Annotated in this window: 56 protein-coding genes (2 of these 56 cut by a window edge); 9 read left to right on the top strand and 47 right to left on the bottom strand. The window is 29.6% G+C overall.

Annotated features, from left to right (window positions below):
• The 6 genes from atpA to B3086_RS13640 form a co-directional block, all read right to left on the bottom strand.
• A protein-coding gene (gene atpA / locus B3086_RS13665) for a F0F1 ATP synthase subunit alpha (protein WP_346846999.1) crosses the window boundary here: on the bottom strand, positions 1–491 show its 5' end (the start). Its footprint begins 1,024 nt before the window's first position; the window shows 491 of its 1,515 coding nt (coding positions 1–491); its start codon is at positions 489–491; its stop codon lies beyond the left edge, outside the window.
• A gap of 38 nt (positions 492–529) precedes the next feature.
• Positions 530–1,573: a F0F1 ATP synthase subunit delta gene (locus B3086_RS13660; protein WP_346846998.1), complete on the bottom strand. Its 1,044-nt coding sequence runs from the start codon at positions 1,571–1,573 to the stop codon at positions 530–532.
• Between the two features lie 2 nt (positions 1,574–1,575).
• A complete protein-coding gene (locus B3086_RS13655) occupies positions 1,576–2,055 on the bottom strand; it encodes a F0F1 ATP synthase subunit B (protein ID WP_035135392.1) in 480 nt (159 codons plus the stop codon).
• A gap of 130 nt (positions 2,056–2,185) precedes the next feature.
• Positions 2,186–2,434, bottom strand: a complete 249-nt coding sequence (atpE, locus tag B3086_RS13650) for an ATP synthase F0 subunit C (protein ID WP_035135390.1) — start codon at positions 2,432–2,434, stop codon at positions 2,186–2,188.
• Between the two features lie 83 nt (positions 2,435–2,517).
• Complete coding sequence (locus B3086_RS13645) at positions 2,518–3,198, bottom strand: F0F1 ATP synthase subunit A (protein ID WP_035135388.1); 681 nt, start codon at positions 3,196–3,198, stop codon at positions 2,518–2,520.
• A 4-nt stretch (positions 3,199–3,202) separates the two neighbouring features.
• A complete protein-coding gene (locus B3086_RS13640) occupies positions 3,203–3,577 on the bottom strand; it encodes an ATP synthase subunit I (RefSeq protein ID WP_035135386.1) in 375 nt (124 codons plus the stop codon).
• Positions 3,578–4,388: 811 nt separating this feature from the next.
• Between B3086_RS13640 and B3086_RS13635 the strand changes: the two genes are divergently transcribed.
• Positions 4,389–4,937, top strand: a complete 549-nt coding sequence (locus B3086_RS13635) for an NADH peroxidase (protein ID WP_035135384.1) — start codon at positions 4,389–4,391, stop codon at positions 4,935–4,937.
• Positions 4,938–5,108: 171 nt separating this feature from the next.
• Here B3086_RS13635 and upp read toward each other — a convergent pair whose 3' ends face one another.
• The 9 genes from upp to B3086_RS13590 all read right to left on the bottom strand — a co-directional run bounded on the left by upp (position 5,109) and on the right by B3086_RS13590 (position 12,329).
• Positions 5,109–5,738 (bottom strand): uracil phosphoribosyltransferase, encoded by a 630-nt coding sequence (gene upp / locus B3086_RS13630; protein WP_035135383.1) that lies wholly within the window; start codon positions 5,736–5,738, stop codon positions 5,109–5,111.
• Between the two features lie 20 nt (positions 5,739–5,758).
• Entirely contained in the window at positions 5,759–6,208 is a 450-nt protein-coding gene (rpiB, locus tag B3086_RS13625) for a ribose 5-phosphate isomerase B (protein WP_346877569.1), read from the bottom strand.
• Between the two features lie 14 nt (positions 6,209–6,222).
• Entirely contained in the window at positions 6,223–7,272 is a 1,050-nt protein-coding gene (locus B3086_RS13620) for an L-threonylcarbamoyladenylate synthase (RefSeq protein ID WP_346846997.1), read from the bottom strand.
• A gap of 28 nt (positions 7,273–7,300) precedes the next feature.
• Positions 7,301–8,047, bottom strand: a complete 747-nt coding sequence (locus B3086_RS13615; RefSeq protein ID WP_346846996.1) for a ZIP family metal transporter — start codon at positions 8,045–8,047, stop codon at positions 7,301–7,303.
• Positions 8,048–8,092: 45 nt separating this feature from the next.
• Positions 8,093–8,677 (bottom strand): hypothetical protein, encoded by a 585-nt coding sequence (locus tag B3086_RS13610; protein WP_150846296.1) that lies wholly within the window; start codon positions 8,675–8,677, stop codon positions 8,093–8,095.
• Between the two features lie 32 nt (positions 8,678–8,709).
• Positions 8,710–9,786: a peptide chain release factor 1 gene (prfA, locus tag B3086_RS13605; protein ID WP_346893637.1), complete on the bottom strand. Its 1,077-nt coding sequence runs from the start codon at positions 9,784–9,786 to the stop codon at positions 8,710–8,712.
• A 74-nt stretch (positions 9,787–9,860) separates the two neighbouring features.
• Positions 9,861–10,712 carry a peptide chain release factor N(5)-glutamine methyltransferase gene (gene prmC, locus B3086_RS13600; RefSeq protein ID WP_346877568.1) on the bottom strand — a complete coding sequence of 284 codons (852 nt, stop codon included), beginning with the start codon at positions 10,710–10,712 and terminating at the stop codon, positions 9,861–9,863.
• Between the two features lie 22 nt (positions 10,713–10,734).
• The gene (locus B3086_RS13595) at positions 10,735–11,646 is read right to left on the bottom strand and encodes a DUF1385 domain-containing protein (protein WP_346877567.1); all 912 of its coding nucleotides are present in this window, start codon (positions 11,644–11,646) and stop codon (positions 10,735–10,737) included.
• Positions 11,647–11,729: 83 nt separating this feature from the next.
• Entirely contained in the window at positions 11,730–12,329 is a 600-nt protein-coding gene (locus B3086_RS13590; RefSeq protein ID WP_035135373.1) for a thymidine kinase, read from the bottom strand.
• A 229-nt stretch (positions 12,330–12,558) separates the two neighbouring features.
• Between B3086_RS13590 and rpmE the strand changes: the two genes are divergently transcribed.
• Complete coding sequence (gene rpmE / locus B3086_RS13585) at positions 12,559–12,768, top strand: 50S ribosomal protein L31 (RefSeq protein WP_035135372.1); 210 nt, start codon at positions 12,559–12,561, stop codon at positions 12,766–12,768.
• A 95-nt stretch (positions 12,769–12,863) separates the two neighbouring features.
• On the opposite strand, the gene rho is transcribed toward rpmE, so the two are convergent.
• The 14 genes from rho to yabG all read right to left on the bottom strand — a co-directional run bounded on the left by rho (position 12,864) and on the right by yabG (position 28,369).
• Positions 12,864–14,369: a transcription termination factor Rho gene (gene rho, locus B3086_RS13580; protein ID WP_346846993.1), complete on the bottom strand. Its 1,506-nt coding sequence runs from the start codon at positions 14,367–14,369 to the stop codon at positions 12,864–12,866.
• A 383-nt stretch (positions 14,370–14,752) separates the two neighbouring features.
• Complete coding sequence (locus tag B3086_RS13575; protein WP_346846992.1) at positions 14,753–15,691, bottom strand: sigma-54 interaction domain-containing protein; 939 nt, start codon at positions 15,689–15,691, stop codon at positions 14,753–14,755.
• Between the two features lie 75 nt (positions 15,692–15,766).
• Positions 15,767–16,183 carry a DUF1934 domain-containing protein gene (locus tag B3086_RS13570; RefSeq protein WP_346846991.1) on the bottom strand — a complete coding sequence of 139 codons (417 nt, stop codon included), beginning with the start codon at positions 16,181–16,183 and terminating at the stop codon, positions 15,767–15,769.
• An 86-nt stretch (positions 16,184–16,269) separates the two neighbouring features.
• Positions 16,270–17,250, bottom strand: coding sequence for a tRNA 4-thiouridine(8) synthase ThiI (locus B3086_RS13565; protein ID WP_346846990.1), 981 nt, complete (start codon positions 17,248–17,250; stop codon positions 16,270–16,272).
• Between the two features lie 180 nt (positions 17,251–17,430).
• On the bottom strand, positions 17,431–18,453 hold the full coding sequence (locus B3086_RS13560; RefSeq protein ID WP_346846989.1) for a D-alanine--D-alanine ligase family protein: 1,023 nt from the start codon (positions 18,451–18,453) through the stop codon (positions 17,431–17,433).
• A 120-nt stretch (positions 18,454–18,573) separates the two neighbouring features.
• A complete protein-coding gene (gene spoIIR / locus B3086_RS13555; RefSeq protein WP_346846988.1) occupies positions 18,574–19,305 on the bottom strand; it encodes a stage II sporulation protein R in 732 nt (243 codons plus the stop codon).
• Between the two features lie 113 nt (positions 19,306–19,418).
• Complete coding sequence (locus B3086_RS13550) at positions 19,419–20,597, bottom strand: Ger(x)C family spore germination protein (RefSeq protein WP_346846987.1); 1,179 nt, start codon at positions 20,595–20,597, stop codon at positions 19,419–19,421.
• Complete coding sequence (locus B3086_RS13545) at positions 20,587–21,687, bottom strand: GerAB/ArcD/ProY family transporter (protein WP_346877566.1); 1,101 nt, start codon at positions 21,685–21,687, stop codon at positions 20,587–20,589. The genes B3086_RS13550 and B3086_RS13545 overlap by 11 nt, the downstream gene beginning before the upstream one ends.
• A gap of 28 nt (positions 21,688–21,715) precedes the next feature.
• Positions 21,716–23,200, bottom strand: a complete 1,485-nt coding sequence (locus B3086_RS13540) for a spore germination protein (protein ID WP_346893635.1) — start codon at positions 23,198–23,200, stop codon at positions 21,716–21,718.
• Between the two features lie 64 nt (positions 23,201–23,264).
• Positions 23,265–23,465 (bottom strand): CLC_0170 family protein, encoded by a 201-nt coding sequence (locus B3086_RS13535; protein ID WP_346846984.1) that lies wholly within the window; start codon positions 23,463–23,465, stop codon positions 23,265–23,267.
• Between the two features lie 232 nt (positions 23,466–23,697).
• A complete protein-coding gene (gene ispE / locus B3086_RS13530; protein WP_346846983.1) occupies positions 23,698–24,540 on the bottom strand; it encodes a 4-(cytidine 5'-diphospho)-2-C-methyl-D-erythritol kinase in 843 nt (280 codons plus the stop codon).
• Positions 24,541–24,716: 176 nt separating this feature from the next.
• Complete coding sequence (locus tag B3086_RS13525) at positions 24,717–26,279, bottom strand: DUF3794 and LysM peptidoglycan-binding domain-containing protein (RefSeq protein WP_346879772.1); 1,563 nt, start codon at positions 26,277–26,279, stop codon at positions 24,717–24,719.
• A gap of 310 nt (positions 26,280–26,589) precedes the next feature.
• A complete protein-coding gene (locus B3086_RS13520; protein ID WP_035134339.1) occupies positions 26,590–26,826 on the bottom strand; it encodes a Veg family protein in 237 nt (78 codons plus the stop codon).
• Positions 26,827–27,460: 634 nt separating this feature from the next.
• Entirely contained in the window at positions 27,461–28,369 is a 909-nt protein-coding gene (gene yabG / locus B3086_RS13515; RefSeq protein ID WP_346846979.1) for a sporulation peptidase YabG, read from the bottom strand.
• Between the two features lie 206 nt (positions 28,370–28,575).
• On the opposite strand from yabG, the gene adhE reads away from it, so the two are divergent.
• A complete protein-coding gene (adhE, locus tag B3086_RS13510; RefSeq protein WP_346879773.1) occupies positions 28,576–31,212 on the top strand; it encodes a bifunctional acetaldehyde-CoA/alcohol dehydrogenase in 2,637 nt (878 codons plus the stop codon).
• A gap of 79 nt (positions 31,213–31,291) precedes the next feature.
• Here the strand turns inward: adhE and B3086_RS13505 are convergent, their stop codons facing one another.
• Positions 31,292–32,293 carry a CotS family spore coat protein gene (locus tag B3086_RS13505; protein ID WP_346846977.1) on the bottom strand — a complete coding sequence of 334 codons (1,002 nt, stop codon included), beginning with the start codon at positions 32,291–32,293 and terminating at the stop codon, positions 31,292–31,294.
• 118 nt (positions 32,294–32,411) lie between these two features.
• Here B3086_RS13505 and B3086_RS13500 point away from each other — a divergent pair, with 118 nt between their 5' ends.
• Positions 32,412–33,551, top strand: coding sequence for a glycosyltransferase family 1 protein (locus tag B3086_RS13500; protein ID WP_346879774.1), 1,140 nt, complete (start codon positions 32,412–32,414; stop codon positions 33,549–33,551).
• 34 nt (positions 33,552–33,585) lie between these two features.
• Here the strand turns inward: B3086_RS13500 and B3086_RS13495 are convergent, their stop codons facing one another.
• Genes B3086_RS13495 through B3086_RS13480 form a run of 4 tightly spaced genes read right to left on the bottom strand, consistent with a single transcriptional unit; the run spans position 33,586 to position 36,661 of the window.
• A complete protein-coding gene (locus B3086_RS13495) occupies positions 33,586–34,623 on the bottom strand; it encodes a CotS family spore coat protein (RefSeq protein WP_346879775.1) in 1,038 nt (345 codons plus the stop codon).
• Positions 34,624–34,641: 18 nt separating this feature from the next.
• Positions 34,642–35,406, bottom strand: a complete 765-nt coding sequence (locus tag B3086_RS13490; RefSeq protein ID WP_346846974.1) for a hypothetical protein — start codon at positions 35,404–35,406, stop codon at positions 34,642–34,644.
• Positions 35,407–35,416: 10 nt separating this feature from the next.
• On the bottom strand, positions 35,417–35,635 hold the full coding sequence (locus B3086_RS13485; RefSeq protein ID WP_346846973.1) for a hypothetical protein: 219 nt from the start codon (positions 35,633–35,635) through the stop codon (positions 35,417–35,419).
• Positions 35,636–35,647: 12 nt separating this feature from the next.
• Complete coding sequence (locus B3086_RS13480) at positions 35,648–36,661, bottom strand: CotS family spore coat protein (protein ID WP_346879776.1); 1,014 nt, start codon at positions 36,659–36,661, stop codon at positions 35,648–35,650.
• Between the two features lie 136 nt (positions 36,662–36,797).
• Here B3086_RS13480 and B3086_RS13475 point away from each other — a divergent pair, with 136 nt between their 5' ends.
• Entirely contained in the window at positions 36,798–37,931 is a 1,134-nt protein-coding gene (locus B3086_RS13475) for a glycosyltransferase family 4 protein (RefSeq protein ID WP_346877511.1), read from the top strand.
• Positions 37,932–38,101: 170 nt separating this feature from the next.
• Here the strand turns inward: B3086_RS13475 and B3086_RS13470 are convergent, their stop codons facing one another.
• Complete coding sequence (locus B3086_RS13470) at positions 38,102–39,169, bottom strand: mannose-1-phosphate guanylyltransferase (RefSeq protein WP_346846970.1); 1,068 nt, start codon at positions 39,167–39,169, stop codon at positions 38,102–38,104.
• 231 nt (positions 39,170–39,400) lie between these two features.
• On the opposite strand from B3086_RS13470, the gene B3086_RS13465 reads away from it, so the two are divergent.
• The 3 genes from B3086_RS13465 (at position 39,401) to B3086_RS13455 (ending at position 43,002) form a co-directional block, all read left to right on the top strand.
• Complete coding sequence (locus B3086_RS13465; RefSeq protein ID WP_346846969.1) at positions 39,401–40,513, top strand: LCP family protein; 1,113 nt, start codon at positions 39,401–39,403, stop codon at positions 40,511–40,513.
• A gap of 198 nt (positions 40,514–40,711) precedes the next feature.
• On the top strand, positions 40,712–42,025 hold the full coding sequence (locus tag B3086_RS13460) for an LCP family protein (RefSeq protein ID WP_346877510.1): 1,314 nt from the start codon (positions 40,712–40,714) through the stop codon (positions 42,023–42,025).
• A gap of 14 nt (positions 42,026–42,039) precedes the next feature.
• Positions 42,040–43,002 carry an LCP family protein gene (locus B3086_RS13455; RefSeq protein ID WP_346879777.1) on the top strand — a complete coding sequence of 321 codons (963 nt, stop codon included), beginning with the start codon at positions 42,040–42,042 and terminating at the stop codon, positions 43,000–43,002.
• 39 nt (positions 43,003–43,041) lie between these two features.
• Here B3086_RS13455 and B3086_RS13450 read toward each other — a convergent pair whose 3' ends face one another.
• The 10 genes from B3086_RS13450 to B3086_RS13405 form a co-directional block, all read right to left on the bottom strand.
• A complete protein-coding gene (locus B3086_RS13450; RefSeq protein WP_346877508.1) occupies positions 43,042–44,775 on the bottom strand; it encodes a phospho-sugar mutase in 1,734 nt (577 codons plus the stop codon).
• Positions 44,776–44,807: 32 nt separating this feature from the next.
• A complete protein-coding gene (locus tag B3086_RS13445) occupies positions 44,808–46,274 on the bottom strand; it encodes a lipopolysaccharide biosynthesis protein (RefSeq protein ID WP_346877507.1) in 1,467 nt (488 codons plus the stop codon).
• 11 nt (positions 46,275–46,285) lie between these two features.
• The gene (locus B3086_RS13440; RefSeq protein ID WP_346846964.1) at positions 46,286–47,026 is read right to left on the bottom strand and encodes an N-acetyltransferase; all 741 of its coding nucleotides are present in this window, start codon (positions 47,024–47,026) and stop codon (positions 46,286–46,288) included.
• Between the two features lie 258 nt (positions 47,027–47,284).
• Complete coding sequence (gene dltC / locus B3086_RS13435; RefSeq protein WP_346846963.1) at positions 47,285–47,515, bottom strand: D-alanine--poly(phosphoribitol) ligase subunit DltC; 231 nt, start codon at positions 47,513–47,515, stop codon at positions 47,285–47,287.
• 87 nt (positions 47,516–47,602) lie between these two features.
• Positions 47,603–48,763, bottom strand: a complete 1,161-nt coding sequence (dltB, locus tag B3086_RS13430) for a D-alanyl-lipoteichoic acid biosynthesis protein DltB (RefSeq protein WP_346878117.1) — start codon at positions 48,761–48,763, stop codon at positions 47,603–47,605.
• The gene (dltA, locus tag B3086_RS13425; RefSeq protein WP_346893633.1) at positions 48,763–50,277 is read right to left on the bottom strand and encodes a D-alanine--poly(phosphoribitol) ligase subunit DltA; all 1,515 of its coding nucleotides are present in this window, start codon (positions 50,275–50,277) and stop codon (positions 48,763–48,765) included. Before dltA ends, dltB begins: the two co-directional genes overlap by 1 nt.
• A 19-nt stretch (positions 50,278–50,296) precedes the next feature.
• Entirely contained in the window at positions 50,297–51,481 is a 1,185-nt protein-coding gene (gene dltD / locus B3086_RS13420) for a D-alanyl-lipoteichoic acid biosynthesis protein DltD (protein ID WP_346846961.1), read from the bottom strand.
• Positions 51,482–51,493: 12 nt separating this feature from the next.
• Positions 51,494–51,637, bottom strand: coding sequence for a hypothetical protein (locus tag B3086_RS13415; protein ID WP_346846960.1), 144 nt, complete (start codon positions 51,635–51,637; stop codon positions 51,494–51,496).
• A 242-nt stretch (positions 51,638–51,879) separates the two neighbouring features.
• Positions 51,880–53,433 (bottom strand): cell wall-binding repeat-containing protein, encoded by a 1,554-nt coding sequence (locus tag B3086_RS13410; protein WP_346846959.1) that lies wholly within the window; start codon positions 53,431–53,433, stop codon positions 51,880–51,882.
• Between the two features lie 145 nt (positions 53,434–53,578).
• Positions 53,579–53,905 (bottom strand): hypothetical protein, encoded by a 327-nt coding sequence (locus tag B3086_RS13405; protein ID WP_346878028.1) that lies wholly within the window; start codon positions 53,903–53,905, stop codon positions 53,579–53,581.
• Between the two features lie 367 nt (positions 53,906–54,272).
• Between B3086_RS13405 and B3086_RS13400 the strand changes: the two genes are divergently transcribed.
• Positions 54,273–55,763 (top strand): 4Fe-4S dicluster domain-containing protein, encoded by a 1,491-nt coding sequence (locus B3086_RS13400; RefSeq protein ID WP_346878027.1) that lies wholly within the window; start codon positions 54,273–54,275, stop codon positions 55,761–55,763.
• A gap of 66 nt (positions 55,764–55,829) precedes the next feature.
• Here the strand turns inward: B3086_RS13400 and B3086_RS13395 are convergent, their stop codons facing one another.
• Together B3086_RS13395 and ileS are read right to left on the bottom strand one after the other, a co-directional pair.
• Positions 55,830–56,825, bottom strand: a complete 996-nt coding sequence (locus tag B3086_RS13395; protein WP_035130868.1) for a LacI family DNA-binding transcriptional regulator — start codon at positions 56,823–56,825, stop codon at positions 55,830–55,832.
• Between the two features lie 157 nt (positions 56,826–56,982).
• On the bottom strand, positions 56,983–57,671 hold the 3' end of the coding sequence (gene ileS / locus B3086_RS13390; protein WP_346879780.1) for an isoleucine--tRNA ligase. Its footprint extends 2,413 nt past the window's final position; 689 of the gene's 3,102 nt are visible here — the last part of the coding sequence; its start codon lies beyond the right edge, outside the window — the gene reads right to left on this strand; its stop codon occupies positions 56,983–56,985.

Below are 57,671 nucleotides of genomic sequence, written 5' to 3'. Positions count from 1 at the left end.
CTTTGACCTTTTCCAATTGGAATCATAGAGTCTATAGCCTTTATACCTGTTTGCATAGGACTTTTTACTGATTGTCTCTCTATAACTCCCGGAGCTTCTACTTCTACAGCTCTATATTCTGAAGTTACTATCATTCCGTTACCATCGATAGGATTTCCTAGAGAATCTACAACTCTTCCTACAAGAGCTTCACCAACAGGTACTTCTACTACTCTACCCGTTCTTTTTACTATATCGCCTTCTCTGATACCTTCTTCAGAACCTAATAATACGCATCCAACATTGTCTTGCTCTAAGTTAAGGGCAATTCCGTATACGTTATTAGGAAATTCTAATAGCTCTCCTTCTAAACAATTATCTAATCCATATATTCTAGCTATACCATCTCCAATTTGGATTATGGTTCCAGAATCTATAGTGTTAATGTGACTTTCATATCTATCTAATTCTCTTTTTATAATAGATGTTATCTCACCTGGTTTAATATGCATGATTCCACCTCTATTCTCACCACGATTTAAAGCCTGTATTACATGTCATCTCTAACATATCTAAGCTTACTTTTTACTGTTCCATCAGTAATATCATTTCCTATTTTAACTAATACTCCACCAACTATACTCTCATCTATTTCTTCATGGATTACTATTTTTCTACTATAGAACTTCTCAAGTCCTTTAGTTAACTTAATTCTCTCTTCATCAGTTAGTGGAATTACAGTCCTAACTGTGGCATTAAGAATTTTACCTTTTTCATCTAAATCTATAATACACTCTTGAGATTTAGCCTTACCAATCTTACATTTTTCACTATTAACTATCTCATCAATTGTAGCTTTAGTAGTTATATCTTCACCTATAATAACTTTGATATCATCTTTGTAAGACTCATCTACTATATTATTTATGACAATTTCTCTACTATAGAAATCCATTAACCAACCTCTTAATTTTTTTGTTTCTTCTTCATTTAGAGGTTTATTTGTTATAATATCTGCTAATAATTCTTTATTAAGCTCACTAAAGTTATATCTACCTACGTTACCTTCTGATATATTCTTAAGATCCATAAGTTTAGTCTTAATAGTTCCATCTATGGTTTCATCTCCTACAGAGATTAACATTCCACCTAATAGAGATTTATCTATTTCTTCCTCTATTATTACTGTCTTTTCATAACGTTTTTCTAACTTACTTTTAATAGTTTCTCGTTCATTATGATTTAATGGAATTACAGACTTAATTTTAGCTACAACGGTATTATTATTTTTAAGGTATACTAATCTAAACTGATTATACTTTTCCCTCAGATAAAGTATCCTTCCTTTGTCAATAAGTAATAGTAAAAAACTTAAAAGTTCATCCTCTATCTTACCCTTAAATAATTCCTCAAATATTCTCTTTTTATTGTGCTTATTAATTTGAGGATTTCTGATAATCTTTATAAGTCCTTCATTATTATCCATTTCCTCAACTACTTCACCTAGTTCTTCCAAAACAGTTTCTATATTACCTGCTTCTTTACACATTTCATAAAGAGCTAGAGCATACCGCCTATCTAAAAATTCATACATTTTTAAATACCTACCTTAGCTATAAATTTATCAATTAACTCTCTGTGACTTTCTTCATTGATTTCTTTCTCTAAAGTTTTCTCAGCAAGTTTCATGGATAAATCAATAATTTCTTGCTTAATTTCTTTACTAGCTTTTTCTCTTTCTCTTTTTATTTCTTTAGTAGCTCGTTCTTTTATGTTAGCTACTTCTCTTTGTGAGTCTTCAACTATCTCAGCATATACTTTATCAGCTTTTTGCTTATAACTCTCTACTAATTTCAAGCCATCATTTCTATATCTTTTAACATCTTCATCATACTTTTGTTTTAATAACTTCGCTCTTTCTTCTTCATCCCTAGCCTTTTTGAAAGCACTTTCCACTTCTTCTTTTCTAGTATTGATAACTGCTAAAGTCTTATTAAACACAAATTTTCTTAGTATTAAATAAAATATAAAGAAATTGATGGTTGATGGTACTATAATACTCCAATCAATATTCATAAGCTACGTTCCACATCATCCTCTTAATTTAATCACAAATATATACTACACTACCTACTATATCTTCTTCAAAATGTAACTAATTAAGATATGGAACTACACCCTCCTTCTCAATATTTTTACTAAGATATTAACCTTTTACTCCGAATAATATTAATAATAATCCAAGTAAAAATCCATATATAGCTGTTGCCTCTGATAAAGCTCCCCCTACTATTAAAGCACTCATAATTTTACTACTAGCCTCTGGTTGTTTTGCTATACTCTCTACTGCTTTACCAGTAGCATTTCCTGTTCCTAATCCTCCACCAATAACTGCAAGTGCTGCTATACCTGCTCCTAATGCTGACATTCCTGCTATAAAAGCTGCTGAATCCATTTATAATTCCTCCTCAAAAATAAATATTTTTTATATTTATAGTAATTTACTATTAATAATTTTTATTTAGTTAAATTTAGTTTTTAATGTTCTGCTGTAATCTTAATATTAATCATTGTTAACATTACAAAAATAATCATTTGTATGGTTCCATCAAATATATCAAAATAGAAATGGAACGGTATAGGTAATCCTATTGCTGCAATAAAATTTAATCCTGTAAGAGCTCCGTATAGAAGTTCCATAATCATTGTTGCTGCAAAGATATTTCCAAAAAGTCTTAGACTTAATGATATTGGAAGCATAATCCTCTCCATTATATTTATTGGTAACAATAATGGAACAGGAGATGCATATCCTTTAAAGTAACCCCAAAGACCTAACTTTTTAATAGTATGCCCTTGAATTACAAAAAAAGTAGTAAGTGCAATTCCTAAGCTTACACTAAAATCTGATGTAGGAGGCTTTATTCCAAATAACCCTACCATATTTAATAAAAATAAATAAATTCCTAAGGATCCTATGTAAGGAATAAAAGGACTTGAACCTGGTCCCATGTTATCTTTAACTACATTAGATAAAAATTCTATTCCAACTTCTACAATACTTTGTACCTTACCTGGAACTTTTTTAACCTTTCTACTATATAGAATGGATAAAACCAATGCTAATGCAATAAATACCCATTGTATAAAAACACTTGACATAACTTCATATTTATATCCAAAGATATTAATTGCAAACAAAGGTGCCATTTCTTCCATAACATCATACTCCTTTCTGGCTCTTCAAGCTAAAACCATAACATAATATAGCTAATAGCTGAGCCGTATATCCTGCAATAAAAATAAAAAAGCTCACCTCACTTTTCTTAATTATAGCGAGAGATATTCCACAAACAAGCCCTATTCTAACTATATAGGATAAAAGTATTAATAAACCTTTAAATCTCTTATCCTTCATAATAATCATTTCAGTTGTCAGTGAGTTAATAATAAAATTCACAAAACTACAAATTATCCCCAATAAAAAAAACCAGGATATCCAGTTAAAGAATAACATTAAAATTAATGAAACTATAATTCCTATAATAGAATCAAATAAGCCAACAAGCTTAATAACCTCTGAGCACTCTTTATTCATTGGATTGGACCACCTCGCTTTTGCATATATGATATTATACATCTAGGTTCAAATCTTCTAAAACCTAAATTTTCACCAAATTAGGTCAAATTAGTTCTAAAGAAGTAAATAATCAATAATAGTACAAGTTCTCTCTGCTTTGCTACATTTTTTGAGGTTTTACAATAAAAGGATTATTCCAAAAAACTTTTATTCATTTGTCTGTTAAAACTGAAAATTTACAATAAGTAGTCAAAAGAATTTAAAATATCAATTATTTTCTGAATTAAAAGATTTCTTACCAAAATGTTCCCTAATAAACTCTAATAAATCAATTTAAACCTCTACATTACACTTTATATATAAAAAAGTATATAATTGTATGCAATTTTTTATGCATTGCATTTATTAGAAAAACGGATGCTCCGTTTAATTTTACTTAATATTGATTAAATATTTACTAACTTATTCAAAATTCTAACTAATGAGGGCTACTCTCCTCTATAGAAACATTGTTTTTTGGCTTATTGCTTTATTTTTATCCCTTTAAGGTTATTTTTATTGTATCATATCGGTGCTATTTCTATACTAAACTAAATTATAAATATTTGAACTTTATATTAAAATACAGAATATTATATAATCTTAACCTTATTAAGTAATATAATAAAGTTATATTATTTTTTTATTACCTAAAAAAAATAATAAAAAATAATAATTTTCTCTTGATAATTATTATTTAATAGTATATAATAAGTTCATAAGATAAATACATCGAGAAAATCTAAAAACAAAAATTATTATAATATGAAGATTTAAGGAGGAAATATTTATGAAAAAATTTGTATGTACAGTATGTGGTTATATTCACGAGGGAGATTCAGCTCCAGAGTTTTGTCCAGTATGTAAGGCAGGTGCTGATAAATTTGTAGAAAAATCAGAAGGCAACCTAGCTTGGGCTGATGAGCACAGAATAGGAATTGCAGCAGAAGTTGATCAAGAAGTAATCGAAGGATTAAGAGCTAACTTTACTGGAGAATGTACAGAAGTTGGAATGTACTTAGCAATGAGTCGTCAAGCAGATAGAGAAGGATATCCTGAAGTAGCTGAAGCTTATAAGAGAATAGCATTTGAAGAAGCTGAACACGCAGCTAAATTTGCTGAATTATTAGGAGAAGTAGTTGTAGCAGATACAAAAACTAATTTACAAATGAGAGTTGATGCTGAGCATGGTGCTTGCCAAGGTAAAAAAGACCTTGCTACATTAGCTAAAAAATTAAACCTAGATGCAATTCACGATACAGTTCATGAAATGTGCAAAGATGAAGCTAGACACGGTGCTGCTTTCAACGGTTTATTACAAAGATATTTTGGTAAATAACTCCCATTCCCCCAATTTGATAAAATTTACCTAAATAATATATGGAGCTCTAGTATTAACTAGGGCTCCTTTTTGTATGCAATCTAATATGTTAATATTATTTTTATTAGAAAAATACCCTGATTAGAAATCTAAATCTAATCAGGGCAATATTACAATTGTAATAATATACTACTTAGTTCCGAATAAACGATCTCCAGCATCACCTAATCCTGGAACAATATATCCATGTTCATTTAATTTCTCATCTATTGAAGCTAAATATATATCTACATCTGGATGTGCTTCCATAACAGCTTTTATTCCTTCAGGAGCTCCAACAAGACACATAAGTCTTATATTTTTAGCCCCTCTTTTCTTAAGAGCATTTATTGCATCTATAGCTGAACCTCCAGTTGCAAGCATTGGGTCAGTTACTATAATATCTCTATCTTCTATATCTTGAGGTAACTTACAGAAGTATTCTACTGGCATTAAAGTTTCTTCATCTCTATACATACCTATATGTCCAACTTTAGCTGCAGGTATAAGCTTAAGCATTCCATCAACCATTCCAAGTCCAGCTCTTAATATAGGTACTATTGCCATTTTCTTTCCTGCAAGAACTTTACACTTTGTAATTCCTATAGGAGTTTCAATTTCTACTTCTTCTAGTTGCATATCTCTAGTAACCTCATAAGCCATAAGCATAGCAACCTCTTCTACTAATTCTCTAAAGTCCTTAGACCCCGTATTTATATCTCTCATGAATGCTAATTTATGTAGTATTAATGGATGGTCTATTTGTGTAACTTTACTCATATGTTCTTATCCTCCTAAAATTATTTATTATATTTTTTTTCTATCTCCATTATCTTGTTAACCCTATTCTCGTGTCTTCCACCTTCAAAGGTTGATCCAAGAAATGCATCAACTATATCTAAAGCAAGTCCGGTTCCTACAACTCTTTCTCCCATTGCTAATATATTGGCATTATTATGTTCTCTAGTAGCATGTGCACTAAAAGTATCACTGCATAGCGCCGCTCTTATTCCTGGTATTTTATTAGCTGATATACTTATTCCAATTCCTGTACCGCATATTAAAATTCCATAATCATATTCTTTAGCAACTACTGCTTCAGACACTTTTTCAGCAAAATCTGGATAGTCACAAGAATCTTCTGTATATGTACCATAATCCCTAACTTCTATATTCTTTTTTTCTAAATGTTTAATTACTTCTTTTTTTAATCTTAAACCACCATGATCACTACCTATTGCTATTTTCATATTTATCCCTCCAATTATACTTTTAATATGTTAAAGCCAGCACTTTTTTTTAGTCTATTCATTACTGCAGTACCTACTCCACTCTCTTCAAATGCTTCACAAAGAATTATATCAATGTCTATACTATCAAAACTTCTTAAAACTCTAAATAAATTTTTACCTATATCTTCTATATCACATCTTGCTCCAATAGAAATAACAGTTCCTTTATTATATAAAGATTTTGTTTCATCAGTTGCAATAATTCCAACTTTTTTACCTTGTTTAATATAATTTAATACTATTTCATTAATTTTTGCAACAACTTTATCTATATCACCGTCTACTATCTTCACAGGAGCCTTCGGTGCATAATGTCTATATTTCATTCCTGGTGCCTTAGGCTTAAAATCTTCTGTAGGCTTTGATAATACAGATGGATCTATATAAACCTTATTATCTATTTCCCTTAACATCTCTAAGGTTATAGCGCCTGGTCTTAAAATACATATAGGTGAAACTGTACAATCTACTATAGTTGATTCTACACCTACAATACTATTTTCTCCTCCTAATATATAGTCTACCTTTCCCTCTAAATCTTCAACACAACTTTCCATGTCTGTAGGACTAGGTCTACCGGATATATTAGCTGAAGGTGCTGCTATAGGTACTCCAGCGGCTTTTATTAAACCTATAGCGATATTATTTTGTGGCATTCTAATTCCCACAGTAGGCAACTTTGCACTAGTAACCTGTGGAACTAGTTCAGTCTTCTCAAGTATTATGGTTATTGGTCCTGGCCAAAACTTTTTTATTATTTCTCTTGCTACAATTGGTACATTTTTAACATAGGGCTCTATATTATAATCCCCTACATGAATAATCAGAGGATTATCTTGTGGCCTACCCTTTGCCATAAAAATTTTAGCTACTGCTTCACTATCTAACGCATTAGCACCTAATCCATATACGGTTTCCGTAGGGAAGGCTACAAGGCCACCATCTTTTATAACTTTTCCTGCTTCTTTTATCACACTTTCATCTGGAGTCTTCTCACTTAACATCACAACTTTTGTTTTCATACCTATTAACACCCACTTCAATAATCCATTAAAATAAATTTATCATTACAAACCCAAATATAATTCCAAATATAATCCACATTGCATTTGTATAACTACTATGCAATTCATTGCTTTCCGGAAGCATTTGCCCAAAAGCTACATAAAGCATAATTCCACTGGCAAAGGCAATACTATAGCCTAAAAATGCAGATGATATAGAATTAATTAACATACCTATCCAGGCTCCTATAACAGTTGGAAATGCTACTAAAAAACTATACCATAAAATTTTAAATGGTTTCTTTCCAGCAGCTATTAACGGTGTTGCCATGGCAATTCCTTCTGGGATATCATGAATTGATATTAATATACTCATCTTTATACCTAATCCCGAACCCTTAACAAATCCAAAACCCATTATAATGCCTTCTGGAAAGTTGTGCATCATTAACCCTAAAGCCATTAATATTGCAACTTTTGTATGATTTATCATATTTGGATTTCTATCATTACTGTGGCTACTTACTTTAATTAAACAATCTATAAAATATATAACTATTACTCCAATAATTATAACTATGAGAGTTCTAATAAAGCCAATCTTATCAATTGATTCTGGTATAAGTTCTAAGAAAATTATTGATATAATTATTCCTGTAGCAACTGCCAATAAAACTCCTAATAACTTGTCAGTAGGATTTTTTAAGGATACTCCAATTAATGCACCAACCATAGTTCCTATTAGAGATACTATAGCAGAAAAAACTCCTATTATAAATATAGTACTATTCATAATTTCTCCTTGAAAATTATTATTAGTAAAATATATTTATAAACTCTATATTTTATTCTGTTTTCTATATTCTTTTATATTAGCTATAGCATCCTCAGTAAATACAGCAGTTACACAATACTTAAAAAGTAAATCTAATAGCATATATTTCTTTACTCCACCTCGTTTTACTACAAAGTAATAATAGTCATCATCCTTAGGCATCTTTACTTTAACATAATATTTCCCTATACCACTGAATCTCTCTAGCACTTTATTCGTAACCAATCTCAATCTTTTATTTCTAAACTTAGACTTTGTTATTATCAATATATCAAAGTACTTTTCTTGAGGTATTGTATGAATAATTGCTACTTTACTATAGTGAATTTTATATTTTATTCTACCACCTAAAATAGATATCAGTATTTTATCTTCATATAATTGAAACTTTAAATATTCTTCATTGTATCTCATTAGTACAGAAAATAATATTAAACTTTCAATAACACAAAGATATATAATAAAAAATATATTTATTTGTTTAGCTATAAGCAACACTATAGGCAATATTATAAAAATAAAGCCCATAGATAGCATAAACCTTTTGTAAGATTTTCTTTGCTTCTTTAGGACTTTATCTATATCCATTAAGTAATCCTCCACCTTACAAACTTTAATACCTAAATACCATTTCCCATTGCCTTCATTTTTTCGGCTTGGTCAGCAGTTATTAACCCATCTAACATCTCATCTATATCTCCATCTAGGAAAGCTTCAAGTTTATAAAGAGTTAATCCTATTCTGTGATCTGAAACCCTTCCTTGAGGATAGTTATAGGTTCTAATTCTTTCACTTCTATCTCCAGTTCCAACTTGACTCTTTCTATCATCTGCAATTCCTTTAGCTCTTTCTGCTTCTGCTGCTTCATATAGTCTAGCTCTTAATATTTTCATAGCCTTTTCCTTGTTTTTAAGCTGGGATTTTTCATCTTGGCATGAAACTACAAGTCCTGTTGGTAAATGAGTCATTCTTACTGCTGAATCTGTTGTATTAACGCACTGTCCACCATTTCCTGAAGCTCTAAATACGTCTATTTTTATATCATTCATATTTATGTCGATATCTACGTCTTCAACTTCTGGAAGTACTGCAACAGTGGCTGTAGATGTATGGATTCTACCACTTGATTCCGTGTCAGGTACCCTTTGAACTCTATGCACTCCACTTTCATATTTCAGTTTACTATAAGCCTTATCACCTTTAACCATGAATACTACTTCTTTAAATCCACCGATATCAGTTTCATTAGCACTCATTATTTCTACTTTCCATCTGTTACGCTCTGCATATCTTGTATACATTCTAAATAAATTGGCTGCAAATAAAGCTGCTTCATCTCCGCCAGCTCCACCTCTAATTTCTATAAATACGTTTTTATCATCATTAGGGTCTTTAGGTAATAATAATATTCTTATTTCTTCCTTAGACTTCTCGCATTGTTCCGTTAATGCCTTTATATCTTCTTGAATCATCTCTCTCATTTCTCTATCTGATTCTTCATTTAGCATTTCTTTATTTTCAGCTAATGCATTTTCAGCATCTCTGTATTCTCTATACCTTCCTACTATTACCTCTAATTCTGCATGCTCTTTACAAAGTTTTTGCCACTCCTTTTGATTAGCCATAATACTAGGATCACTAATCATATTTGATAATTCATCATATTTGTTTTCTAAAAAACCTAATCTCTCTAACATATATTAACACTCTCCGTAATTTAATCATAAATCTTAATTTTTTACATCATTACATTATATCATAAAAATATTATTTATGGTAACTTTCCTATGACAACTCGATGATTTCCACCCAAATCCCTTAAACTATATATATCACTAAATCCTTCAGTTTTCATGATAGATTTTACTTCCATTTCCTGATCATGTCCTATTTCAAAACATAAATATCCATCAGAGGAAAGTACCTCTTTTCCTTCTTTGCATATCCTTCTATAGAAATCAAGTCCATCTTGTCCTCCCGAAAGAGCTAGGTGAGGTTCAAAGTCTTTAACATCTTCCATAAGGGTAGGAATTACTTTCTCCTTAATATATGGTGGATTTGACACTATCATATTAAATTTCAAACCTTCTTTTATAGGTAATTGAAATAAATCACTTTTATTTACATTGGTCTTTTCTCCTAAATATAAATTTGAAATATTTTTTTTAGTTACATTTAATGCTATATCACTTACGTCATATAACCATACTTTGCTATTTTTTACATAATGGCCTATGGAAATTCCAATAGCTCCACTTCCACAGCACATATCACATATTAAACTTATATTATTTTTCTTTATTATAGAAATACACTCTTCTACTAAAATCTCTGTATCTGGTCTTGGTATCAACACTCCCTCTTCTACGAAAAAGTTAATACCCATAAACTCAACTTGCCCTAGAATATATGCCATAGGCTTTTTGCAACTTCTTAAATTTATAAGTTTAAAAAACTCTTGCTCTTTATCTAAAGTTAATACTTCTGACCTGTTCATAATTATATACAACTTTTCTACATTTAAAACCCTACATAATAGAAGCTGTGCATCTATTATGTATGATTCAATATCACTACTCTTTAATATATCATATGCCTTTATTAACGCTTCATTTATATTCATATTGTTCCTCATTCACTATAATTCATTCTAACCCCTCTGCAGCTTTTAATGAAGTTATTGCAACTTCAAGCATAGATTCATCAGGTTCTTGTGTTGTTATCTTTTGCAAAAGTAACCCTGGCCATGCAATAATTTTTGATATTTTACTATCACTCTTTCCTAGCCATTTTATAACCTCATAAGTTACTCCAGATACCACTGGTAGTAATAATACTCTAGAAATCACTCTCTGACCTATAGATTGCCATCCCGTGAAGGAAAATATAATTATACTAATAACCATAACTAAGAATAAAAAATTAGTTCCACACCTTGGATGGAGTCTTCCAAACTTCTTAGCATTTTCTGGTGTTAAATTTATACCACTTTCATAGCAAAATATAGTTTTATGCTCAGCTCCATGATATTGATATACTCTTTTTATGTCTTCTAGTTTTCCAACAATAAATATATAGCTTATAAATATTATAACTCTTATTATTCCTTCTATAATATTTAAAACTACCACATTAGATGTTATTGTTTTTTTTACCAAACTAGTTAATGCCGTTGGTAAAATAAAAAAGAGTAGTATAGAAAAAGCTAGGGAAAGAACTAATGATATACCCATTAGTACACTATTTCCTTTCTCCTTAAAAACTTTATCAAACCATTTATCAAATTTGGATTCTGACTCTTCCTCATCATCCTCAAAGAAGGAAGCTGAATACTCTAAGCTTTTTATACCTATAATTAATGATTCTATAAGAGATATAAATCCTCTAATTATAGGAAATCCAAAAAATTTATTTTTCTTAGTCAAGCTTTCACTTGATTCTTTTTTAACTTCAATACTACCATTAGGAAGCCTTACAGCAGTTGCAAGCCCCTTAGATCCCCTCATCATTACACCCTCTATAACTGCCTGTCCCCCGACCGTTGTCTTCTTTTCCATTTTAACACCTGCCTTCTATTTCTTATTTCTTATTTCTAACTTCATAATATTATCTTAATATAAGCATCCTATTATTTTAGTTGTTATCTGCTATTTGCTGCTTCCTCTTCATACTTAATATAACATTCTGCACAAAGAGACTCGTACTCTACATTATCTTCATTATCAATGGCAACTTGATTACCTTCAAAAACAAATTTACCATTAATCTTTCTTCCATTTAATATAGCTTTCTTACCACATTTACAAATTGTTTTTAGCTCCTCTAAACTATGAGCTACTAGTAAAAGTCTTTCACTACCTTCAAAGCCCTCCATCTGAAAATCTGTTCTTAAACCATAGCATATTACTGGAATATTTAATTTAACAGCTATCATAAACATTTCATCAACTTGAGCTTTTGTAAAAAACTGAACTTCATCTGCTAGTATGCAGTGAATTTGTCCATTTTTCTTTATATAATCTTCTACAGTAGTAAAAATATTCTCTCCTTTAGAAAAACTTAAATCTACTTCTTTTGTAACTCCAAGCCTAGATACAATTTTATTTCCTCCCTTTGTATCAGTCTTGGGTTTAATTATTATTACTTTCATTCCTCTTTCTTCATAATTATAAGCTACTTGAAGAAGATTTGTAGACTTTCCACAATTCATTGCTCCATATCTAAAATATAGTTTACTCATAGTAATATTCCTCCAAAGTCCATCAATTAATCACATAATATTATTTTAGTAGAAAAAACTCCATTAATCAAATTAATATTATAAGTACATTTTCAAAAATAAATATTTTTATATACACTAATACTATATAATACAATTAATAATCATATTGACCTTATTTTATCTCTATGTTATAATCTAATAGTTGATAATACGGGTATGTATGTTATATCGAAAGAGGTGAAATGAAATGCAAGAAGGAATACATCCAAACTATAACGACGAAGCTGTTGTTAAGTGTGCTTGTGGTAATACTTTTGTAACAGGTTCTGTTAAATCAGAATTAAAAGTTGATATTTGTTCAAAATGTCATCCATTCTTTACTGGTAAGCAAAAGAATGTAGACGTTGGTGGAAGAGTTGACAAGTTTATGAAAAAATTCAACCTTAAAAGCGAATAATCATATATATTTTTATGTAGGAGAAGAATACTTCTCCTATTTTTTTATGTCCAAAAGCCATAGGTATAAACTCTACCTATGGCTTTTCATATAATCTATTTTAATATGTCTTGGTTTTTAGATACAATTTCAAAAAATTCTTCATTATTGTTAGTTTTTGATAAAATTCCTATAAGTTTTTCAGTAACAGCTTGAGGGTTCCCTGTCTTATACATAATCTTTCTTATGTTATAACTAACTTCAAGCTGTGATTTTGTAAGAAGCAAATCCTCTCTACGAGTTCCTGACTTATAAATATCTATAGCTGGGAAGATTCTACGTTCTTGTAGCTGTCTATCAAGGTGTACTTCCATGTTACCAGTACCCTTAAACTCTTCAAAAATCATATCATCCATCCTACTTCCAGTCTCAACCAAAGCTGTAGCAAGAATAGTTAAACTTCCGCCTTCCTCAACATTTCTAGCTGCACCAAAAAACTTTTTAGGCATAAGTAAAGCTCCTGTATCTAATCCACCTGATAGAGTTCTACCCGTTCTAGTTATTGTTAAGTTGTAAGCTCTAGCTAATCTTGTTAAACTATCTAAAAGAATTATTACATCTTGTCCTTGTTCTACCATCCTTTTTGCTCTTTCAAGTACCATATAAGCTACCTTCGCATGATGTTCTGGCTCTTCATCAAAGGTTGAGTAAATTACATCTCCCTTAATAGATCTTTGCATGTCTGTAACCTCTTCTGGTCTTTCGTCGATAAGAAGTACTATAACTTTAACTTCTGGATGATTAACTGCTATACTATGAGCAATTTTCTTTAAGATAGAAGTCTTTCCCGCTTTAGGTGGAGCAACTATTACACCTCTTTGACCTTTCCCTATAGGTGATAATATGTCCATTAATCTAGTTGATAAATCTTTAGAATCTTCAGTTTCTAATTTCAATCTCTCTGTAGGATATATAGGAGTTAGTCTCTCAAAAGATGTTCTCCCAACAGCTCTCTCTGGATTTTCACCATTTATTTTTGTTACTTGTAGAAGAGCTTGATACTTTTCTCCTTCTTTAGAGCTTCTTACTTTACCTTCTACTTCATCACCATTCTTAAGATTAAATCTTCTAACTTGGGATATTGAAACATATATATCGTTATTTCCACTTAAATAGTTATTCATTCTAAGTAATCCAAAATTAGCATTGTCACTTAATTCGAATATTCCTTTTGATGTTTCTGATTCACTTATTAAACTCTTTAATCTTTCACGCTTTTCTTCTATACTATCAACCTTTTCTTCCACTACAGTTTCCTTTGATTCTTCAATGTCCAAACCTTTACTAATAACTTCATCTTTACTATTATCTTCTTCTACATCTTTCTTAGTAAGTTTCTCCTTAAGAATTATACCTTCTTTTTTTATTTGAGCAGGTTGTATTTTTTCATCATCCTTATGGGAATCTTCTTCATTTTTAATCTCAACAGATTTTAAAGATACTCTTTCAATTTCTTCAATTAATTCATTCTTTTTAAACTTAGTAATATTTTTTATTCCTAATTCCTTTGCAATACTCTTTAATTCTATAACACTCATGCTATGTAAATTTTCACTATTCAAAGGATCACCTCCTAATTGTATATTTCATTTAAATGTAACTTTGGAAAATAATATTTATATGATTAATATAATTCGATATTATTTATAAATGATAGAAGTTTGAAGCTTTCTTTTAAAATGTATTAAAATTTTGTATTGTTTATTTTATTTGTTTAATCTATTCATATAATTATATATAACTAAACTTGCTGTAGTATAGATTTTACTATATAAGTATACACTATATTTTCAAAAAATCTATTACCAACTAAAATATTTATTGTTATATCAATAAATATTTTACTTTAAATTGAAAAATCTAAGAACTCTGTTTATTATTTTAACCAAATATTTCTATACATATACAGAACTAAGCTATTTAAATAATCTATAATAATTTAAAACTACTTATCCTTATCTATCAAATCCATTATATTATACTTAGTTATTTTATATTGAAGTGTTTGCCTTGGTATATTAAGAAATTTACTTGCTTTACTTACATTATTACTATGAATAATTAAAGCTTCCTTTATATATTTAATTTCCATATTCACAAGTTTATCTTTAAGGGACAAACTTTCAATAATATTTCCTAATTGCAAATCAGATATTTCAATAATTCCATGCCTTTTATAATTTAAAGCACCTTCGATTATATGTTCTAATTCTCTCACATTTCCATCATAGTCTTTTTTCATTAAAATTTCTAATGCATAACTATCTATTCCATTAACATTAGTACCTAATCTTTTATTATGCTTTTCTATAAACATTGATACAAGTATAGGTATGTCTTCTTTTCTAGAATTTAATTCAGGCATATTAATTCTTATAACATTAAGTCTATAGTATAAATCTTTTCTTAATTTATTGCTCTTAACTAAAAAATCAGGATTCTCATTTACTGATGCTATTATTCTTATATCTGTTTTTCTAGTGTTAGTCTCACCGATTCTTCTAAATTCTCCTTCTTGAAGAACCCTTAAGAACTTTCCTTGAAACATTATATCCATAGAATTTAACTCATCTAAATACAAAGTACCACCATTGGCTATATCAAATAACCCTTCTGACTCTATAGCTCCAGTAAAACCACCTTTTCCTACTCCAAAAAAAATACTCTCTAATAAATTGTCTGGAATTGCAGCACAGTTCTGTGCTATAAAGGGCTTTTTTCTTCTTATTGAACTATTATGTATAGCTTGTACTATCAATTCTTTGCCTGTGCCAGTATCACCATAAACGAAAATTGGAGATTTTGAATTACATACCTTCATAGCTAATTCTTTAACATTTCTTATTTCTTTACTATTCCCAATTATATCTTCAAAGCTATACAAAATTCACAACTCCTTTAATAATAGAAGCTATGCATTATATAATTATGCATAGCTTCTAAGTAAAACATTTTTGTACTATTTAACATTTATGGTAGCTACAAGCTTAGTATTAATAATTTGGTCTTTGGCTATTATTACATCATAGTCAACTTTTACTTTTCCACCAGCTTCATTAATATCTATGTTTACATCATTAGTTTTAATTTTAATAGATAATCCACCATGAGGAGTATTATAAAGAATAGACGAACTACTCCCATTTTTAAACTCCATATTAGTATTTACATCCCCTTCTCTTATAAGATTAAAATAATTTTCACCTATTCTAAAAGTAGTTAACGTATCCCCTAACCCCGAAAGTTCTGTTTCTTCATACGTAGCAACATACTCATCATCTTCTTTGAAAAATGATCCTGGACTAACAATTTCAATGCATTCATCCTCATCATTATTCTGTATACTACTTACTCTAATTATAGCATCCTTATCCATAATATTTACCTCTATTCTTCCTAAGAATCTTATTTAAAATATATTTAAACTCTAAGGCTATTTTATTTACTCTTCTAAAAACTTTTCTATATAAGATAAGAATTTATTTCCTCATCAGTTGCACAAGTCTCTTCTACAATCCTGTGATCCTTACTTCCAAACTCTGAATATCTAACAGTGACCTTTGGTTCATCTTTACCTTTACTATATCTTATAGCAATCTTAGCTGCAATAGATATTACTTCTTCTGTAGCTTCACCTATAATTACTATCATAGAACCATTAAAGTCCTGAACTAATAGTATTGTATCACCTTCCTTAAGAAGACTTTTTATCATTTCTCCTTCTTCTTGAGTTCTTGTAGATATAACCTTAGCCTTAGGTGTAACTCTAAAATGACGACCTATTCTAAGTAATTCAAGCTCTCTTTCCTCTGGATTTTGGTTATGAGATAAAAGTTCTTTTAACCTAACAGAATAATTTGGCTCTGTTAATTTGCATCCTCCTGCTGGTGATGGATATTCCTTTATACCCCACTTATCAGCAAGCTCCATTTGAATCTTTCTTCCTCTACCTTGAATATTTAAAAGTCTTTCCCTATCTACAAGGCCATTCTCTTCCATCTCTGTAGGTTTAAGATTTTTAGCACAAAGAGGACGAAGAATTTTGCTTCCTATTCCACTTTCATTCTTAACTTTATCTAATGCACTTCTATTTTGAGACATAGGTCTTTGATTTAAAACCTCTCCAGTTATAATAAAATCTGCATCTAATTTTTCTAAGAGTTGTCCACAGTACTTCATCATCATAGCATGACAATCAATACAAGGATTCATATTTTTCCCATATCCGTTTTTAGGATTTTTAACCATCTTAAAATGTTCTTCCTTAAAATCTACTACTTCTAAAGGAATATCTATCTGTTTTACCATTCTTCTTGCATTTTCTTCGTTAAAAAAATAAGATTTAAAGCATATTCCAATAACCTCAATTCCTTGATCTTTAATTAACTTTGCTGCAAGAATACTATCTAAACCGCCTGAAACCATAGCTAATGCTCTTGTCATTTTTTTCTTCACCTAACTCTCTTAGTTTCTTTATCTTGTATCTTTTACTCTAATCTATAGTATATTAATCTCTTTATATCACATTAACTTATAGAAATATTAAAAATAACACATATAATAATATTACTATTTTCTTTTATTACTAGCAACTTGAAAGTAATGGTTAGTAAATTTTACTTACTAACCTCTTTCAACTGCCAATTCAATTAATCTATCTATAAGATTACTATAGGATAACCCTGTAGCTTCCCACATTTTAGGGTACATGCTTATACTTGTGAAGCCTGGTATAGTGTTTACTTCATTTAAATATATTTCTCCACTTTCCTTATCTACTAAAAAGTCCACTCTAGCCATGCCTGCACAATCTAATTTCTTATAAATTTTAAGGGATAAACTTCTTATAGTAGCCATCTCTTCATCATTTAAATTAGCTGGAATTAAAAGTTTAGATTCTGCATTAGAATACTTAGCTTCATAATCATAAAATTCCTTAGCTGGAATTATCTCTCCTGGAACTGAAGCTTTAGGGTCATCATTTCCAAGTACAGAAACTTCTATTTCCCTAGCATTTAATCCTTCCTCCACAAGAATCTTTCTATCATGTTTTAAAGCTTCTATTAATCCATTTTCAAGACTTTCTCTATCATGAGCTTTGGTTATTCCTACCGAAGAACCACTGTTAGCTGGTTTTACAAAACAAGGATATCCTAGCTTATGTTCAATTTTATTTATAAATTTCTCACTATCATTTCCATAATCAAAGGCATTTACCACTACATAGTCTGCTTGTTTTATACCTTCATGTTCTAAAAGATATTTCGTATAAACCTTATCCATACATACAGCTGAACTCATAACTGAAGGACCTACACATGGTAATTTCATAAGTTTACATAGCCCTTGAATAGTACCATCCTCACCATACATACCATGAAGTACAGGAAAAACTACGTCTACCTCTTTATTTAGTAATAATTTAATTCCATCTTCAACTTGATTTTTATAGTCTTCTTCCCATTTTCCATTTCCTATATTCTCTATATCACCTTTATAAAGAAACCATTTTCCCTCTTTGGTTATACCTACTGGAAATATACTATATTTTTCTTTATCTATATGATTTAGAACAGATGTTGCCGATACCCTAGACACCTCATGTTCTGTTGATTGTCCTCCAAATAGTATCGCTACCTTCTTCATATTTATCACTCCTAACAATAATTTTATCCTTGGTACAATCTATTCACTGTAAAATTAAATAGTGAACATAAATAAATTATACTCCTTATATTTTATATATGTTCACTACCATATTCAATATTATTTAAACAGATTTTTCAATATATCTTCTATTTTAAATTTTATTACTATATTATCATCTTCCGTATTATCCGCTAAAGCATCACTTACTTCTTTAATCTCTTCTATTTTTTCACTACTAACATTTTCTGAATTAGTGTTATCCACCATATTGAATTCTTCATCATCTAAAACTTTTTTCATTTCCTCTTCAGTCTCTTCATAGGCAACTTCACCTTTTGTTATATCTACAAAACATATAGGAGGAAACATAACACACCACCAATTTTGGCCTTCACCAGTTCCAATTATTATTCTATATGCTTCATATTCTCCTTGAGGCAAAGTAATATTACCATAGGTTTTAACAGGAAAGTTCTCTTTATCTAGGGTAGATTCTACAGAATAGTCATAACCATTTTCTTTTATAACTTCTCTAGCTATCTCAAGAACTTTTTCGTTTTCCCTATTTAAAATCTCTCTTGATTCTTCTATATTCTTACTGTCTTTTAAAAGTGGTTGTACATATTCTAAAACTTTATCTCTAACTTTAAGCTTTAAATTTTGATCTTTCTCACTATCACTATTAGCAATAACGTGAAACCTAATTAACTTTCCTGATATATCATCTATTGAAACATTATTAGACATCTTATTTTCAGAAATAAAATTAGCTGCTTCAACTCCCTGTACCTTAACTAAAAGTATAACTATAAAAAATATGGTAACAACTATAGATATAATTTTTTTCATTGTTTCTTCCTCCTAAAACTTAAAATCATATCTTAATTGTTACCACATGGACAAGTTATATTCACTTTTAATAATATTTTTATTAATATTTTAGAACATCATACTTTTAATATTTAATTTGATAACCCTATATTTCTTATATCATTGTTTACTTCAATAGATATTTCTGCATTTTCAAGAGCCTGTGGCCAGTTATCTTTTACTTCATTCCAAATTCCTTTATGAAACCTTCTTATATCACTTCCAATATCTAATACATCTACCTTTAAATTATTTCTAGTAAAATCTATAAGCTCTTGGAAATCCTTTTTCATAGACTCATTAAATTGTTGTTCAATCTCCTTTATAACCTCACTATCTAAAGATTCAGCTTTAGAATAATACCCCTTTAAAGTACCTTCTGTATCAATGGTGTACTTAAGCTTTAATTTATTATCTTTATAATCTATATGTAAATCTCTATCTACATTTTTTATATAGTAGTCTATATTATGCCCTTCTTTATTTATAGCCTTTCTACAAGAACCAATATCTCCTCTAAGTATTTGAATATCTGTCATCTGATTATTATCTAAATAATCCTTTATGGTAAAATCTTTTATAACAGCCATACCTGTAAGCTGTATATCTTTTTCATTTTCAAGGGAAAAGACTGGTAACGCACTGGAATTGTAAGATTTAACCATGTCTATATATTTTGTTAAATTTACAGGTGCTACTGTCCCATTTTTACTACTGTTACCCATAAGACTAGTAATATAATTATCAATATTTTCTTCAGTTACAGGCTTAACTTCTACATAATCCTTGGCCTTTCCTTTAACTATAGTCATCATAATTGTTCTATTTAAACTTGGTTCTCTTTCAATATAATCCATTACTTCTTGTAAAACTTCAGGATACTTAAATAAGTCTTCACTTAAAAGTAATAGTTTACTATGTCCAAAGTGAAGAGTTCTACTACTCTTTGCAAGAGCTTTAAAGTATGTATCCGTCATTGAATACCCTTCTACCGTTATAGAAAGTTCTGAAGCAGTACCCTTTTTAGAATCCATATTTCTAATGTCTGGAAATCCATAAGTAACTCTTAATGTATTATTTTTTTCAATACTCTCTTCTGATGTATTCTCCTTAGAATTTATTATTTCACTCCTAGCTTTAATATCTTCACCTACATCTATTGCTATGGTAGATACAAAGGCTTTTCTATCAATCTCTACACTATCCCAACATCCAGTAAGAAGTAAAGATATCATCATTATAGGAATAAGTTTTATTATCTTATTCTTCACTTTGCATCCTCCTTTTCTTTATATAGCTTAATAATAGAGTTATTCCTATCACAACTATAATTGTTGTAATAAAACCAATTCTTAAATAGCCAAACTTAAAATTTCTTACTTCTATAATACTTTTAGGTATCATAGCTGCTAAATATACTATAGGAACATATATCATAGATGACGTTCTAATATCATCTAAATTAAGACTCTCTTTTAATATGGAAGAAGCAAAGTAATATATATTAGCAAAGGATGTAAAATAGAATATTACCCACAAGGACATAACTAAACCATCCCATTTTTCCAAAAATCCACTTCTTGAACTTATAGATTGTAGCATTGTTATGGTTGGGAATATACTTTCAGCAGTTTGTACTGATGATAAAGTAGCAGACACTAAGATAAATATTATCACATAGAACAGACCTACAAAAAGACTACTTCTTCTCAAAATAGGACCAATCTTTCCTTTTTCTCTTACATAGGGTATCAAAATAAAAGCAATAGAAAAGCCATTAAATAGAAATAGCATTTCAAAACTAGATATAAAGTAGTTTTGAATAGGCGAAGCACCTATTGGTAAAAGATTTTTAAAATTTGCTTCAGGTAAAGTTAACAATAAAATTATTGCTAAAGGTAAAAACATAACCCAGAAGGCTATTTCATTAAAATGTACCACATTAACAAGGCCTCCACGACTTAAATACATTCCTATAAATATAAATGTTATTATTATTACTTCAGTAGGTGTGTTAACTAAAAGATACATGGTTATAACCTCAGAAAATACCCTAAGAGAAAATGCTAAAACAATTATTATCACCAATGAATATATTAAAGATATTATTGTTCCTAAAACCCCTCCATAGGTATCTTTTAATATAGGTGTAATATCCTTATATTTATTTATTTTAACTATTTCATATATACAAAAAAGAATTAAACAAATTGCAATTCCTGCTATTATTGCAGATATCCAACTATCCGCTCCTACATATTTAGCTACAATAGCGGGAGCATAAAAAACACCTACCCCTATCATGGATACTGATAGGCTAGCAAAGAGTGCAAATTCTTCAATAAATCCTTTATTTTTCATATTTCAACCTCCCAGCTATGGTAACACCTTATTTAGTACCACCTTGTCTTTTAGTTTTCTGTCTCACTTCATCTCGTGGCTTTAAGAAATGTGGCCTATCCTTAAAGACTTTAAGCGGCATTCTTACATATAGATCCTTTAAATCACTCCAAATTAAATCTACTGCTGGAGCAAGGTAAGGTATTCCAAAACTTTTTATTCTCGTTAAATGAATTATTAAGAATATAATACCTAGCATTATTCCATACAAACCAAAAACTGCTGCTAGAATAATAATCATTATTCTAAAATAAGTAAAGGCCGAAGTTACTGTATAGTTAGGTATTAAAAATGTTGTTATTGCTGTAAGTCCTAAAACTATAACCATTATAGGACTAACGAGTCCTGCCTCTACAGCTGATTGACCTATTATAAGTCCTCCAACTATACCAATAGTAGAACCAACTGGTTTCGGTAATTTTATAATAGCTTCAACTAAAAAGGCTAAACTAGCTTCCATGAGTAATACCTCTACATAGGCAGCAAAGGGTACTCCCTCTCTAGATGAAGCTATAGTATATGCTAGTTTTGTAGGAATTAAGTCTGTGTGAAATGTGGTTACAGCTACATACAAAGCGGGTAAAACTAAAGATACCAGTATTCCTACAATTCTGATGAACCTTACCATACTTCCACTTATCCAACTTGTATAGTAATCATCTGGTGATTGAAAGAAATCCACTAACACCGCTGGAACAATTAATGCAAAAGGTGAGCCATCTACAATTATTCCTATTCTTCCTTCATATAAAGCAGCAGCTACCACATCTGGTCTTTCAGTACTTTGCACTTGAGGAAATGGAGTTCTATCATTATCTTCAATAAATTGCTCAACATAACCACTATCTAAAATTGCATCAATATCAATTCTATCTAATCTTCTCTTCAATTCTTCTAATACATCAGTATTTACTATGTCATCTATGTATACTATAACCATATCGGTTTTAGATCTAACACCACATTGTCTTCCCTCAATTTTAAGGCCTACATCCCTAATTCTTCTTCTAAGAAGTGCTGTATTAAACCTAATAGTTTCTGTAAAACCTTCTCTAGATCCACGTATTACAGTTTCTCCTGAGGGTTCACCAACTCCACGATTAGGCCAAGCTCTATTAGCTACCACTAATGCTCCTTGTAGGTTATCTATTAAAACTAAACTTTCACCTGATAATATTGCAGTAATTCCATCACTTAACTTATTAACTTCTCTCATATCAGATATAGCTATAATTCGATCTTTTATCTCCTTAGAATCAGTTACATTTCCACTCATCTTCATCATAGGTTCAAGTAAAAAATCATTTAATAATTCCTTATCTGCCATACCATCTATATATATGACTCCACAAAGAATGTCTCCAAACTTAAATTCCCTAAATACCATGTCGGATGTATCTTTAAATAATTTCTTAAGATAATCCATATTCTCTCTTGTGCTATTAGAAATATGTTCACGAATTTGATCCTTCATATAGATATCTCCTTCCCTTCAGTGCCACAAAATTAAAAATCTAATTTCTTCTGTATCTATTATTTTAGATAACGATTCCTCTCAGAATAAACATTCCAACCACAACTAACATCATAGCTATCCCAATTACTAAACTTTGTTTTTTAGCTTTTTGCTTATCCTCTCTTGAAAAATACCTTACATCGCTACCTACCATCATATACCCAGATACTAATATTAGTATTACTAGGTATATATCAAATCTTTCAATTAAAAGTCTCATCATAAATTATCATCCTTCAAATTTATATTTTAATTTATCAGCTATCTGGAACCTTAACAATTTCCTGCAAACCTAGTTTTACCTTAATATAAAGTTTATATTCATAAACAGAATTCTTTGCATAAACCTTTAACCTTCTTAAAATCTAATTTAACGAAAAAAATAAGAGTGCAATTCTCCTTGAATCACGCTCTTATCTCTAATTATATTATGGCTATTATTTTCTAAAGAAATTCTAGATGGTTCTTGTAACAAAAACCTCTTTATACTGTTCCAGTAACCTATCCGCACACTGATTTGCTTTATTAATGTCATTAAAAAAGCCGAAAACAGTAGGTCCACTTCCACTCATCATTGCTCCTAGTGCGCCTTCTTTGCACATAAAGTCCTTTATATCCTCAATTTCCTTATGATCCTTTATTGTTACAAGCTCTAGTAAATTCATCATATTATCAGCTACATATTTAACATCATCCCTAGCCATAGCTTTTATAACACCTTCCACATTAGGATGAACCTTTACCTCATTAAGCTTAAAACCCTTATAAGTATCCACTGTAGATACCCCAAAGTTGGGCTTAACAACTACCATTAGTTTATCTTTAAAATCCTTAAGGGGAGTTATAACTTCTCCAATCCCTTCACAAAGAGCCGTTCCCCCTTCTATACAATATGGTACATCTGCTCCTAGTTTAACTCCAAGTAATCTAAGCTCTTCATTACTAACATTAGGTTTATATATATCCCTCATAGCTCTTAAAGCTGCTGCTGCATCAGTACTTCCTCCTGCCATGCCAGCTTCTACAGGAATATTCTTTTCAATATGAACTTCCATCTCTCTTTTTATGCCATAGGTATCACAAAATAACTCTATTGCTTTATACACAAGGTTTTTATTATCTGTAGGGACAAACTCCTTATTACTTGTAATATGTATTCCTTCTGCTCCTTTATTAAAAGTTAATTCATCATATATATTAACAGTTTGCATAATCATCCTTAAAAGATGATATCCATCTTCTCTTTTCCCAATAATATCAAGGACTATATTTACTTTACCATAAGCTTTTACCTTCATCTATTCATACACCTCACTACAAATGAGAATAATCCTTTTTACTCTTTACGTCAAGAACTCTGTTTATAAGTGTGATACTCAGCTTATCAAAATAAAATGCCATGAAGTATAGAGCTAATACTACCCTTCATGGCATTTCTACTTAATAAATATTAAATATATCTAATTTAAAATCTTTAAACTGTAGCTCTTCCTGGTATAATTAATTTCTGAGATGGCTTAACTTCTTCCCCCTCAGCTAATTCATTAATATTCATAATTTCATCAACTGTAGTCAAGTATTTCTTAGCTATGCTCCAAAGCGTATCCTCTGGCTGAACTACATATATTATTATACTTGCTTTTTTCTCTGGAACTTCACCATCATTAATTGCCATGTTAACAACAAATTTATTTTTAATATTGTAATATGCCTTACAATGAACTTTAACAATGGCTCTAATAGATACATTTCCAGCTTCTAAACTTCCCTCTATCATCTCTAGAGATATATTAGCATTTGCTTGCATATTTGGATTTGTTCCAGCTATATCAACCTTGCAACTAAAAGGAATCTCATCCTCTACAGTAACTAAATACTGCTCTTCATCCTCAGTTGAATATAAAACATCAACCTTTAATAATCCTTCAATTTCTATCTTATCATTTTTAATATTTTTGTCAGTAATAGATACATTTCCTGTAGTCATTATAACTTTAATTGGTTTTAAATCATCATTCTTTACGTCAATATCTCCTTTAACCAAACTTTCAGTATATCCATGACCTTGTATCACATTAATATTATTTTCTTTAATATCCATGTTTAATAGTTTTGTAGGGCAATATACATCTTGTATAACTTCTACTTCTTCTTTATACATTACATGAGTAATAGCTTTAACTACAAATTCTACATCAATTACTCTGTTTTCACCCATATCATCTTGTATAACATCATATTCAAAGGATTGAACTTCAAATTCAGTGAAGTATTCCATATTTGGTTTTAACTCATCAACGGTAACTTCTTTATATAAAGGTACACTTTCTGAAACACAGAACAAATCTCTTCCATTCTTGCCTTTATATAATATAGCTACATTAGCCATAGCCTCTATCTTGAGTCCACCATCATATATTCTTACATCCTTCTTACCAATAGTAACGTCATATTTTATAACCTTTAGACACTCATTTTTATCCATGTCGATTTTAACTTCTGCTTTTCCAACTAATTCAGTTTCTATAGGTTCCATAACCTTATCTACAGTCATAGGATTCTTTAAAAACTGAATATCCTTTCCTTCATGTACATCTTTAACTATCTCAAAGGAATTTATATTATATCCATTGCACTTGCATATAATAAATCCTTGAATAGCTATCTTTCTTTCATTAATAATAACACAATCCATATGTTCAATGTTTAGCTCTATATCGCAATACATATTTGATTGGGCACCAATCATGTCAATAGACTCAAAAATGTTACCATTATATACTACTGAATGAGCTTCAGTAGCTCCTCCATCTTTAGCCATATAAAGGATAGTATACTGAAGTTGCCCCTCTAAATTTACCTTATCAGTTCCAACCTCTTTATTTGTTATCATAGGCTTTACATCTAACATTAGTATATTATCCACATCTGGTAGCGTATCAGGTATAACATATTCTTCCTTTATGAACATCTTTGTGTCATTTTCAGCTATTGATTGCTCATATTCTATATAGTCTTTTATCAAATCCAAATCCATAACTTTCCCTCCTAAAATACCTACTAATAATGTATATATGAGAATGTTATGAAATATAACTACTTATATTAAATTTTCTTAAAAGAATAATTATTTATCCGATGACTACCAGCTCTAATACTCCCATCTTTTTCAAAGCTGGAGTAAAGAGCTGCTATGTCCCTGGATAACGATTTCCCCTAAAGGACAACGAATTCTAAGTATCAAAAATACTGATACTAAGAATTCTGTTAGTAAAGCTTCGAAGAAGCTAAGAACTCTGTTTATACGCAAAATAAAAGAGGCATTCTTAAAAGAACACCTCTTCATTTTACCCTGCAAACACTAGCTGAACAGTTTTTGTTAGTACATCACTATAGCTATAACTAACAGTACGTTGCACATTATTATCAAGTCTAATTGTAAATATACTGTCATATGTTTTTTCCAAAACACCATCATTTACTACTACTTTACGTCTTCCTCCATTTGCCTTCAATGTCACTTTTTCGCCAACATGACTTTCGATATCTTTTTTTATCGTAGTCAATACATTTCCCATCTTCACAGTAGACACCCTCTTTCTAATATTTCCATAAAGGCTTCCAACTTTATTATAGCAGTTACCTCTCCTTATGTCAAGCAAACTAAATATTTTACAACATTTTAATAATACTTGTCAATGTTAAATATTCGTTAAATTTTTATGTATTATTTTGTTTTTTTAATCCTATGTCATTTATTTAGCTATAATGGCCAGAAACCAACTTGACATTATTATGTGTAGAATTTTTTAGAATATTCACATATAACTATATAAATCTATATTTTTAGATAAAAATGTATGGGAGTTTTAAAAAAATCTGTGGTATAAATTAAAACTATGCACTTTGCACTATTAAACCATACTGGATGTACCACAAAGAGCACCTAGAAACTTGATGTGACCCTTATAATTAAGTGTTTTATATTTTATAAATTTCTCCTGTTTTTATCAGCATTTTCTTAAATGTATCTTCATATATAAATATTTATATATGAAAATAGGTATATATAAACCTATATACCTATTTAACTTCATAACTATTTGCATATATAACTATATAACTAGTTAACTATTTGTTCTGTTCATGCGGGTTTCAGAGTTTTCACCCTATAAACATTATAGTTAAAATTATATAAATGACAACTAATTTTCTCATTTACTTTACATACTGAGATTTAGGATATCCTTCTCTGTATTTACCTCTAGTCTGTAATCCTCCTACCCCTTTAATACCTGTAATTGTATTTTTAATTACATCTTCAATATTTACTATATCTTCGATATTTGTGTAAGCTACCTTCTCACAAATTAATACTGGATCTAAACAATGGATGAGGACCCTACTGGGGGAAGATGCAAAGTTAGCGCCTGCATCAAGCAATGCTTCGTAGTTTGATTGACAGGCACCTGCAAAAATAACCAAATCATCATAATTTGAATTATAGCTTCTTAATAAAGAAACACATTCTACAAAGTATTTTGAGTTTCTATAGTTTCCAAGATCCATATAATCTGATATATTCTTACTCATTCCATCATGACCCGTAATTACAACTATATCTGGGTTTATTTCCTTTACTAAATCTAGTATCTGGGAGGGCTGATCCTTTTCTGCTATGACTTTACCTACAGCCTCAATGGATAATTGCTTATATGTTTTTAAACAAATATCTAGGTATTGAGGATCACCATCAATATGAAGAATTTTACCTGGTCTTCCAAAGAATAATTCACTATTTTTAAAAGATGTACCTTTCTTTTCTTTTCTGTTTATCTCAGTGTCTATAACTCTTAATGCAGCGGAACTCCCTCTTGTATATGACCTTGATAGTAAAACTTTCTTTAGAGCAGTATTTACTTTTTTATTAAATACTTTATCCTTCTCCCCAACTCCCTCACTGTCAATAACCTCTAAATCATCTTCTATGCTATCTGCCTCAATTCTTATATTTAACCCCTTTAATAAATATTTTTTAACACCCTCATCATCAATTTCTATATCTATTATTTTAAATACTATATCTTTATTATAAGATTTTCTTACTACTCTATCACCTATATTCACCTATATCTCTCCTCATGATTTCCTCTTTATATCATATGAACTTTACTTAATAATTGTGAGATATTAAACCTATGGAACTCGGTAAACAAATATAAAAATATAGTAAAAGATTGATAAAAATTTAACTAAATATGTTGAAATATTATTTTCATGGGTTATAATATAATTAGTTAAATAAATAACAAAGTTTAGGGGGTATATACTAAATGTCTACTGAAAAAATTGATACAAAATCTGTTAAGGAGTCTAAGAATGATTTCATTTCAAACTCTAGCAATTCAGCTGATAAAGCTATATCATCTGTGGATTCTGAAATTAATAACCTTGTTAAAAATGCTCGTGATGCCTACGAGGAATTTTTAACCTTTGATCAAAATTCCATAGATAATATAGTTAAAAAAATGACAATCTCTGCCCTAAGTAAACACCGTGAACTAGCTAAAATGGCTATAGATGAGACAGAAATGGGTGTATATGAAGATAAAATAACTAAAAATATATTTGCCTCTGAGTATGTATACAACAGTATAAAAGATTTAAAAACTGTGGGTATTGTGAATGAAGAAGAAGATTATATGGAAGTTGCAGAACCTATAGGCGTAGTAGCAGGAGTTACTCCAACTACTAATCCTACTTCCACTACAATCTTTAAATCCTTAATAGCTATAAAAACTAAAAATCCTATAATATTTAGCTTTCATCCTAGGGCTCAAAAATGCAGTATAGCTACTGCTAAGTTGCTTTTGGATGCAGCTATTAAAGCAGGTGCTCCTAAGAATTGTATTCAATGGATTAGTAGTCCTTCCATTGAAGGTTCACAAAAACTTATGCTTCATCCTGGAGTAGATATTATTCTTGCAACCGGTGGTCCTGGTATGGTTAAATCAGCTTACTCTACTGGAAAGCCAGCTCTTGGTGTTGGTGCAGGAAATGTTCCTTGCTATATAGAAAAAACAGCCAATATTAAAAGATCTGTTAATGACTTAGTACTATCAAAATCCTTTGATAATGGTACCATTTGTGCCTCAGAACAGGCAGTTATTATAGATAGAGAAATTAGTGATGAAGTAATTTCTCTCTTAAAAGAACGTAACTGTTACTTTCTTAATAAAGAAGAAATGTTAAAACTTCAAAAGGTTGCTATAGATGGAAAAAGGCAATCTATGAATCCAAACATAGTAGGTCAAGGAGCTACAAAAATCGCAGAAATGGCTAATATTAAAGTTCCAAAGGACACAAAGGTTCTAGTATGTGAACCTGGCGGAATCGGTGCAGATTATCCTCTTTCAAGAGAAAAGCTTAGTCCTATCCTTTCAATGTTTATAGTTGATAGTACTGAAGATGGAATAAAAGCCTCTGAAGATATGATTGCTTTTGGTGGTCTAGGTCACTCTGCTGTTCTTCATTCTACCAATGACCAGGTTATTGAGGAATTCTCTAGAAGAGTTAAGGTTGGTAGAATAATAATAAACTCTCCTTCCTCTCAAGGTGCTATAGGAGATATTTATAATGTAAATATTCCTTCATTAACTTTGGGTTGCGGAACCATGGGTAGAAATTCAACAACTCAAAATGTTAGTGCAAACAACTTAATAAATATTAAACGCGTAGCTAAAAGGAGAGTTAATATGCAATGGTTTAGAGTTCCGGAAAGAATTTTCTTTGAACCTGGGTCTCTTTCATACCTTGAAAAACTTAAGGGTAAAAGAGCCTTCATCGTAGCAGATAAATTCATGGATAGACTTGGATATGTATCTAAAGTAATGGGACATCTTAAGAAAGCTAACTTTGATGTAAATGTGTTTTTAGACGTAGAGCCAGACCCATCTACAGAAACTGTCATGAGGGGAACCGCTCAAATGAATAGCTTTGAACCGGATGTTATAATAGCCCTTGGTGGAGGGTCAGCAATGGATGCTGCTAAAGGTATGTGGCTCTTCTACGAAAATCCTGATATAGACTTTAATGGTCTTAAACTTAGATTTATGGATATAAGAAAAAGAGCTTTTAAGTTTCCTTCTCTAGGTAAAAAGTCTAGATTAGTTGCTATTCCTACAACCTCTGGAACTGGGTCTGAGGTTACAGCCTTTGCTGTTATAACTGATAAAGAGAATAATATAAAATATCCATTAGCAGATTATGAGCTAACCCCTGATATTGCTATAATAGATCCGGAGTTAGTTATGACTGTACCACCATCAGTTACAGCAGATACTGGGTTAGATGTTTTAACTCACGCTATAGAAGCTTATGTATCTGTCATGGCTTCCGATTATACGGATGCCTTAGCTCTTAAAGCTATAGAGATTGTTTTTAAATATCTACCTATTGCATATAAAGATGGAAGTAATGCTCTTGCTAGAGAAAAGATGCACAATGCTTCTTGTATTGCAGGTATGGCATTTACCAATGCATTTTTAGGAGTTAATCATAGTATAGCTCATAAATTAGGTTCAGAATTCCATATACCTCACGGAAGAGCAAATGCTATCATGCTTCCACACGTTATAAACTATAATGGAAGTAATCCAAGTAAGTTAGTAGCCTTCCCTAAATATGAATATTATAAAGCTCCTGAAAAGTTCATGGAAATAGCAAAGTTTTTAGGTTTAGCTCACTCTACCTGTGAAGAAGCTGTAAATAATTTGGTGGAAGCTATCAGAAACCTAATGCTAGAGTTAAATGTTCCAACTACCCTTAGTCAATGTGGTATTACTAAGGAGCATCTAGATTCTGTACTATATTCATTAGCCGATGAAGCTTTTGAAGATCAATGTACTATCTCAAACCCTAGACTACCTCTAGTTTCTGAAATTGCAGAACTAATTAAGGATGCCTTTTAATAAGGATTTAAATTAAAAATGAAAAGTTGTGGTATATCACATATTCCACAACTTTTTTATCTTCTCAAGGATAATCTCCTTAAATATTATAGAATTCTTTAAATTGTCTCATAAAACTTTCAAATTTTTCTCTTTCTTGTATAAGCTCCTCCATTTTCTTATTAAAAGTGTTTTGTACCCAATTTACTTCATTATAATAATACCTATTACATATTCTCCAATATCTTTGAGGGAACATCAAGAATGCATATAGCACCATATATTCATCATCTTCTATTGGAGATATTTCATTATAATTATCAATTATAAGCTTTGCTAACTCAAAATCCCATTCTCGTCTCTTTAAAACTTTAATCATAAAATTAGATAAATCAAAAGCTCTGACCTCTCTTTTACAGTAATCGAAATCTATTATACTTACTTCATTTTTTTCGTCTACTATTATATTGTGATAAGTAAAGTCATGATGACAAAAACTTTTTTCTTCCTCAGATATCCTACAAATATTATAATAATTAGATTGATTTAGAACCTCTAGGGCCTTTTGCCCTAAAACTTTATAATAATCCATTGATTTTATATAATTTAAATCAAACTCCGTCTTATGATTCCTTTTCTTTCTAACCATTTCTTTCATCTTATCAAAGGATTTTATTCTTTTTTCCATTAAATGAGGCCATCTTCCTAAGTCAGATTTTAATTTACTATTCTCAGATGGTTCATATCCCTTTGACGCTAAATGAAAATTAGCTAGAGCTCTAGATGCCAATATTAAATCATCATCACTATGGAAATCACATTCTCTCCCTTCTATCCATTGAGATAAAGTATAAATATCTTCGTTTACTAGAGCATATGGTTTTTCCTCTGTATTAAGATAATATCTATCTATGTTCTTAAACCCATTATTGTATAGATGTTCTTTAGCTCCATATACAAAGAATAATTTTTGAGTACCATAGCTTATTTTCTTTAAGCACCTGACACCTTTATTAGTTTTTAATTGATATACACCCTTATTAGGTTTAATATTTTCAATTTTAATATCAAATTGACGTTCAATTTCAAACTCTCTCATCATAATTTCGCACCCCCTCTATAATTTATATGTATCAACAGCATAATTTAGAATAGCCATAACATATTTGAGTTTAAGTGAATAGTATGGATTATAATACCTATTGTAAAGGAGCATTTATATGAATATTGGTATAGACATTAGAGCTGCCAAGTGGTACAGGGGTACAGGTATAGGAACTTATTCCTATCAGCTCATAAACGCTATTAATAAAATTGATACCTTAAATGAATACACCCTCTTTAGTGATTGTAATTCTACACCCATAAACTTTAACTCTAATTTTAAAATTTGCTCTACTCCTATTATAAATACTAATAATTTTTGGGAAAGTGTAAGTCTTCCTATAAATTTAAACAATGAAGATTTAAACATATATCATGTACCTCAAAATGGTATTGGCTTACCTTTGGATCATAATCTTCCTTTTGTTATCACTCTCCATGATACAATTCCAGCACATATGCCAGAAACAGTTGGTGATAAATATCTTAGTCTTTTTAACAGTTCCATGGAGAATATAGTAAATAGATGTGATGGTATAATTACTGTTTCTAATTTTTCTAAGGAAGATATATCAAAGGATTTTAATTTCCCAAAAGAAAAAATATATGTTACCTATTTAGCTAGTGAAGATATCTATAAACCCCTTGATAAAATTCTATGCAGTACTATAATAAAAAAATACTATTCTTTACCTAAAAATTATATTTTGTATACAGGTGGTTTCAGTCCTCGAAAGAATATTTCTGGCCTTATAGAAGCTTTTAGTAAAATTCATGGTAAACTACCTAATGAAATGAAATTAGTCATAGCAGGAACTAAGGGTAAATCCTATAGTATTTATAAGAATCTTTGTGAAAAGTTAAAAATTACTGACAAAGTCATATTTCCTGGTTTTATAGCAATGGAACATATGCCTTATCTATACAATAATGCAGCCCTTCTAGTTTATCCTTCCTTTTATGAAGGCTTTGGACTTCCTCCTCTAGAGGCTATGGCATGCGGTATTCCTGTAGTTGCATCCAATGTAACTTCTATGCCTGAAATTTTAGGTGACAGTGCACTACTATGCTCTCCCTATTCTATAGAGGAACTGGGAGAAAGTATTTTAAAGGCACTACTAGATAATGTATTGAGAAATGATTTAATTAATAAGGGTTTTATGAAAGTAAACTCTCTATCCTGGGAGAGAACCGCAATACAAACTCTAGATAGCTATAAAAAAATAACTTCATCAGATAAAAAGGAAGATACATAGAGTATCTTCCTTTTATGCTACATCCTAGGGGGGGCTAGGGTGTAGCCAATTTGTAAATATTTTTGAATGTTTCTACCATATCTTGTCTTTCCTCTATATCTTGCACTTTTTTTTGTATTTTATACAGGTAACTATTAAATTTCCAAAGTTTTTTTCTATAAAAATAATCTCTAGATATAGAGTAAAATCCTTCTGGGAATAATAACATTCCATAAAGCACTTCGTACTCTTCCTTTGATATAGGTGATATGGAATTATATTCTTTTATAATTTGTTTCAACATATTGAAGTCATAGCAACTATTCTTTGTGGTCTTATTTATAAAATTACATATATCATGAACTCTTAAATCTATTATGGAATAATCAAAATCTATAAAATATCCTTTATTATCCTTTATTAAAATATTGTGATAAGCTAAATCATGATGACAAAGAATAAAATTATTTTTCACCTTACATAGCTCCATGTAAGGTGACTTTTCTAATACTTCTATACTCTTTTTCATTCTTTCAAGGAAATAATCTACGTGAGTAAGAAATATTTCATGAAACTCATTTTTATTCTTATAACTTAAAGCCATAGTCTTCATATTTTCTAAATCCTGAAGCTTTTCCTTATAACTATTTATAAGTTTAAAACCTTTAAATCTGCTACAATCCTTAGAAAATCCTATGTCTCTTGATGCTTCATGCATCTCTGCTAGACTCCTAACTGCTATATTAATATCTAAAGGATTATTGTATTCACACTCTCTGCCTTCTATCAAATCCATAACTACATAGGTACTGTCCTTCCACACTGTGGTGATATGTCCCATATTATTTCGATAAAAATTTATGATTCTATCAAATCCATTGTTTGTTAGATAATCTATACCGTATACTATAAAATATAAATCTTCCTTGGTATAATCTATTTTCTTTAATATTTTATTTCCCTTATCTGTTAACAGAATAAATACCTTTCTTAATGGAATTACATCCGTTACTAAAAAATCATAACTATTAAAAAGTTTTATATCTAAGTTGTATTTACTAAGCCATTCCTTATAAGAAAATCTATTTTCCATAATCTTTCAGTCACCTCCTTATATTAAAGACATTTCATCCTCTTTAATACCATTTAATAACCTTCTTATATACTCCTCTTCATTCCAACTTTTTTTATTCTTCTTATATTTCTCATATATCTTAATAAATTCATAGGGATAAGATAACAGTGCTCTAATGAATACTTTACTACTTTCACCCAATCCTTCTAACTTACAAAATTCATCTATACACTTATTAAAATCCACCTTAAATCCCTTTCTCTTAAGCTTTACTAAAAAATAATAGCAATCCATCTCTACCATGTTATATGCTATGTCATCGAAATTTACAATTTCTATGGTTTCACTTTTTCCTAGATTATCAAAATCTACATTAGTTAAACATATCTCCACATTATCCATACTTCTTGCAACTAACTCCATATAGTCATTATTCATTATGGTATCAATAACCTTTTCACCCCTAGCTAAAACTCTGTCTCCTCTTTCTAAAACTATCTCTTCTACTCTATCTATTGGTCCATTTTCTTTAATTTTTTCTAGGCTACGCCTAAATTTTTTAAGCTGAATTTTATCATCTTCAATGAGTTTACAAGTGTGATTATTTATTCTTTTTCTTAAATATCCATTAAAGCCACAAGATAACTTATGGACTTCATTTATAATGTTAATTTGGTTTATTACTTTTTCCTCTAATATGCGTCTACTTAAGGTCTCATTGCTTTTCAGCATAAAATTTACTTTTTTAACACCCTTAGTACATAAATATTGCTGAAAGCTATCATAAAAAAATCTATTCATTTTAACACCTCTACTTACGTTTATTTTTTTCTACTTTATTTATCTTCTTCAGTATTTCTTCTTTCTCCATTTCAAGCTCCATCATCTTCTTTTTTCTTTTTTTTATTTTCTTTAATTCTTTAACGTAAGCTTCCATATCCTCTAATCTTTTATCATAATCCTCTATGGTTTTTAGTTCTTCCAGCTCTTCAATAAATTCATCATAATTTTTGTTTTCATTCTTACTCACATAACCCCCTCCTTAAAGATTATCTAACTTAAATTCTCTAAAGCTATTTATAAATTCCTGTCTTTCTTCTCTGTCATCGTCATAGGCTTTTAATTTTCTTAAAAAGAAATCCTCTCCCCACATTTTTTTCTCCCAATAATATTGAATACCTCGTTGCCAATAATCTTGAGGAAATTCCATAAATGCAGCCATGATTTTAATATCATCTTGTTCTAACCTATGGGTTGATTTATAAGCTTTTAATATAATTTTTACTCTTTCTTCATTCCATCTTCCATACTTCATAGCCCTAATTAAAAGGCTAGATAAGTCATGTAAATGTGTATCTAAAATACAATAGTCAAAATCAATGATATTAACCTTATTATCCTTGCCTATTAATACATTGTGGTTGGCATAATCGTGATGACAAAACCCCCATAGCCTTATCTCATCAAGGATCTTAATTTCATAATTTGTATCACAAAGATTATTAATTGCTCTGTCACATCTCTGAAGCTCCTCTTTCATCATACTTAAATAGTACAAGTCAACATCTGTCTTTTTGTCTCTTCTATCTATAATATCTTTGAAGCTCAATATTTCTCCCTTTCTTGTCCTATACACTTCTATCCACTTAAACCAACCAACTCTAGGTTTCATATCTCTACTTACTATAAATCCTTCACTACATTTATGAAGCTGTCCTAATTTTTTAGCAGCTATAGAAAGTTCAATGGGATTTTCATAAGAACTCTCCCGCCCATTAAGCCATGGCGTTACATAGGCAAAGTTCTCATGGAATTTTATATAATCCATCCCTCTTGTTGTTCTTATTATGTTTGGTACATACTGAAATCCATTGCTATCTAGATGTTTCATAGCTCCTAATATGAATAAAAAATGTGGAAGTTCATATTTTACTACCTTTAGACAATATATCTGTTTACCTGCCTCTACTCTATAAACGCTTTTTATTTTTTCTATAGAAGTTAGTCCAATGTTATATTCTTTTTTCAATATTTCTGATATCTCTAAATCTTTCAAAAAAACCTCCTCCATAAACCTTCTATAGGTAATATATGATAACTCCAATAAATGTGTGTTTAGTTTTCAAGTATTTGTAACACTTATTTATTCCCTGATTAATATGTAATATATGGTTTTAAAAGGAGTGAAATTTATGAAGTTAGCCATAGATGGTAGAGGCATAAACTGGTATAACGGAAGTGGTATAGGAACATATACAGAAAACCTTTTGAAAAACTTACTTAACATAGATAGAAATAATTTTTATCAAATTTATTGGTCTGGTGAAAACTATGAAAGTTATCAAAAGGAAAATACTAATTTAGTTATGTGCTCAAAAAAATATCAAAGATTCTTTCAGGATAATTTTTTCCCTGAAGACTTAAAAAGAGAAAATATAGATTTATATCATATTCCACAAAATGGTATAGGGTTGACTCCTGAAGTTCATTGCAAAACAGTAGTTACAATTCACGATTTAATTCCCTATATAATGCCTGAAACTGTAGGCAGAGGCTACTTATTAAAATTTTTGAAAGAGATGCCTTATATCGCAGAAGCTAGTAACGGAATTATTACAGTATCAGAATACTCAAAACAAGATATATTAAGATTTTTCCCAATAGATGAGAGTAAAGTATTTGTTACTCCCTTAGCTGCCGATAAAAAATATATGCCCTTAGACAAAGAGCTGTGCAAAAATATAATAAAAGAAAAATATGATATAGATAAACCTTTCATTCTTTATGTTGGGGGTTTTAGTAAAAGAAAAAATGTATATTCCCTTATAAGTACCTTTAGTAAATTAGTAAACCATATGGATAAAGAATATAATTTAGTAATTGTAGGCTCCTATAGAGATGAATCTCAGGAGCTAGTAAAATTAGTTGATAAACTTAATATGAAACGATATATAAAATTTACAGGTTTTGCACCTGATGAAGATTTGCCTATTTATTACAATGCCTGTGAATGCTTTGCATATCCTTCATTATATGAAGGTTTTGGATTACCACCACTTGAAGCAATGAGTTGCGGTACCCCAGTAATTTCTTCAAATACAACCTCTATCCCAGAAGTAGTTGGACATAGTGGTATTCTAATTGATCCACATAGTGATAAAGCTCTTTTAGATGCCATGGAACTTATGCTTGGTAGTGAAACCCTTCGAAATGAATTTAGCAAAATATCACTTTTAAGAGCAAAGGAATTTTCTTGGGGAAATACAGCTATGAAAACTTTAGATATCTATAATGAAATCTATAAGAGAGCCCTGGAAGAAAGGTGATGCTCTTCTAGATGACTTTATTTTAAATATATATTTTCCGTTCTCATTGAAACATATAAAACCCTACAGTCAATATACACTGTAGGGTTTTATATGTTTGAAAAGATTTAATTATTAAGCTTAGTTTTAGTAAGATATTATTCTCCTCTAAAACTAAGCTTAAATTCATATTACAAGAACTCTTCTAATTCCTTTTCTTCCTTCATTTCATTAATCAGATGCTTTAACTCTTGATCCTTATTTTTATCCATTACTAAAATAACATCCCCTGCATCTACAATAACTAAGTCTTTAATTCCAAAACCTATAATTAGATTTTTCTGTCCAAATACTGCACAGTTCTCACTGGAATTTAAGTATGCAGAACCAACTATCCTATTACCATTGTGTTCATCTAAAAATCTAGTTAAGGATGCAAAACTTCCAATATCATCCCACTGAAATTCACTTTTTATTACATATCCTTTTCTAGTTTTCTGCATTATTCCAAAATCAACTGAGATACCATCGATTATCTTATATTCTCTCTCTATAACTTCTTCTTCATCCTCTTCTCCAACATGTTTATAAATTTCACTTACAGAGCTATACATCTTTGGTAAGTACTTTTGCATTTCTCTTAGAAATACATCCGCTCTCCATACAAACATTCCAGAGTTCCATAGATAGGTACCTTTTAAAATAAAATCCTTAGCCACATCTATATTGGGCTTTTCTGTAAATCTAGCTACCTTATAAGTTTTCATAGAGCTTACCACTGGGTCTCCCATTTCAATATATCCATAACCTGTTTCTGGCCTACTAGGCTCAATGCCTATAGTTATAAGCCCTCTTCTTTTTTCTGCAAGCTCTACTGCATTCCTCAAGGTATCTATAAATTCCTTTTCTCCCTCTATATAATGGTCAGATGGTAACACTACCATAACAGCATCCTTATCTCTCTTTAACAGCTTGGCTGCTGCAAGACCTATGCAAGTAGCAGTTTCTTTATTGCTAGGCTCTATAAATATATTTTCTTTATTTAGTTGAGATAATTCTCCATGAATTTTTTCAATATATTCTTTATTAGTAACTACAAATATATTTTCTTTATTTATTAAAGGTTCTATCCTTTTTACTGTATTAGTCAAAAAACTATCTTCATTGAAAACTTTTAAAAACTGCTTGGGATTATTAGAGCGAGACAGTGGATACAACCTTGTACCTTTGCCTCCTGCCAAAATTAACGCGTATAACACAAGTATCACCTTTTATATTGCTTATTTTCATAATATGAACTTTAAAAGAAATTTGTGAAGAATAAAAACTTCTTTTGATATACCATTATAAGAAATTTTATCGTATAATTATAGAATAGTTTATGGAATAAATTTAATTTTGTAATACTTTTGTAATCTCTATATATACCATAGTTGTTAATATATAATTGACATCTAGTATAAAAAATACTTAGAAAGGGTGGTTTTACATTGGGTGATGATAAGACTTCTATTAATAGAAGAACCACTGTCAATAAAACAGCATCTATAGATGCTAAAAAAAATAGCTTAAAGAAAAAAAGAGCAAAGCAACGTAAACGACGAAGAATTATATCCATTACAATAATCTCATTAATTATATTACTTATTATATTCTTAGTAAGTATAAATTCTACTCTAGGTAGAATGAAGCGTACTACAATCAATGATGACAATTTAGAAATTAGTGATAAATTTAAAGAGGGCAATAATAATTATATTCCATTTGAAGGAATTATAAATATAGCACTATTTGGAATAGATAAAGAAGAAGATAATATTCAGCGTTCTGATGCCATAATGGTAGGTACACTAGATACCACAACTAATAAAATTAAAGTTACTTCATTTATGAGAGATACCTATGTTAATATTCCAGAGTATGGTTATGATAAACTTAATCATGCTTATGCCTATGGTGGACCTGAACTTGCTATATCTACTCTAAATAAAAACTTCGATCTTAATATAACAGATTATGTTACTGTAAACTTTGAAGAATTGCAACAAATTATTGATGCTATCGGTGGTATTGATATGAGTCTTGATGCAAGCGAAATTAAAGTTCTAAATGAATATCTAGATTACTTAAATGACTTCTACAAAAAACCTATCAAAAATGTTTATGTTAGTAAAAATGGGAAAGTTCATTTAACTGGATTTGAAGCACTTGCTTACACTCGCAACAGAAGTACAAATGGTGGTGACTTTGATAGAACTGCTAGACAGAGGCACGTTATGGAGGAAATGTTTAATAAAATCTCTAGTTCCGGTGTAGCAAAATTAACTTCTATGATAAATAAACTTCTACCACTTGTTGAAACTAGCTTATCTAACTCTGAAATTGTAAATCTCAGCACGCAAGTACTAACCCTCGGAAACTATAATATTGAACAAGAAAGATTCCCCAGAAATGGATATTGTGAAGATTCTTATATTAATGGTATTTTTTATCTATGTTATAATGAAAATATAACAAAAGAACAAGTTTACGAATATATTTTCCATGACAATAAAATGTGGGATTCACTTAATAATAATAAAGACGCTAATGATAATAACTAATATTATTCTGTAAACTGTTTGACATTAAATCCCACCTACCAATATATACGTTTCATGTAATTTTATTTGAATTATTTCGAACTATCTACTTAATTGTTATTTTTTACAACAATTGAGTGGATGCCAACTTATTTTATTATATATTTAATTTTAATGTTTATATAATTAAATATAAATTCAACTTAGGATGTGATAATTTTGGAAGATTTAAAAAATAAAGAAAAAATGAGAAAAAAAAGAAGAAAAAAGCATTTACCAATAAAGATATTTATCGCTTTGGTAATAGCACTTGTTTTATTATTAGTTACTGGGTGGTTATATGGAAATAATCTACTGTCTAAAATAAAAAGAACTGAAATTAATGAAAATGATCTTGGAATAAAAGATGAAGTTAATGAAAAAATTCAAACTAATAATATTAAAGATATAGTTAATATAGCAATTCTAGGAGTAGATGAATCTGAGAATGATGCAGGTCGTTCTGATGCAACTATGATAGCAACCTTTGACCCTATTCATAAGAAATTAAAGATTACATCCATAATGAGAGACACCTATGCAGATATACCTGGTTATGGAAAAGATAAACTCAATCATGCCTATGCTTACGGTGGTCCTCAACTTTCAATAAAAACTCTAAATCAAGATTTTGGACTTAATATTAAAGATTATGTGAAAATTAATTTTGAAGAGCTCGAAGGACTTATAGATGCTATCGGCGGTATTGATATGAAAATGGAATATATGGAGAAGTACGAAGTTAATAACTATATAGAACGTTACTCTGAAGCCAGAAATATTACAGAGGAAAAACTAGTTATGGATGAGAAAACCGGAAAATATCATCTAACTGGATTCCAAACTCTGGGTTATTGCAGAATTAGAAGTATTGGTAATGGTGACTTTGATAGAACAGAAAGACATCGTAAGATTATGACTGAAATGTTTAATAAAATCTCTAAAGCCGGCACTGCAGAGCTTGCTTCCATGGCAACCAAACTATTGCCTTATGTAGAAACCAGTCTATCTAACAAAGAAATAATTAATCTAGCTACAAATGTACTTAACCTAGGAACTAAAAATATAGAACAAGAAAGATTCCCAAGAGATGAATATACTCATAACTCAAAAATTAATGATATATTCTACTTATGCTATGATGAAGATTATACCGAGGAGCAAATTCATGAATATATTTTTAATGATAGAAAAATGTGGCTAGAACCTAACCCAAAGGTATATAATCACGATGCTGAACACTCACATGGTAATGAAATATCAGATTATCAGAATACAAATACCGAAACTATAGCTCCTAATACCAATGTGGAAACAGAGGCTCCTACTCCGAGTAACAATGGCAATACTATTGAAAATAACACTAATGATACAGGTAACTCCTCAAATGGTGATGGTTCCAATAATGTTGATAACACTGAAGGTGAAAGAACATCTACAGATACCCCAGTGGAACCACCTACAGAAGGTACTGACCAAACAACTAATCCTTAATGGGAGGAAAATTTATGAATAAAGATAAAAAAATAAAGTCTAAAAAAAAATCTAAAGGATTAACCACTGGCAAAAAGGTACTTATTATAATAGCAACGATCTTAATATTTTCCTTATCAGCTTTAGGTAGCTATTTACTATCTATGGTTGGTAAATTAAACAATGTTGGTTTAGATGATTCAGACTTAGGAATAGAAAAATCTAAGAATACATCCTCTAAAATTAAAAATATAGTTTTATTTGGTATTGACCAAACTGAGGGAGATATTGGACGTTCAGATGCAATAATAATTGCTACTGTTGATTCTCTTCATAAAAAATTAAAGTTAACCTCTATATCAAGAGATAGTTATGTTAATATAGAAGGTCATGGATATGATAAATTAAACCACGCTTATGCTTATGGTCAAGAGGAACTTGCTATAAAAACTATTAATCAAACCTTTGGTTTAGATATTACAGACTATGCAAAAGTTAATTTTAACAACCTTAAAGATATTATAGATACTTTAGGTGGCATAGATATTACTGTAGAAGATTCTGAACTAGGGGATTTAAACGGAGTAATTTCAACTTCTGGTAGACAACATGTAAATGGAACTCAAGCCTTAGCATACTCTAGAATAAGAAAAAATAGTGGTGGCGATGATAGTAGAACTGAAAGACAAAGAATGTTACTTACAGAAATATTTAACAAAGTATCTACTGTAGGCATTCTTAAATTACCTTCGATGGTTAATGATATATTACCTCATGTTCAAACTAGTCTTTCAACTTCTGAAGTTTTAAGTCTGGGAACTAAGGTATTAACCTCTGGAATCACTGATATAGAACAACTAAGATTCCCACTTGCAGAACATAGTAAAGGTGATAAAATAAACAATATATATTATACTACCTTTGATGAAGAAATTACAAAAGAACAAATACAAAAATATATATATGAAGATATAAAGCCAGAAACATCTTCTAATTAATAAGAGCTACATGGATTAAATTCCATGTAGCTCTTGCTTTTATTGTGGTAAAAACTCTTTTATACTATTTAAAACAGCATCTTCTAATTTTAATAAATTCCTATCTGAAACTTCATTGTTCTCCCCAGTTACACCTAAGTATATTTTCATCTTAGGTTCTGTTCCTGATGGTCTTACTACAAAATAGCATCCATTGTAGAAGATGAATTTAATAACATTTGACTTTGGTAAATTTATAACTTCTTTACTAGAATCTTCAACATTAATCCTATAACTTAGTTTATAGTCTTCCTTAACAGATATTTCATAATCTCCAAAACTTCTTATATTCTCACTTCTGAAATACTCAATTATCTCTTTAATTTTTTCTTGACCATCCTTACCTTTTAGCTCTATGGATATTAACTTTTCTTTATAATATCCATAACTTTCATATAGTTCTATTAATCCTTCATATAAAGTCTTACCTATGGATTTATAATAAAGAGTCATTTCACATATTAAAGCTGCTGCTATAACTGCATCCTTATCTCTAACGAAATCCCCTGCTAAATATCCATAACTTTCTTCAAATCCTAATAAGAATTTATTATTACATGGAGCTTTTTCAAAGTTTCCAATAAGCTCTCCTATATACTTAAACCCTGTTAGAACTTCCTTAATCTGAACGTGAAATTTCTTGCATATAGGTTTTATCATATCTGTGGAAACTATAGTTTTAATTATAGTGCCTTTAGAATCTAAATTTCTTGTTTCTCTTAAGGATGATACTATATAATTAGTTAATAATACTCCTACTTGATTACCCGTAAGAACTCTATACTCTCCTTTATTATCCTTCACCACAGCCCCTATTCTATCGCAATCAGGGTCTGTACCAAGAATTATATCAGGATCAAAATCCCTTGCCATTTCTAAAGCTAGCTTAAATACTTTACTATCCTCTGGATTTGGATATGGTGCTGTTGGGAAAGCTCCATCTGGTAGTTCTTGTTCCTTAACTACTGCTACATTCTTATAATACAGTTCATCTAGTACTCTTCTTACAGGAATATTGCCAGTACCATGAATAGGAGTATATATTATTTTGAGATCCTTACCATGATTTTTTACTAGCTCTTTTCTTATGGTAAGCTCCTTAACTCTTTCTATATATGAAGTATATATTTCTTCCCCTATATAGTTAACTATTTTTTTTTCAACTGCTTCCTTAGTATCCATTACTGTAACCTGAGCAAAGGAATCAATATTATTTACAAAGGTTATAATTTCATTAGCTGATTCATCTGTAACTTGACATCCATCATCACCATAGACTTTATATCCATTATACTCTTTAGGATTATGTGAAGCTGTTAATACTATACCACCTTGACAGTTTAACTCTCTTACAGCATAAGAAAGCATAGGGGTAGGAGTAAGCCTATCATATAAATATACTTTTATTCCATTACCAGCTAAAACCCTGGCAGCATACTCTGAAAACTCCTTAGACATATGACGAGAATCATACGCTATTGCAACCTTTGGAGAAGTATATTTATCGTTTAAATAATTAGCAAATCCTTGTGTTGCCTTTCCTACAGTATATATATTTAACCTATTACTCCCTGCTCCAATTATTCCTCTTAATCCTCCTGTTCCAAACTCTAGATCTTTATAAAATCTATCTTCTAGTTCAGTTTCATCAATAATGTTTTTTAATTCTGCTCTAGTTTCATCATCAATTTCAGGTGAATTAACCCATAAATTATATTTATCTCTATAATTCAATTATACCCCTCCCTATTATATATTTTACGTTCCTATACTTTTATTTTTTTGTCTTTAAATATCATATCTTTCATACTTTTAATAGTATTTCTATATAAGAATAAAACTATTAATATAACTATAACTCCAATAATTACTGTAATAATAGAAAATTCCATAAAACTTGAATGTAAAGCAAGAATTGATATAGCTAATATAGATTTTGAGGTTCTCCCTATACTATAATCTACCTTATAAAGTCTTCTAGATATTAAAGTTCTTGCATAATAAAATACTATATATGCAATTCCTGTAGAAATACCAGCCCCCTTAACTCCTAACATTGGTACCAAAATACTATTTCCTATAACGTTAAATAGACAAGCTATTGAAGCTATTATTATGTGATATTTAGGTTTCTTTTTAAAATTTATACCTCCTACTGATACCTCTGACATTGTGTATAATACAGGCATAAATACTAAAAATGGCATTATGTAAGATGCAGATCTATACTTATATCCTAAAAGCAATACAATTACATCTTTAAACAATATTAGACCGATTCCCACTCCAAACATAAAAAAACTAACTATATCATTGATATTTGAAAAAAACTTTGTATCCTCTGGAGCTTTTTCGTACTTTTCAAAAGCCACTGGTATCCAAAAGGTTGCAAATGATGTCTGTAATATGTTTAATATGGCTATTATACTATTAGCTGAGCTATATATTCCAACTTCATAATCACCGTAAAAAGCTTTTATTGCCATCTTATCAGCAGATTGGAATAACCATGTAACCAATACTGTAAAAATTAATGGTATTCCGTATTTTAAGATATCTAATTGGGAATTTTTAAGTTTTTTATCTTTAATGTTCTTAAAGTTCCAACTATCTCTCTCAGTAAATATAGATATACCTGCTACTACAACATTAGAAATCAAGGTTGCATAAGCAAGAGTTAAGAAACTATTATTATATATCATAAAGAACAATGCTATAGACATAAGATAACTAAGTTTTTGCATTACCTGTAGCATAGAATATAGTCTTCCCTTTTGCTTCATTCTTACTGTCAAAAGTGAAAATCTGCTTATAGAAGCTAAAGTTATATTTAATATAAGTAATATTATAAAATTTGGATTATATTCAGATATTATATACTTTGATATAGGAATTTTAAATATAATTATTATAATTGATATTAATATATTTAATAAAAAAGGAATCTTTATACTTTCAAATAATAATTTATTTCTATTTACTTCATCCTCTTCATAAAAAAATCTTACATAAGATTGGTCTAATCCACAGGTTATAATTAACATAAGTATACTAGCATATAAATTGAACATTCCAAACTTACCATATTCCACAGGGTCTATTATCCTAGTTATAATTGGAGATGATATAAGTCCTATGATTAATACTAGCCAATTCCCTACAGAGAAAGATATAAACTTTCCAAGTAAAGAATTCTTTTTTATACCACTTAATTTTAAATTTAAATTACTCATAATTTTTAAACCTACTGATTCTCTAGAAGTTGATCCCCTGGTACATCTCTTAAAACTTTTGCTGGACTTCCAACTACTACTTTTCTAGCTGGTACATCCTTTGTAACTAAAGACCCCGCTGCTGCAAATCCTTCCTCTTCTACAATCTTACCTGGAAGTACTACTGCTCCAGCTCCAAGTCTACCACCATTTTTAATTGTAATACCTTTGAACTTTCCAAATCTCTCCTTTGAACGGGCTGCATAATTATCATTCGAAGTTACAACACAAGGTGCTATAAATACATAATCCTCCACAGTAGAATATGCAGTTAAATATACATTAGTTTGAATCTTACAATTTGATCCCACAACGCAGAAGTTTTCTACAGTTGAGCCTCTTCCTATAACTGTTTTTTCTCCTATAGTTACATTTTCTCTTATAGTTGCCATGTCTGCAATTAATGTTTTATCTCCTATGATTGCTCCTCTATAAATTATAGTAGTAGCACCGATTAAACACCCTTCTCCTATGGTGCAGTTTGGTAACTTCTCTTCATCTTTAAATATACTGTTTATTCCCCTCATCGGAGTTTTACCTATAACAGTATTATCATCTATCCTAACATTATCTTTTATTATAGTATCCTCATGAATAACTACATTATGACCAATAATGCAGTTATCTCCTATAGTAACGTTATCTTCAATAACTGTAAATTTTCCTACCTTAACATTGGTACCAATGGTGGCTTTTTCCGATATATAATTCATAAATTACACTTCCTTTTTTTCTTTTAATTGATTTATATTGTCTTATGAATCATAAGCTTTGATACAAATCCATATATAACCTATTATGCACTCTATTTCTTATTCCTATCTAACAGATATATTATATCCTATTTCACAATTATGTTCTATAAAAATAAAACTCATCTCTATTTATATAAATAGAGAATGCTAAGATATTTTAATATACATTAACATTCTCTACTTATAAAACCTTTATATTTATGTTGATATTTTATATTAAACTCTACTACTTAGAAATGCACTCAAATTATTAGTAGTAGCCATATCTTTTCTTTCTAAATCTGTTGGTTGAAGCTTAATACCAAATACCTCTTCTATTTTTAGTAACACTTCTATAATTCCTAATGAATCTAATAATCCAGCCTCAAATAAATCTAAGTCTAAATCCTCTCTTATTTCATCAGTTCCAGTTACTTCTTCAAATATATCTAATACCTTTTCTTTCATTTAATTTTCCTCCTAAAACTTAATTTATCTAATTTTATTATACATTCTATATATTATATATTTATCAATATTATTAAATTTTTATCTTTATTTATGAGTAAATAAGTACCCTGAGAATAACAATAATCCAAAAGAAGCTACATGGAAATTAATTAAAACCTGAACTCTTTGAAACCATTTCTCTTTTTTATGTTTTTTATAAAACTTAGATTTTCTTTGTAATATATCTGTAAGTACCAAAACACTACCTTGATATATTCCATATATTATATAGAATACTTCTAATCCATGCCAAACTCCCATTATAAGCATAGTTATCATTTGAGCAAAATGAGATGCCCTAAATCTATCTTTAAATCTTTTCTTTCTCATAGAGTTTAAAAGAATTCTAGAGTATAGATAATCTCCAAACCACCTTGAAAGAGATATATGCCATCTTGTCCAAAACTCCTTCATATCCTTACTAAGAAATGGTTTGTCAAAATTCTCTGGTGTTTTAATACCAATAATATAGCTTGTACCCACTGCGAAAGAGCTATATCCCGCAAAATCAAAGAATAAATATAAACTATAAGCATACATATAGTTCAAACTATTTAAGAATGTTATATCCGTTGGAATTTTACTCATCCATAGAGTATTTATAATATACGCTATTACAAACTTATATCCTACTCCCCTAATTATTCTTTTCAATCCTTCAAATAAGTAATTATTTATATAATCCTCTTTCTCTATTTTAGTATTTATATTTTCTTCAAACCTTCTATACCTATCAATGGGACCTGAACTTAATGTTGGGAAAAATATAATAAAATATACTAAAGTAGAAAACTTAATTCCTTTTATAGTCCCATCATATATCTCTATAATTATCTGTATAGCCTTAAAGTTCAAATAAGATAATCCAATAAATCCTATAGGCCCATAGATTGATTTAACTGATACCTTTGTTATTATTATTGGTAACATTGATAAAAATAGTACTAAGTAATATATAAATTTATTATCTGTTCTATCCCGTATCTCTAAGTATGAATTGATTAATATGATTTCTCCTAGTAAAAACATTATAAATAATACAATTCCTACTGACTTTACTCCTATAATCACTCCTACCATAAATATGGATAATAATATACCATAGGGTTTTATATTCTTGCCCTTTATACCCAAGACTATAGCTGGAATAAGTGATAATAATAGTATATACAGATAGAAATAATCTCCATACTGTGTTAACTTTATCATTTTATTTCCTCCATAAGTCTTTTTCTATCTATTTTCCCATTAGTATTTATAGGGAATTGTTTTATTATCTTAATATTTCTCGGAATCATATAAGATGGTATATACTGCTTTAATTCATCTTTTATTAATATAGAGTTTCTAAGATTACTTAATCCGTTATCTTCATTTAATGTAACTGCACCCATTATATGAGATATCTTGTCATCCTTATATATAGGAAATACTGCACAGTTATTAACAATATTTACTCTTCTTAAATTATTTTCTATGTCTTCAAGCTCTATTCTAAATCCATTTAGTTTTATTTGGAAATCCTTTCTTCCGCAATAATAAATCATATTACCATCATAGTAAGCTAAATCTCCAGTTCTATAACCTCTAAGTAGTTTACCTTCTATATCTTCGTTGAAAAATACCTTTTTAGTAATTTCCTCATTCTTAAAATATCCCTTACTTATGCTATTTCCAATAGCTAGTAATTCTCCTTTTTCTCCTTCTGTCACAGTATTACCATTTTCATCTACAATTTTAAGAATAGCACCCTCCATTGGATATCCTATTGGTATTTCTCTACTATCTTCAATCATTTCTTCATTTACATCAACTGCTGATAATAATACTGTTCCCTCAGTTGGACCATATCCATTTATTATCCTAGCTCCAGGAAATCTTAACATAAGTTCTCTTACTAGCTTCTTAGATAATACCTCTCCAGCAAATACGAATGTGTTTAGTTTAGGCATTAATTCCTTATTAAAATTACTGTCTTTAATACATATTTCAGCCAATGCAGGTGTAGAAACCCATATCTTTATGTTTGAAGTCTTTAAAGCATTAAATAATCGTTTAAAGTCCTCTAGTGTATCTTTTGATAAGCTAAATAATGTTTTACCACAAATCAACCCTAAATAAATTGGTATTACTGATACATCAAATGAATAAGATACTTGATTCATAATCACATCATTCTCTTTATTTATTTTAAGAAATTTTTCAAACCAATTTGTAAAAGAGTCTATATTATTTTTAGTTATCTGCACTCCTTTTGGTAAGCCTGTACTACCTGATGTAAATAATATATAGGCATTCTCATTTTCTTTTAGCCAATTATCCGGAGATACTATAGCTCCCTTATATCTTTTTATTTCTGTTAACATTTCTTCTTTACTAAAAACATTATCATTATCTATAAGACTATTTGTAAAATTTACTATAACTTTAGGATTCACCTCGTTTATTACCTGATTAACTCTTTCTATAGGAAACGTTACATCCAAAGGAACATATGCTCTACCAGATTTCAATGCTCCTACAATTAATACTAGTATAAGATTATCCTTATTACCGTAAATAACAATAGGTGACTTATCATCTCTATACTTTTCTATCATGTATGCTGCAAATTCATCAGAAAGCTTGTCTAGCTCTTCATATGTAAGTTTTTCTTCATCGCAAATAACTGCCATTTTTTTATCTATTGAATACTCTCTTATTTTAAGTAATAAATTCACTTTTGTTACCACCTTTATATTAATCTTTAAAATGATTACTCATTTCTTCTGATACATTTAGCCAGCCTTTCCATCCTAAATGCATTACATCAGTTAAATAATACTTTTCATATTCATGCTTTTGTAAGTTTAATACATCAAAATTATTATCTTTAGCTATACTTTCTAATTTATTATAAAACTGTGTTCTTTCCTCCTCTAAAATTCCTGTATAATCATAATACCAACCATTTACATTCATTAAAATTATATATGGTTTAATGCCTAAATCCTTACATACACTTAGTAGAAACTTAAAATCTTCAAATTCTGCTGAATCTAAAATATCTATATCTTTATATGCATTTTTAAGACTAGACTCTTTATCTTTTAAATATTTATTGTAATATTCATCAGATGCATTAAACATATTATTAGAAACCTTCTCCATACCCTGGCTCTCAGCAATTTTATACTGCTCCTTAAAGTCTATTGATTTTACAGTATTAACATTAGATTTGTCTGGTAGTGATTTCATCTCTTTTAAAAGAGCAATCTTATCTCTAGTTTCAAGTAACTTCTGTTTTGTTTTAAAATAAGGTAGAAGACAATTATATTTTACTTTATCAATGAAAGTTTCTCCTATAAATAATTCTGCATAGACTCTCTCCTCTTGATATATATCAGAGTCTTTTAACAAAGTAGCAACTCTCTTTGCTAAATATGTTTTATTTTCCTTTGATATTTTAGGATTATTTAGAAACTGATAGAATTGCAAATCAGAAAATAATGGAATAAATTTTTCACTACCTATGCCATCCTTATTCCAAAACCATTGTAGCGAAGCTACCAATGCTACCTTAGAATTATTATAATTGTCACCTCCACCTAGCATAATTGCATGTTGAAGATCTTGAACATGTGCACTTCCAAATATACTTATGTCATATTTACTATCATTAAACGGAAATAAGTTAACAGGATTTTGTGGAACAGGATTGTTTAATTCTGATGATCCCAATAGCATTAAATCATTGTTTTCTAAAGATATATCTCTAAATTCAACTCCATTTTTCTTAATATCTCCACCATAAGCATGCTTAATGGTTGCTAAATCTTTACTACTTTTTAATTGTTCAATTTCTCTGTTTACTATTAAATTAAATATAGAAATAAATATTATTGCTACTATTATTGGTATAACTATAATAAATGATTTTTTCATAACTTCCTCCTACTAGAACTGATTATAAATAAATGGTATTTCCTTAGCTTCTTGAAGTACATAAAGTAAATACGCGCTAATTAAGAATAAAGTTAACATAATCATTGCTAAGATCTCACCTTTATTTAATTTATACTTCTTAAAAAATTTCTTCATATTATCTACCACCTAATTTCCTATTTTATATGAATATATAAAATTATATTTTAATCAAGAATTATAAGTAATGTGTTTATCTAATTCCTTAAAACAATTTTACATACTTAGTATTTTACTACAATATATATAATATAATCAATATAATGTATTATTTTATAACTTTTAATAAATAAGATTTATTAACTTTATTAACAATATAAAAATTGACCTAAGACTAACTATCTTAAGCCAATTCTTAACTATATCCCAGATTCATGAATATATGACGGTACTTTTGGATTAGATGTTAATCTTATAAATAATTTACTTACCGATTTATAACCTATCCCTTCTCTTATCATATCTTTATTATCTAATTTATACTCACTACATGCATTAAGAACTTTTTTCTTTTCTTCATTATTATCTGCAACACTTTCTATTAATTGATGTCTTGAAATTCCTGAGATTTTATCCTCTCTAGCTAAAAATCTACAATCTTTTATAAGTCCATTTACATACAAACTGTTAACTGTATTTCCTGTAGCTATGTGTTGCAGATGGGTTTCATATTTATAACTATGGGTAATGTGTGTTACATTTTTAAAGGTATTTTCAAAATACAATACAGTATCTTTTAAAAGTTCGTTATTTATTTTATCTTCTGGTTGATTTAGAAATACTACATTTTCTAATTTTACCCCTAATCTACCTATTGCTGCTTTAAATTCATTGTATCTTAAATTTACCTTCTGCTCATGTGTAAGACCCTTGTATCTTTCGTAATTAAATACGTTAGATCCACTTCCATCTGTAACTAGAACCATATAAACATTGTTACTTCCTACAGACTTTATAGCATCTATTACAGTGCTTCCCCCAAAAATAGTTTCATCATCTTGATGTTGCACATAGAATACCACTTTATCTCCGTATAAATAACTCTTAGCACGACTTATAGCAATATCACTTATATTTCCTAAAACAGTAGCACTGTTAGCACCTGCAATTATACTCTTATCCGAATCATCCGAAACTAAAACTACAGGTTCCTTTAATACTGAAGCTGTTAATGCATCAACTAATACATGGGACTTGCTTAAATTAACATGACTTTTATCGTGGAAAAATTGATTAATAACATTCCTATTAGTATCAAATCTATCTATTCCATCAACTCTAGTAGAAAAACTATTAAAATTAGCGCTCATAACTCCAGTACCACCTATAGAGTAAGCTTGTACATTTTTTCTATACTTAGTTGAATTACCATCTGTTAAGATTACAGGATTTCCTTTCCTTGCTGCTACTGGTGCTATACTCATAGCATCAGCTTCTCCATTAATTCCATTTACATAATATATTTCTTCTATATCATTTATTTCTTCAATTTTATTTGCTATTAAAATAGATGTATCATATCTATCTTTTCCACCAATCCTTATAGCCTTTTTACCCATCTCGGTTATCTTTGACTCTATATTGGAGGAAATTACGCCCTTTCCACCTACAATGTATACAGTACTTGCTTTTTTCAGCCTGTTAAGCGTTACTTCTGGTAGGCTATTGGATTGAGTCAGTAAGATTGGAGAGTTTACTGCACCACTTAACCCACTAGCAGAAAGTCCATCTGCTAATGAATTTCCATTAACTAAAATAACAGAAGAATATTGCATTTTAGATGCAATAATAGATGCTGTTTCATACCTATCTATACCACAAATATAGTCCATATCTATTCCATATGCACTCATTATATTGAATGTTAACAATATAAATAAACAACCTAATATCTTTGTCCAACATCTTATCATATCAACTTCCTCCAAATATCGATAAATTATCAGTATAATACTATTATTATATCATATATTTACAAGTTACATCATAATTTTCCTATATTGACTTGTTTCATTTAAACAAAGAGCAAAACATAATAAATATATTTTGCTCTTTCCTTTATGCTATTTCTTCATTACTATCTTTATTATTCTCTTCAAATCTGAATTGCCCATAAGCAAATCCTTTAAACATATCAAAAGTTAAATCATTAACTTTCTGATCTTCTTCAATCCAATTAGTAAATAATTTAAATGGTTCTTCACTAAAATATTTTGAATTTACTCTTGGGAATCCTTCTAATAGATTAAATCCTTCTTCCATAGCCCTTTTCACTTCTTCTAGATTATATCTAAAGTAGTATCTATGGTCACTATTTAAAATCTCCCCTATTACAAAACTATTGTTCTCTTCACTTTTCCATATAAGATTAATTTTATTACTCATTATAATCTCCTCCTTCTCTCAGTCTTCTTATAGTTAAAATATTTTCTTCATCATAAAATTTTATTATAATCCTTTTAATACCACGTTAAAATATCTTCTTTATTAATTCTATGTTTTTATTATTATATTTATTTCTATTTTAAATAAAATAAATTTCATGGGTATAAATACTTAATTCTTTAACCAATAATTAAACCTTTATTAGTATATAACTATGTGACCCTAATTTCAAATATATTTATCATCACTATTATATTTTTACCAAATTTTATTTTTCAATGCTTAACCTATTGCATAAAAATTAAATGATGCTATAATTAGTTTTGGTTAAAAAATTAACAATGTTATGAAATTAGGAGGGATTTTATTGTTTACTTTTGATACATCGTTAAAAAAGATTAAGCATGAGGTTCTAAAACAAATTGTCCTTTTATCTATTAATGATAATCTAAATACCAAAGAAATATTCAATATTCATAAATTTATAGTTGATAAAGATACTCCTGCATATAGATGCTGTATTTTCAAAGAGCGTGCCATAGTAAATCAAAGAGCTAAACTGGCTGCTGGATATATGCCTATAGGGGATGAATATAGTGATCTTATTGATATTAAAAATAACGAACAAATTATGTACGTCATAGAGGCTGCTTGTGATAGATGCCCCATAGACAAATATACAGTTACAGAGGCTTGTAGAGGTTGTATTACTCATAAATGTAAGGAAGTATGTCCTGCTAATGCCATGATGACTGTAGGTGGTAAATCATATATAAATCAAGAGTTATGTAAAGAATGTGGACTTTGTAAGAAAATTTGCCCTTACAATGCTATATCCGAAGTTCGTCGTCCTTGTAAAACTTCATGTCCAACTGGAGCTCTCAAGGTAGATGAAATCACTAGACGTGCTATTATTAATGAAGATGACTGTATTCAATGTGGAGCTTGTATGACAGCTTGTCCTTTTGGTGCTATATCTGATAAAAGTCTTGTAGCTCCTGTATCTAAAAAATTATATCAGAAAAAGCACAACATGATTGCAATCGTTGCCCCATCAATTTCAGGTCAAATGGGCAATAATGTTTCAATAGGTCAAATTAAATCTTCATTGAAAGCTATTGGATTTTCTGATGTGTTTGAAGCATCTTGTGGTGCAGATATGGTAACAATGCACGAAGCTAATGAATTTGTAGAGAGAATGGAAAATGGACAAAATTATATGACTAATTCTTGTTGTCCAGGCTTCTTTAGCTACATTGAGAAAAAGTTTCCTACTGAGGTTTCTCACATCTCCAATACGGTATCTCCAATGATTGCAATGGGACGTGCTATAAAAAATGAAACTCCTGATGCTAAAATAGTATTTATCGGTCCATGTACAGCTAAGAAAGCTGAAGCTAAAAGACCGGATGTAGCTGGAGTTATTGACTACGTGCTAACCTTTGAAGAGCTTTGTGCTATATTAGATGCTTTCAATACCAATCCTGAAAACTGCAGTGAAGAGACCCTTGAAGATGGCTCAACTTTAGGTAGGGGCTTTGGTATGGCTGGTGGACTTACTGCTGCTATAGAAAATTATGTTAGCACAGAAAATATTAATATAGAATTTAAACCAGTAAAAGTTTCAGGTTCTACAGAAATAAAAAAAGCTTTAAACATGGCAAAAATAAATAAACTACAAGGTAATTTTATTGAAGGAATGATGTGTAATGGTGGATGTATAAATGGTGCTGGAGTCTTTTCAGATCCTATGACCACTAAGGGAACCTTTATTAAAGAAGGTAAAAGTTCATCTATAAAAAATGTATCTGATAATAAGGCTAATAAACTTATGGGGAAAGTATCCTTAGATAGATAAACAATAAAAAAGTGGATTTTAAAATCCACTTTTTTATTGTTTAAATTATTTTATATTTAATTCTATTTATTTCTTACAAGAATCTCTTTCAACTATGTTATATGGTAATCTATAATAAGTCTCTTCAACTGGAATTTTATTTACAAGCTTTATAAGAAGTCTCATTCCCACAGAGCCCATATCGTATAGGGGACGAGAAACTGTAGTAAGCTTAGGATAAAATACTCCTGATAATGCTATATTATCAAAGCCTATAACATTTATATCTTCTGGTACCCTAATTCCTTTTTCTCTTAAAGCATTTATAACTCCAAGAGCTGATTGATCACTTCCACATAAAACTGCATCAACCTTATTATCTTTTATAATATGAGTGATTCCTTCAAAGCCGTCCTCATATTTTAAACTTCCAAGATAAACTAGTTTTTCATTGAAACAATTCTCTTCATCCATGGCGTCTTTATAGCCATGATACATCTTTTTATATTCAGTAGCATTTTCTTTAATGTATCCTATATATGCTATGTTTTTATTATTTTTTGAGAATAAATAATTTACAGCATCATAGGCAGCAGTATAACTATCTATACCTACACTAGGAACATCCCCTTCATCATCCATAGCACCTATTGATACTACAGGAGTGCCAACAGATTTTATAGCTGCCTTTATCTCTTTATCTAGACGGTCTCCCATATATATTATACCGTCTACCATCTTCTCTCTTAATATATTAAAACTTTCTTTTTCTCTACTCTTGTCTAGATCAGTATTACATAACATTATATTATAATTATAAATACTTGCTAAGTCCTCTGCCCCTCTTACAATCTCAGGGTAAAGGGAATTTGATATATCTGGTATTATTATACCAATTGTGCTTGACCTTTGAGTCTTTAAGCTTCTTGCTAAAATATTTGGTCTATAATCTAACTTGTCTATTGCATCTAGAACTCTTTGCTTTGTCTCTTGATTAACTACATCTATATCATTTAGTACTCTTGAAACTGTTGCAATAGAAACATTTGCTTCTTTTGCTACATCTTTAATTGACGCTGCCACTATATATCACCTCTCTTATTATTCTGCATATTTTTTAATACATATATACCTTATTTATACTATAAAGTAAAGTATAATTATAAAGTTTAGATGGAGCAATCTATTATCATATTAACTCCATCTAAACTACTTAATATTTTAATTTAACATATTATTACTAAACTCTTTCTACATGTAACAATAACTTTTCACCATTAATTTTAACTTCATTTATAGCCTTATCACTATTATAGGCTACGGTTAATGCTAATGTATCTTTCTTTATTTGATTTTCAAACTTTCTTATTACATTCTCTAAGACTTCATTTCCAGCAAAGTATAAGTTTATCTTGTCTGAAACTTCAAATCCTGTTTCTTTTCTCATGTTTTGTATTTTGCTTAGAACTTCTCTTATGTGACCTTCTTCTCTAAGTTCTTCTGAAATATTTGTATCTAATACTACACCTATTTCACCTTCTCCAGCAAAAGCAAATCCTTCTAAGCCCTGCATTGTTACAAGTAGATTTTCTTTATTTAACTCTATTTCAGTTCCATCTACATTTATTGTAACCACATTACCATTATTTACTCTTTGTGCAAGATCCATTTGATTCATTGAGGCTATACCTTTTCTGATTCCTGGAATCATTTTTCCGTAAGCCTTTCCTAGTACTGGAAGATTAGGTTTTATTTCAAAGTTAACATATTTAGAAAGGTCTGATCCTAGTTCTACTTGTTTAATATTAAGCTCATCCTTAACTATGTCTCCATAATATTCTGGAAGTGAGTCTACAGATACAAGCATTTTTCCAAGTGGCTGTCTATTCTTAATATTAGCCCCATTTCTTGCACTTCTTCCAAGCTTAA

This window comes from Clostridium sp. UBA871, assembly GCF_002295255.1.
Taxonomy (GTDB): Bacteria; Bacillota; Clostridia; order Clostridiales; family Clostridiaceae; genus Clostridium_J; species Clostridium_J sulfidigenes.
The sequence above is the reverse complement of the archived record's forward strand: the minus strand, read 5'-3'. Positions and strand labels throughout refer to the sequence as shown.

Bases quoted from the DNA above. Each gene is read 5' to 3' on its own strand.
- B3086_RS13475 (WP_346877511.1), top strand. From the start codon at position 36,798: ATGAAGTTAGCCATAGATGGTAGAGGCATAAACTGGTATAACGGAAGT.
- B3086_RS13500 (WP_346879774.1), top strand. From the start codon at position 32,412: ATGAATATTGGTATAGACATTAGAGCTGCCAAGTGGTACAGGGGTACA.
- B3086_RS13505 (WP_346846977.1), bottom strand. From the start codon at position 32,293: ATGATGAGAGAGTTTGAAATTGAACGTCAATTTGATATTAAAATTGAA.
- B3086_RS13440 (WP_346846964.1), bottom strand. From the start codon at position 47,026: ATGAATTATATATCGGAAAAAGCCACCATTGGTACCAATGTTAAGGTA.
- B3086_RS13640 (WP_035135386.1), bottom strand. From the start codon at position 3,577: ATGAATAAAGAGTGCTCAGAGGTTATTAAGCTTGTTGGCTTATTTGAT.
- B3086_RS13645 (WP_035135388.1), bottom strand. From the start codon at position 3,198: ATGGAAGAAATGGCACCTTTGTTTGCAATTAATATCTTTGGATATAAA.
- B3086_RS13540 (WP_346893635.1), bottom strand. From the start codon at position 23,200: ATGAAGGATCAAATTCGTGAACATATTTCTAATAGCACAAGAGAGAAT.
- B3086_RS13620 (WP_346846997.1), bottom strand. From the start codon at position 7,272: ATGAAAACAAAAGTTGTGATGTTAAGTGAGAAGACTCCAGATGAAAGT.
- B3086_RS13415 (WP_346846960.1), bottom strand. From the start codon at position 51,637: ATGAAGAAATTTTTTAAGAAGTATAAATTAAATAAAGGTGAGATCTTA.
- B3086_RS13490 (WP_346846974.1), bottom strand. From the start codon at position 35,406: ATGAATAGATTTTTTTATGATAGCTTTCAGCAATATTTATGTACTAAG.
- ispE (WP_346846983.1), bottom strand. From the start codon at position 24,540: ATGAAGGTAAAAGCTTATGGTAAAGTAAATATAGTCCTTGATATTATT.
- B3086_RS13595 (WP_346877567.1), bottom strand. From the start codon at position 11,646: ATGGAAAAGAAGACAACGGTCGGGGGACAGGCAGTTATAGAGGGTGTA.
- B3086_RS13455 (WP_346879777.1), top strand. From the start codon at position 42,040: ATGAATAAAGATAAAAAAATAAAGTCTAAAAAAAAATCTAAAGGATTA.
- B3086_RS13635 (WP_035135384.1), top strand. From the start codon at position 4,389: ATGAAAAAATTTGTATGTACAGTATGTGGTTATATTCACGAGGGAGAT.
- B3086_RS13615 (WP_346846996.1), bottom strand. From the start codon at position 8,047: ATGAATAGTACTATATTTATAATAGGAGTTTTTTCTGCTATAGTATCT.
- B3086_RS13660 (WP_346846998.1), bottom strand. From the start codon at position 1,573: ATGTATGAATTTTTAGATAGGCGGTATGCTCTAGCTCTTTATGAAATG.
- B3086_RS13410 (WP_346846959.1), bottom strand. From the start codon at position 53,433: ATGATAAGATGTTGGACAAAGATATTAGGTTGTTTATTTATATTGTTA.
- prmC (WP_346877568.1), bottom strand. From the start codon at position 10,712: ATGAATATAAATGAAGCGTTAATAAAGGCATATGATATATTAAAGAGT.
- B3086_RS13570 (WP_346846991.1), bottom strand. From the start codon at position 16,183: ATGGATAAGGATGCTATAATTAGAGTAAGTAGTATACAGAATAATGAT.
- spoIIR (WP_346846988.1), bottom strand. From the start codon at position 19,305: ATGAAAAAAATTATATCTATAGTTGTTACCATATTTTTTATAGTTATA.
- dltC (WP_346846963.1), bottom strand. From the start codon at position 47,515: ATGAAAGAAAAGGTATTAGATATATTTGAAGAAGTAACTGGAACTGAT.
- B3086_RS13560 (WP_346846989.1), bottom strand. From the start codon at position 18,453: ATGAAGAAGGTAGCGATACTATTTGGAGGACAATCAACAGAACATGAG.
- B3086_RS13545 (WP_346877566.1), bottom strand. From the start codon at position 21,687: ATGAAAAATAAAGGATTTATTGAAGAATTTGCACTCTTTGCTAGCCTA.
- B3086_RS13405 (WP_346878028.1), bottom strand. From the start codon at position 53,905: ATGAGTAATAAAATTAATCTTATATGGAAAAGTGAAGAGAACAATAGT.
- B3086_RS13565 (WP_346846990.1), bottom strand. From the start codon at position 17,250: ATGACAAGAGCATTAGCTATGGTTTCAGGCGGTTTAGATAGTATTCTT.
- rpiB (WP_346877569.1), bottom strand. From the start codon at position 6,208: ATGAAAATAGCAATAGGTAGTGATCATGGTGGTTTAAGATTAAAAAAA.
- B3086_RS13655 (WP_035135392.1), bottom strand. From the start codon at position 2,055: ATGAATATTGATTGGAGTATTATAGTACCATCAACCATCAATTTCTTT.
- adhE (WP_346879773.1), top strand. From the start codon at position 28,576: ATGTCTACTGAAAAAATTGATACAAAATCTGTTAAGGAGTCTAAGAAT.
- B3086_RS13590 (WP_035135373.1), bottom strand. From the start codon at position 12,329: ATGAGTAAACTATATTTTAGATATGGAGCAATGAATTGTGGAAAGTCT.
- B3086_RS13610 (WP_150846296.1), bottom strand. From the start codon at position 8,677: ATGGATATAGATAAAGTCCTAAAGAAGCAAAGAAAATCTTACAAAAGG.
- upp (WP_035135383.1), bottom strand. From the start codon at position 5,738: ATGAGTAAAGTTACACAAATAGACCATCCATTAATACTACATAAATTA.
- atpE (WP_035135390.1), bottom strand. From the start codon at position 2,434: ATGGATTCAGCAGCTTTTATAGCAGGAATGTCAGCATTAGGAGCAGGT.
- prfA (WP_346893637.1), bottom strand. From the start codon at position 9,786: ATGTTAGAGAGATTAGGTTTTTTAGAAAACAAATATGATGAATTATCA.
- B3086_RS13535 (WP_346846984.1), bottom strand. From the start codon at position 23,465: ATGATGAGACTTTTAATTGAAAGATTTGATATATACCTAGTAATACTA.
- B3086_RS13525 (WP_346879772.1), bottom strand. From the start codon at position 26,279: ATGGATTTGGATTTGATAAAAGACTATATAGAATATGAGCAATCAATA.
- rpmE (WP_035135372.1), top strand. From the start codon at position 12,559: ATGCAAGAAGGAATACATCCAAACTATAACGACGAAGCTGTTGTTAAG.
- B3086_RS13495 (WP_346879775.1), bottom strand. From the start codon at position 34,623: ATGGAAAATAGATTTTCTTATAAGGAATGGCTTAGTAAATACAACTTA.
- dltD (WP_346846961.1), bottom strand. From the start codon at position 51,481: ATGAAAAAATCATTTATTATAGTTATACCAATAATAGTAGCAATAATA.
- B3086_RS13445 (WP_346877507.1), bottom strand. From the start codon at position 46,274: ATGAGTAATTTAAATTTAAAATTAAGTGGTATAAAAAAGAATTCTTTA.